Source organism: Chryseobacterium sp. 1B4 (assembly GCF_036631475.1).
GTDB lineage: Bacteria > Bacteroidota > Bacteroidia > Flavobacteriales > Weeksellaceae > Chryseobacterium.
This window is the reverse complement of sequence record NZ_JAPNUF010000011.1, coordinates 402,900-460,570: the sequence shown is the minus strand read 5'-3', so window position 1 is coordinate 460,570 and position 57,671 is coordinate 402,900. Positions and strand designations below refer to the sequence as shown.

Here is a 57,671-nt window from a genome sequence, read left to right as displayed (position 1 = left end):
TTTATATACTTAAATTAATTTTTCTTCAAGATCATTCTGATTCGGTAATTCGAGATCCGGAGGTGTTTCTTCATCCGAAAATTCATTTCTGTACACCTGAATCAGCAAAAGGGTCAGGGAAATCAGAATAGGCCCGAAAATAAGTCCCATAAAGCCAAACAGATTCATTCCCATGATGATTCCGAATACGGTATTTAAAGGGTGAATATTTTCCAGCTTCTTTAAAAGTGTAAAACGGAGAAGATTATCCGTAAGACCTACCACTACTAAACAGTATGCTGCCAACCCCAATCCGGGACCTGTATTTCCTTCAGCAATCATAAAGATGCATACCGGAACGTAAACAATGGCAGTTCCTACAACAGGAATTACTGATGATGCGGCTGTAAGAGCAAATAATAATACTGGTCCGGGAGCACCAAAGATTATATACCCTATCAGGGAAACGATCCCCTGGCCTACTGCCACAACCGGAATCCCGATAGCATTTGCCATGATCAGTTTTCTCATTTTATCACCGATCAGAGAAATATTGGCCCTCTTAAGGGGTGCAGAATTACTTAAAATTCGTTCAAATAACCTGGGTTTTTCCAGCATAAAATAAAGAATAAAATACATAGACATTACCACTGTAAGGGTATTGAATGTCCCGCTGAGTGCGGAAGTAGAAATCTTTCCTACAGAATCCTTCAGTTTTGTCATATTTTCTTTACTGAGAATATCAAATCCTACTTTATTGAAAATATAAGTATGTATCTTATCCAGGAAAATATTGAATTTGGCCATATAAGCCTGTGCATTTCCCAGTTTATCAATAATCAGGTCAGCAATAAAATAGATGGGAAGAATAAGAACAATAAGACTTGCAAACATTAATGCAAAGGCTGCCAGTGACGGTTTCCATTTTTTTCTTCCTGCAGATAAAAATTGTATTTTCTGCAGACTACATAAATGGTAATTGCTCCCAGAACCGAGGGAATAAACAATGCCAGATTAAAACAGATCAGCCCTGCCAGCACAAGGATGATTGCCAGCAATGACATCTGCTTTATCGCAACACTGCTTATTTGTTTGTCCTTATTCATCATGCCTTTTCTATTTACTTACTGTACATAATTTGTCTTGGTTTTCCTAAGAAAGCGCAATAAGTAGAGTACATCACAATCATAATAAACGGTGCTGTCAAAATAACCCCTATTCCGCAAAGGATAACCCCTGCAATAGAGATCAGGAATCCTAAAAACCCTGTTAACAGGAACGTTCCATAGTTTTCTTTGGCAATATTGAACGATTTCCCTAAGGCATCAGTTGCCGAAGCATTTTCAAATAAAAGAATAGGATACCCTATTAAAAGGAAAGGATATACAAAAATGATCGGCAGCACACACAATGCCAGTGCCACTGATGAAATGATTCCGGAAAGAAGACTGTAGATCAGTATATTAACAAAATTCTGACGGTATCCAATGAAAAGATCAGAAAACTCGATCGGGTTTTTGGTATTGTATTTATTCACCATATAGATCAATCCTACATACAGAGGTGATAATAAAAGACCGAAAAGACTGGAAACTCCCATATATAGAGGAAGTCCCGGAGCACTCCAGTAATTAAATTCGCCTCCCGAAGATTTCATTTCTTCAACCATGGAAGCAGAGTCAAATCCTGTAAGCATTTGAATAACAGATCCTCCGATCAGGTAAATAACCATCGCTACAATTCCGTAGCCGAAGACTCCTTTATACATTTCAAAGGCATGAGAAATAATAGATCCCGTATCTCTGTTAGGTACAGAGCCTTGCTGATCAAATTCGTTAAATTCAGACATAGTTTAAATATTTAATGATTTTACCAAATTTAGTTTTTTTTGGTAAAAGATCACATTAAACAGGTACGAAATTTAAATTTTCTCTGAAAATACAGTTTTATAAAGGGAGTAAATCATAGCATTCCAAAAAGGGAATGTGAAAAGTCCGCCTATCAGAAATAAAGCAAAGCCTAAATACTTAAACAGAAAAGCAACCATCACACAGACCATTATTTCTACAGAATACATTTTAAGCGCTTTAAAATTCAGAGAGATCGCTTCGAAGATTCTTTTATTGGTAAAAAACATCAGCGGGGCAACAAACAGGGTCACAGCAACCCAGATCACTGCCAGTATTATTGTAGGAATCGTCAATCTGTAAATGAAAAACCAGAAAAGGAAATACCCTACATATTTAAAAAAGTTAAGCCCATTGTACCCGGCAAACAAATCACCTATTACAACATTTTCTCTGAGGTCAAGCTTACGGAAGATCTGAAACATACCAAGATTCAATGGATACAAAAATGCTGTAGTTCCCAAGATTGCCAGTGTGAACATCTGATAATTTTCAGTAGCCGTTATTGCTTGCATTTTTTCCATATAAGCCTGAGTTCCTTTCATAAAGGCATCCTGTAATTCTTTATTATAAGAAAAAACGTCATACTTCTGCCCGAAAAGCATCACTGCGGTAAGTAATATTCCAAAAAAGATGATTGAAAACATCAACTGAAAAACGAGTGTTTTATTCCAGTAAAAAAAGGCCTGCTTCAATATAAAATCTATTCCCGGTTTCTGAGGATATTTGTTCTGCATCATAAAAAATTTATGCAAAAGTAAACATCAATAATTATTTTTGCGGAATGTTTTCAGTGAATCATCAAAAATTTATGGAAATGGACGAACTTTCTCTTCAGAAGGTTCCCTATTTTTTCGTGATCGACTTTCTTTCGGAGAATGTTGAAATATACCCGGAAAATGAGATTGAAAAATCAGGTTTAATAATTGATTTTCAAGAATTTTCCAACGCAAAAACAATACACAACCTGGATAAAAAAATAGTCTGGAAATCGTTTCCGGAAACGCAGGAAAGCTTTAAAATCGGATTTGATAAAGTTCAGAAAAATATTCGTTTAGGAAACTCTTATTTAGTAAATTATACCAGAAAAACGAAGATAGAGACCAATTTAACCTTAGAAGAAATTTTTTACCACTCAAATGCGAAATACAAAGTTTTTTATAAAGATTTTTTTGTATTTTTTTCTCCTGAAACTTTTGTAAAGATTATTGATGGTAAAATTCTGACATATCCAATGAAAGGAACAATTGATGCTTCCATTGAAAATGCAGCAGAAATCCTGAAAAATGATAAAAAAGAAAAAGCAGAACATTACACTGTTGTAGACCTGCTTCGTAATGATCTGAGCATGGTGGCCGATGATGTAAAGGTAGACCAGTTTCAGCATATAGACTTTATCAAAACGCAGCAGAAAGATCTGTTTGCAATGAGTTCCGAAATTTCAGGCACGGTAAAACCTGAATTTGACGGCAGAATAGGAAGCATTATGAAAAAGCTGCTTCCTGCGGGCTCTATTTTGGGAGCTCCAAAACCTAAAACACTGGAAATTATTCTGGATGCTGAAGGATATGACAGAGGATATTACACGGGAGTCTGCGGCTGGTTTGACGGGCAGAATGTTGACAGCTGTGTAATGATACGCTTTATTGAAAAAGATGGAGATCAGCTTTATTTCAAAAGCGGAGGCGGTATAACGCATATGAGTAAATTAGAAGACGAATATCAGGAAATGAAAAATAAAATCTATGTCCCAATTCATTGAAAGTATTAAAGTAGAAGATCAGGAGGTTTTTCTATTGGATCTGCATCAGAAACGTGTCAATCAGACGTTTTCCCATTTCGGAAAGGAAGACCCTATCGATCTGGCCAAAATCTATAAAAACCTGCAGCACGATGAAGATGGTCTTTTCAAACTAAGAATTGCCTATGACCTTGACAAAAAGATCAGGACACAGATGATTCCCTATGCCATCCCTGAAATTCAGAATTTCCAGCTGGTAGAAAACAACAGTTTCGATTATTCTTTCAAGTTTGAAGATCGTAAGGAGCTGGATAAAATGAAAATGAAAGCCAAGGCAGAAGAAATTATCATCATTAAAAATAATCATATCACGGATACCTCTTTTTCCAACCTTTTATTTTTGAAGGGAAAAGACTGGTTTACCCCTTCTACATATCTGCTGAACGGAGTACAGAGACAGCACCTTTTAAAGCATAAAAAGATCAAAGAAACGGAAATCACTTTACAGAATATAAAGCAATTTTCCCATTTCCAGATCATTAATGCGTTGAATGATTTTGATGATATGTTTATCTATTCCATCGACAGGATTATCAATCTGCCGGGAAGTGAAGAATATCTTGATCTTTAAATCTATTTCATAAATTCAAAATATGACTTCAGGACATCTGCACTGTTCTTCCCGTGAGTATTTACTTCCAGGATTTTCGGTTGTGCATCAGGTTTGAAGAAATTCTCCAGAACCCTGTCCAGAGTAAGCTCGTCCTCCACTCTTATATAGGAAAAGCCAAAGTGCTTGGCCAAAGATTCTGCATTTTTACGGTGTTTTGTAGCAATAAATTCATCCAGTGTATTTGGATTGGCGTTTCCTGGTCCCGGAATGATTTTAAAGATATTTCCTTCGCCGTTATTGAAGATCATAATTCTTACAAATGGTGGAATATACTGATTCCAAAGTCCGTTGATATCATAGAAGAAACTCAGATCTCCCGTGATCAGTAAGGTTGGATTTTCATTTTTGATGGCAAATCCCATTGCCGTTGAAGTAGATCCATCAATACCGCTGGTTCCCCTGTTGCAGTACATCTTTCTCTTCCCGAAATCAAACAGCTGTGCATATCTGATGCCTGATGAGTTACTGAAATGGATATTATAATTTTCAGGAACCGTTTGGGAAGCCTTATTGAAAAAATAAAAATCAGAGAACTCAATCGTATTTAAAAACTGTTCATGCTTAGCATCTTTTTTGTCCCTTAGAACGTCCCAAAGATTAAAATAAGGCCTTGGCTCCAGATTGATAAATTTCAGCAGTTTTGAGAAGAAAACTTCAGGTTTCACTTCTATTTTTTCAGTCAGTGAAAAATAAGTATCCGGCTGCCATACTTCATCCAGATGCCAGTGCTGTTTCGGACGTGCGCTTCTCAGGAATTGTTTTACTTTTTTTGAAACCACATTCTGCCCTACCGTAATCAGCAGATCAGGAGCATATGTTTTGTAATCTTCTTCCGTAAAATTAAAAATATAACGGTCTATATGTCTGAAGAACTTTTCGTGATACAAGTTTGAGTTCGCTTCACTCAACACCACAACAGAATGGTTTTTCACCAGCTGCGTCAACTGGTTTTCCAGTTCCGGGCTGTAATCTCTTGTTCCCACCAACAGCATAATTCTTTGTGAGGTATGCCATTCTGCAATCAGATTGGACGGGATTTCATAATCTTTATGCTTGATGGTTTTTTCCACTGTAGGAAAAGTAGGAAGCTCAGAAACAAGTTCGTATAAAGGTTCTTCCAAAGGGATATTAATATGCACGGGTCCCTGCTTTTCAAAGCAAATCTCAATGGCTTTTTTAATAATATCGAAATTAATATCTTCTGCATTTTCTTTGCTGTCTTCCAAAAGCTGGAAATCACCATAGGAATGCTGATGAAAAACATCCTTCTGCCTGATGGTCTGCCCGTCGAATATATCAACGAAATCAGTGGGACGGTCTGCAGTCAGTACTAAAAGTGGAATATTCTGATAGAATGCTTCAGTGACCGCGGGATAATAATTAACCACCGCAGATCCGCTGGTACACGTAATTGCTACCGGCTTTTTCTCACTTTTTGCCATTCCCATTGCCACGAAAGCAGCACTTCTTTCGTCTACAATGCTGTAGCAGTTAAAACTATCTACCTCTGAAAAATGAATGGCCAAAGGAGCATTTCTTGACCCCGGAGAGATGACGATATCTGCAATTCCGTACTGCTGAAGAAGATGTGCAAGTATTTGGATACTTCTCTTAGAAGAATATTTTTTCATACAGCAAATTTAACTTATAAATAATGATTTTAAAATCATTTAAATTAAAAAAAATGTAATTTTGCTGTTCGTAAATTTCTAAAAATGGATAAAATACCTAGTGTAGACCTGCGTGATTTCCTTTCGGACAACCCGGAACGCAAACAGAAATTTGTAAATGAAATCGGAAAAGCTTATGAAGAAATTGGTTTTGTAGCCCTAAAAGGCCACTTTCTTGATGACAACCTAGTAGATGATTTGTATGGAGAGGTAAAAAACTTTTTTGACCTGCCTGTGGAAACGAAACAAAAGTATGAGATTCCCGGAATAGGAGGCCAGAGAGGTTATGTAGGATTCGGTAAAGAAACTGCAAAAGGTTTCAAAAAAGGAGACTTAAAAGAATTCTGGCACTTCGGACAGTACCTGTCTGATGATTCCAAGTACAAAACAGAGTATCCTGACAATGTAATTGTTGATGAACTTCCAAAATTCAACGAAGTAGGTAAAGAAGCATTCCAGATGCTTGAGAAAACAGGACAGTATGTGCTAAGAGCGTTAGCATTACATCTTGGTTTAAATGAATTTTATTTTGATGACAAAATCGCAGAAGGAAATTCTATTTTGAGACCCATTCACTATCCGCCAATCACTGAAGAACCGGATGATGCGGTAAGAGCAGCTGCACATGGTGATATTAACCTTATTACCCTTTTAATGGGGGCCCAAGGTAAAGGTCTTCAGGTTCAGAACCACAAAGGTGAGTGGATTGATGCTATTGCAGAGCCGGACGAACTGATGATCAATGTCGGGGATATGCTTTCGAGACATACCAACAACAAATTGAAATCTACAATTCACAGGGTAGTAAACCCACCAAGAGAATTGTGGAGCACTTCAAGATATTCAATCCCTTTCTTTATGCATCCTATCAGTGCAATGTCTTTAAATGCACTTGAGAACTGTGTAGACGAAAACAATCCAAAATTATACGAAGATACTACTGCCGGAGAATTCCTGCATGAAAGATTGATCGAATTAGGATTGATTAAAAAATAAAAATAATGGCTGTCCAAATAGGGCAGCCATTTTATTATATTCTATTCCCGTTACATGGAACAAGCGTACATAAAATTGTCTTTCTGAATATGAACAACGACTTCCATTATTAAGCAATCAACAATCTCAAACTCCTATTTCTTTATATAGTAAGGCATCATTACCAGTAAATTTTGTTTTTTAACATATTAAGCCTTGTTTAGTTAAAAATATTTTACTTATTTTTACTTTAGCTACAAATTTTTAATTAAAACAATATGAAAAATCTAAAAAAACTAAAAAAAGGCCAATTAAAAAACATTTCCGGAGGAGCTAATCTTCCTGAAACAGACTTTTGTATGTATTATTGTAATGGAACCATTGTTTGTGCAACCTGCAGTGACGATTTCAAATGCCCGGATACAAACAGTGACATGTAAGATTGAAAATCAAAATGCCATAAATGAGAGCCGTTTCTTACTGAAACGGTTTTTTATTTGCTCTGGATTACACTAAAGCTGTTTTTAAGAACTATTAGGTTTTTTTGTACGTGGGATAGGTTATTATACCAGATAAAGATTTTATGAGCTTGAAAAAGGTGTATTTAAAAACAGTCTATAGAGATGACCAAGGTATGTGGCAGTCTCTTACCATAATAATGTCATTCCGCAGGAATCCAGACTTAGTTATCAGAGCTTCAGGGTCCCAGAGTTGAGTGGTCATAAAGGCTCTGAATATTTAAGATTTATAATGAACTATAATTTCAAATGTAAAGTGGCTTGCTTAGACTCCTGCGGAGTGACAACGTGAAGGGAATGATAAACGGTAATAGTGACAGCAGTACATCATTTATTGATAAGAGATCAATGATGAATGATGTTACAAGGTTCGGGATACGGGTTCTGTGGTATGTACGTGCTTCTGGGATTTAAGCCATACCATAAATTGTAAAGTTGTAAACCGGGGTTATAATGCTTCTGTCTCAATGGTCTTAATCCTGTTCCAATTATGTCATTCCGCAGGAATCCAGACTTAGTTATCAGAGCTTCAGGATCCCAAAGTTGAGTGGTCAAAGGCTTTGGATGCTTAAGATTTATAATGAACTATAATTTCAATGTAAATGCATTGTTTAGACTCCTGCGGAATGACAAGGGGGATGTGATGAGTGGTAAATGATAAACGATGAATGACAAGTTATTAATGATGGGAACCGGGGTTCGGGATACGGGTTCGGGATATGTGCTTCTGAGATTTAAGCCATACCATAAATTATAAAGTTATACACCGTGAGTTATAAATACCCTCTGTCTCAATGGTCTTAATCCTGTTCCACTTGTGTCATTCCGCAGGAATCCAGACTTAGCTATCAGAGCTTCAGGGTCCCAGAGTTGAACAGTCAAAGGCTCTGAATGCTTAAGATTTATAATGAACTATAATTTCAAATGTAAATGCATTGTTTAGACTCCTGCGGAGTGACAACGTGGAGGGAATGATAAACGGTAATAGTGACAGCAGTACATCATTACTGATAAGAGATCAATGATGAATGATGTTACAAGACTCGGGATACGGGTTCCGGGTATGGATTTCTGGGGTTTGGGATGGAACTAATAAAGAGTTATAAAACATGGGTTATAATGCTTCTGTCTCAATGGTCTTAATCCTGTTCCACTTATGTCATTCCGCAGGAATCCAGACTTAGTTATCAGAGCTTCAGGTCCCGAAGTTGAGTGGTCAAAGGCTCTGAATGCTTAAGATTTATAATGAACTATAATTTCAAATGTAAATCCATTGTTTAGACTCCTGCGGAGTGACAATGTGGAGGGAATGATAAACGGTAATAATGACAGCAGTACATCATTTACTGATAAGAGATCAATGATGAATGATGTTACAAGGTTCGGGATACGGGTTCCGGGGTATGGATTTCTGGGGTTTGGGATGGAACTAATAAAGAGTTATACACCGTGAGTTATAAATACCCTCTGTCTCAATGGTCTTAATCCTGTTCCAATTGTGTCATTCCGCAGGAATCCAGACTTAGTTATCAGAGCTTCAGGGTCCCAGAGTTGAGTGGTTATAAAGGCTTTGGATGCTTAAGATTTATAATGAACTATAATTTCAAATGTAAATGCATTGTTTAGACTCCTGCGGAGTGACAACGTGGGATAAACGATGAATGATGAACAATAAACGATGAATGATAAATAATGAGTGATTGGTGTATCGTTTATCATTCATCAATTATTACTGATTACTCATTACTCATAGCTTAAGCCTGTCTTGGGTATAAAGCAAAAAAATCCTTTATCGTTATGATAAAGGATTTTTAAAAATAAAATAAAAACTGGCGGCGGCCTACTCTCCCGCGTTAGCAGTACCATCGGCGCTGGTGGGCTTAACTTCTGTGTTCGGAATGGGAACAGGTGAGCCCCACCGCTAAAACCACCCTAAAGAAGGTATATAAGATATCAGAGGGGAGATCTCAGATTTCAGATTGTATGGTCTGTTATCTGATGTCTTACATCTGACATCTGTTTTAAGCGATAAAAACTTTCACAAAGACAAAACCTTTTCTGCGCATAAAGAACTTGTCTTTTTATTTTCGATACAGTAACCATAGACTATAAATCTACGGGTAATTAGTACTACTCGGCTATGACATTACTGTCTTTACACCTGTAGCCTATCAACGTCGTCATCTACAACGACCCTTAAAAGATGTCTCATCTTGAGGCGAGTTTCGCACTTATATGCTTTCAGTGCTTATCTCTTCCAAACGTAGCTACTCAGCGGTGCACCTGGCGGTACAACTGATACACCAGAGGTTTGTTCAATTCGGTCCTCTCGTACTAGAATCAAGCCCTCTCAAACATCTAACGCCCGCAATAGATAGAGACCGAACTGTCTCACGACGTTCTGAACCCAGCTCGCGTGCCACTTTAATGGGCGAACAGCCCAACCCTTGGGACCTTCTCCAGCCCCAGGATGTGACGAGCCGACATCGAGGTGCCGAACCTCCCCGTCGATGTGAGCTCTTGGGGGAGACTAGCCTGTTATCCCCGGAGTACCTTTTATCCTATGAGCGATGGCCCTTCCATACGGAACCACCGGATCACTATGTCCTGCTTTCGCACCTGATCGACTTGTAGGTCTCACAGTCAAGCACCCTTATGCCATTACACTCTACGCACGGTTACCAAGCGTGCTGAGGGTACCTTTGAAAGCCTCCGTTACTCTTTTGGAGGCGACCACCCCAGTCAAACTACCCACCACGCAATGTCCTTCCATAGGAAGTTAGGCTCCAAGTAAGTAAAGGGTGGTATTTCAACGACGGCTCCACAAACACTAGCGTGCCTGCTTCAAAGCCTCCCACCTATCCTACACATTACTTACTCAAAGTCAATACGAAGTTATAGTAAAGGTTCACAGGGTCTTTTCGTCCCATTGCGGGTAATCGGCATCTTCACCGATACTACAATTTCACCGAGCTCGTGGCTGAGACAGTGCCCAGATCGTTACACCATTCGTGCAGGTCGGAACTTACCCGACAAGGAATTTCGCTACCTTAGGACCGTTATAGTTACGGCCGCCGTTTACTGGGGCTTCAGTCAATGCCTTCGCTTACGCTAAGCACCTTCCTTAACCTTCCAGCACCGGGCAGGTGTCAGACCCTATACAGCATCTTTCGATTTAGCAGAGTCCTGTGTTTTTGATAAACAGTCGCCTGGGCCTCTTCACTGCGGCCACCATTGCTGATGGCGTCTCTTCTTCCGAAGTTACGAGACTATTTTGCCTAGTTCCTTAGCCACGACTCACTCGAGCACCTTAGGATTCTCTCCTCGACCACCTGTGTCGGTTTTGGTACGGGTTGCTTCACTTCGGCTTTTCTTGGATCAGATTACTCTACAGCAGCTTCGCCCGAAGGCTAGGCCTTGACTATTCCGTCAGTCTCCAGCAGATACATCCAACCGTCCCCTTTTATTGTGAGCAAGTCAGGGAATATTAACCCTGTGTCCATCCACTACCCCTCTCGGGTTCGCGTTAGGTCCCGACTAACCCTCAGCTGATTAGCATGGCTGAGGAAGCCTTGGTCTTTCGGTGAGCAGGTTTCTCGCCTGCTTTATCGTTACTTATGCCTACATTTTCTTTTCTATCCGCTCCACAATACCTCACAGTACTGCTTCGGCGCAAATAGAATGCTCTCCTACCAGATATAATAATTATAAATCCATAGCTTCGGTAATATGTTTATGCCCGATTATTATCCATGCCGGACCGCTCGACTAGTGAGCTGTTACGCACTCTTTAAATGAATGGCTGCTTCCAAGCCAACATCCTAGCTGTCAATGCAGTCCAACCGCGTTGTTTCAACTTAACATATATTTGGGGACCTTAGCTGTTGGTCTGGGTTCTTTCCCTCTCGGACATGGACCTTAGCACCCATGCCCTCACTGCCGACGAACATTTATTAGCATTCGGAGTTTGTCAGGAATTGGTAGGCGGTGAAACCCCCGCATCCAATCAGTAGCTCTACCTCTAATAAACTTAACATCGACGCTGCACCTAAATGCATTTCGGAGAGTACGAGCTATCTCCCAGTTTGATTGGCCTTTCACCCCTACCCACAGGTCATCCGAAGACTTTTCAACGTCAACCGGTTCGGTCCTCCACTCTGTGTTACCAGAGCTTCAACCTGCCCATGGGTAGATCACAAGGTTTCGCGTCTAATCCTACTAACTCACCGCCCTATTCAGACTCGCTTTCGCTTCGGCTCCGGTACTTAATACCTTAACCTCGCTAGTAAAATTAACTCGTAGGCTCATTATGCAAAAGGCACGCCGTCACAGCTTAATGCTGCTCCGACCGCTTGTAGGCGTACGGTTTCAGGTTCTATTTCACCCTTCTATTCGAAGTGCTTTTCACCTTTCCTTCACAGTACTTGTTCACTATCGGTCTTTCAGGAGTATTTAGCCTTGGAGGATGGTCCCCCCATATTCAGACAGGATTTCACGTGTCCCGCCCTACTCATTTATCATCAATATATACCTTTCGAATACCGGGCTATCACCGTCTTTGGCTGTTCTTTCCAGAACATTCTTCTAAATATATAAAGACTTTTGGGCTAATCCGCTTTCGCTCGCCACTACTTACGGAATCTCTTCGATTTCTTTTCCTCCGGGTACTTAGATGTTTCAGTTCTCCGGGTTTGCTCCTCTTACGAGGTGACATATCTTCAATATGCCGGGTTGCCCCATTCGGATATCTGCGGATCAATTCGTGTGTGCCAATCCCCGCAGCTTTTCGCAGCTTACCACGTCCTTCGTCGCCTCTGAAAGCCTAGGCATCCGCCATACGCCCTTAACGATTTCTTTCCTATTGGTTACTCAAGCGCTTTATGCGCTCGGTTTTCTCTTTGTGATGTCTTTACCGTTAATGTCAATGATCTTTATTTCTTTCTTTCAGTCTGATCAACAGATGTTGTTGTTGGCTCCATCCGTAACTTTTAAATCAAACTTCCAAAACTGTGGAGAATAAGGGAGTCGAACCCTTGACCTCCTGCGTGCAAGGCAGGCGCTCTAGCCAGCTGAGCTAATTCCCCCTCTAGTAGACTAAGAGACCCCAGAGGCCAGATACAAGACTTTTTAATTATGTCTTGACTCCTGACTCTTTCATCTTCCCGTCTTTTTAATTAGTAGTCTCGGGCAGGCTCGAACTGCCGACCTCTACATTATCAGTGTAGCGCTCTAACCAGCTGAGCTACGAGACTGTCTTTTTAGACTTTTAGATCCAAGATGCTAGATACAAGACTTTCTATCGTCTTGGGTCTGGGCTCTCGGCTCTTGTATCTCTTCCCTGTACTAATTTCTAGTGGGTTTTGTATTGTTATATAGCAACCAAACAAAAAACTAAAGCTTTACTTTGAAGCAAGTACTTTGTATCTTACGATACTGATTTTGTTTAACGTCTTTTGACGCTCTAAAATGAGATGTTCCAGCCGCACCTTCCGGTACGGCTACCTTGTTACGACTTAGCCCTAGTTACCTGTTTTACCCTAGGCAGCTCCTGTTACGGTCACCGACTTCAGGTACCCCAGACTTCCATGGCTTGACGGGCGGTGTGTACAAGGCCCGGGAACGTATTCACCGCGCCATGGCTGATGCGCGATTACTAGCGATTCCAGCTTCATAGAGTCGAGTTGCAGACTCCAATCCGAACTGAGACCGGCTTTCGAGATTTGCATCACTTCGCAGTGTAGCTGCCCTCTGTACCGGCCATTGTATTACGTGTGTGGCCCAAGGCGTAAGGGCCGTGATGATTTGACGTCATCCCCACCTTCCTCTCTACTTGCGTAGGCAGTCTCACTAGAGTCCCCAACTTAATGATGGCAACTAGTGACAGGGGTTGCGCTCGTTGCAGGACTTAACCTAACACCTCACGGCACGAGCTGACGACAACCATGCAGCACCTTGAAAAATGTCCGAAGAAAAGCCTATTTCTAAGCCTGTCATTTCCCATTTAAGCCTTGGTAAGGTTCCTCGCGTATCATCGAATTAAACCACATAATCCACCGCTTGTGCGGGCCCCCGTCAATTCCTTTGAGTTTCAAACTTGCGTTCGTACTCCCCAGGTGGCTAACTTATCACTTTCGCTTAGTCTCTGAACCCGAAAGCCCAAAAACGAGTTAGCATCGTTTACGGCGTGGACTACCAGGGTATCTAATCCTGTTCGCTCCCCACGCTTTCGTCCATCAGCGTCAGTTGTTGCTTAGTAACCTGCCTTCGCAATTGGTGTTCTAAGTAATATCTATGCATTTCACCGCTACACTACTTATTCCAGCTACTTCAACAACACTCAAGACTTGCAGTATCAATGGCAGTTTCACAGTTAAGCTGTGAGATTTCACCACTGACTTACAAATCCGCCTACGGACCCTTTAAACCCAATAAATCCGGATAACGCTTGCACCCTCCGTATTACCGCGGCTGCTGGCACGGAGTTAGCCGGTGCTTATTCGTATAGTACCTTCAGCTAGATACACGTATCTAGGTTTATCCCTATACAAAAGAAGTTTACAACCCATAGGGCCGTCGTCCTTCACGCGGGATGGCTGGATCAGGCTTGCACCCATTGTCCAATATTCCTCACTGCTGCCTCCCGTAGGAGTCTGGTCCGTGTCTCAGTACCAGTGTGGGGGATCACCCTCTCAGGCCCCCTAAAGATCGCAGACTTGGTGAGCCGTTACCTCACCAACTATCTAATCTTGCGCGTGCCCATCTCTATCCACCGGAGTTTTCAATATTAAGTGATGCCACTCAATATATTATGGGGTATTAATCTCCCTTTCGAAAGGCTATCCCCCAGATAAAGGCAGGTTGCACACGTGTTCCGCACCCGTACGCCGCTCTCAAGATCCCGAAAGATCTCTACCGCTCGGCTTGCATGTGTTAGGCCTCCCGCTAGCGTTCATCCTGAGCCAGGATCAAACTCTCCATTGTATGTTTGTCTGACTCACTCAAAGTTTTTAACGCTTTAGTTTTTCCTTACTTGGTTGTTATATTGTATGTCAATGATCTTTATATCTTCCGCTTTATAACGAAGCAATCTCTCTGTCAGTGTCGCTCCGTATTTGCGAGTGCAAAAGTAAAACTTTATTTTGTAATGACCAAATGTTTTTAAAGAAAATTTTAAAGTTTTTTAAGTAACCTTAATCCTTATCCAACATCTCAATCACCCTGCTCCTGCGCTCCGATTTATTCGGACTGCAAAGATACAAACTCTTTTTTATCCCGCAACTCTTTTTACAAAAAGTTTTGAAGTTTTTTTCGTCTGTCTCTTTTCGGAGTCATAATGTCTCTGCCTATCCAAAGGCTCTTCTGCGCTTACTGATCTACTCTCGTTTTCAGTGGGGCAAAGATAGCAACTTCTTACAACGCAAAACAAGTTTATTTAACTTAAATTTTACCGTTTCGTAATATTTACTCTTAAAGCGCTGGCAGGCAGGTAGAAAAATTTTAAACATTTGTTTGGGGTCCTGGGTGGGAAGCATGGGAGCGTCCGGGAGTTGGAGGGCGGGGAAAGGGATAATGAGGTGATTCGGGGTTCGGAATTCGGGGTGCGGGGTTGACCTTGATCAAAATAGCATATATATTATATAGTAGAAACCAGACTATAGAAGAAAACAAGCTTTCTTCGACAAGTTCAGAATTATACCGGGTTCCTATTGAATTGATGATGCACCAGATTATATATCAAACACAGCATTGTCAATCCACAGGAGTCCGGACAAAACTTGTCCGTAGCATGACACGGATAATACCAACTGTAAAAAAAGATTTTAGACATTATCCTGCTAACTTACATCCTTTACTCTGGTCAAGAGGTTTGGATTCCTACGGAATGACACAATGGAAATAAAGGCTTGTATTCACTAACCCGAAGCTCGCAACACAATAACCCGGACCACTATATCCTCCTACCATGAAATTCATCATTCATCATTCATCATTCATCATTTATCATTAACAACTCCTTCCCTAGCCCTGATAGCAATGGTTACCCCGCAGCAGAAGCCGGAGCGAGAGGGCTTGAGTACGGGAAGCCCCGGCGCGAGGAGTAGAAATGGATAGCAGGATGAAGCTCCTGAAAAAATCTATACTATTTATCATGATGCACAATATTGCGAAACCTATTGTAAAATCCTATACTATATATGATATGATTTCTTCGAAGTTATGACTAATCAAACAATCTCAGTTGCTGATCGCGGGTTCCGGTGAAGTTTGCGGTTGAAAGTTTCGGGAATTCTTTACCTTCAAAAAATTTCTTTCTTCCGATTTTAAAGGTAGTGTGAATCATTTCCGCAATGTTACCTTCTCCCCTTTGTCGTTCAAAATATCTTTTATCTCCAAGCTTTCCTCCTCTCATAGACCGGATAAGATTCAATACTTTCTGAGCCCTGTCCGGAAAATGTGCTTCTATCCAATTTACAAAAACAGGTTCAACAGTATCATTTAACCTTACAAGCGTATATCCGAAACTGGAAGCACCCGCATCCGAGACGGCTTTCAATATATTCAGCGGCTCATCGCTATTGAGTCCGGGAATGATAGGAGCGACCATTACATGTACGGGAATGTTGTTTCCGGAAAGGATTTCAACAGCTTTTAATTTATTTTTTGCGGAGCTGGTTCTCGGTTCCATCTTTCTTCTGAGCTCTTCATTGATTGTCGGAATACTCAGGGAAACGGAAACAAGATCCTGTTCTGCCATTGGCTTTAAAATATCCAGATCTCTTAATACCAATGCATTTTTTGTCAGAATATTGACAGGATGTCTGTAGTCGAGACAAACCTGCAGTAGTTTTCGTGTGATTTCAAATTGTCTTTCTGCCGGCTGATAGCAATCTGTATTTCCGGACAGGAGAATAGGAGCTGCCTTGTAACCTCTTTTCTGAAAAAATTTCTCCAGTAGTTCAGGAGCATTTTTCTTTACCATGATTTTTCTTTCAAAATCAATTCCGGCGCTATACCCCCAATATTCATGAGTGGGTCTTGCAAAGCAGTAGGAGCAGCCGTGTTCACATCCCTGATAAGGATTCATTGAATACTCCATGGGAAGATCCTCGCTTTTCACCTGATTGACAATTGTTTTGGGAAAGACTTCGGTAAAGAGGTCTTTATGGGTTCGAAATCTTCATCTTCAGGTTCATAGGTATACCTGTCGAAACGGTTGATAACGTTTCGCTGAGCCCCCTGACCTTTTATGAAATTTTCGTTTTGCATTCCGGTGTAAAATTAGAGTGGAATTTTCATAAAATAATGAGTTTTAACATTAAAGTTTTCCACAAAAAAATCCAACACTTTCAAAAGCGTTGGATTTAAACATAATTAAATATATTTTTTTACTACTTCACTGCGTAAAATTCAACTCCATGATATTCATCTTCATGATTCTTTTCATCAAAGTGTCTGTGATAATCCGAGTAGGTATCACTATATTTTTTATCTTTTTTAGTCAATATTTTTTATGCTTATTAAACTTAATACTGCCAAAAGACCAACTCCCCTGCCAGTAAAACTCCAACTTCTTTTTTCATATTTTCTTTGATTTATTACTGATACCATTGCAAAAAGTATACCCAATTTATTTTTTCAGATTATAAATTTTGTTAACATTAAACTTTATTTTTAAGAAAGTTATAATCTGTTATTTTTCTTATATTTAGAAATTGCAATGGTTTAATTATTGCACTTATTACCAAAAATATTATTATGGAAAATCCAGAAAACATCGACAGAATGACGACATTGAGCCAAGTCATGAAAACGCTTTCTGAAAGAGGAATACACAGAGAGTTCAGAATGAATGAAAAATGCGAAATGAAATTTGAAAATTCTGACAAAATTTATCAGCCTTCGGAGCTGACCATTTTGAAAACCTACCGCTTTGAAGGAGACAGTAATCCTGATGATAATGCAGTTCTTTATGTGGTAAAAGACAATAGCGGAAACCGTGGAATGATCATAGACTCATATGGAGCAGACAGTAATTATCCGGGTGAAGAGTTTGATAAATTTTTACGAGACATTCCTATTCAGGAAAGCGATGAATTCAATTTTTAACTGAATCTTTCTTATATTAATCCTTAAACCATTAAGGTTGTTATCATTACATATCGTTTCTATGAGCAGATGATCATTCTATCTTAATGGTTTAAGGAATTATTCCTGGGTATTTTCTTTTTTCCTGAATATTCCTTTAAGAAACCCTTTCTTTTCTTTTTCTCTCCTTCCGCCGGGGAGGCTTCTTTTTATTTTTTATTTCCTGTTTAATTTCTTTTACAGACTGCTTCATATCTTTTACTGAAGCGACAGCATCTTTTACTTTCTTTTCTGTTTTTTCTACATTTTTACCAATCAGGGTTTTCTTTAATCCCTGCTCTATTCCGCGCCAGAAAAGATTAAAGAAAGACTTTGTAGGATCACGTTCCACATCTTCCACCGTAACGGCTTCAGGAAAACGTCCTGAATCTGATTTCAGAAATACATTGGCAACAGCGGTCAGAAAACCTTTTTTCTCATGGTTGTTTTTATTTAAAACGGCAATTTTCAAGTCTTTATGTTTAAGATTAAAGGTTCCATGCAATCCTGCAGGATTTCCTTTAAAATTAAAAAGCATTTCCTGAATCGTCCCTGCGGTAGCCGTTACATGAAGATAAGGCCTGATAAACGGATTGATTCCGCTGGCCGGAAGATTGGATGTTTTCCCGGAAATTGCAAATTTATCACTCTGATCGGCTACATCGAAGTTCCAGTTTACGGAAAGCGGCGACAGGTTCATAAAGGAGCAATTGATTTTAATATCTACCCGGGTTGGTTTTCCTTTTATTTTGGCTGAATTCAGGTTCTTTACATTCATATTAAAATTGCTGAAAGTCAGTTTTCCCGGTCCCATACTTTCTGGCGTATCTTCTTCATACACCAATACAGAGTTTTTCAGATCAAGGTTATTGACCGTGATTGGAATTTTAATAGATCTCAGCATCTTGGAGTACAAAGCTTTTATTTTGGGGTCGTCTTTCGGAATTTTACTTCTGAAAATATTGGCATCTGCCGACTGAATAACCACGTGGGAAGCATTTACCGTTTTATTTTGAGAAAAAGCTCCCAGGTTCCTTCTGCAGTTATCCGGTTTGCCTTCAGGTCATACAGATCTCTTTCAACGGGTATCATTTTGATAAACTGTGCCCTCGAAACGAGAGGCTTCATCGCAAAGTTATTGACCTGGATTCTGTTTTTATTCAGCTTAAGAAGACCCAGGCTCATATTATAGAACTGTGTTTTGTAGGCAAAATTTCTGGTTGTCAGATAGTACTCCTTCACGGTAAAGGAAAGGCCTTTATGATCAGCTTTAGGAGATAGCTCAATCCCATTAAAGGTAGCATTCAGATCATGAAAAGCTAAAGGCTGTTTTCCTTTATCATAAATAATATTTGAATTTTTTAAGGAAGCTTTTCTTATGGTAATGGATTTTACAATATCAGGCCCGCCAGCATTGCTCTGCTTTTTTTCACCTGCCGTAAAAGTTCCGTTTACATTTTCTATCAGAAGATCTTTAAGGTCAAGATTTAGTTTTTTATCTATAAATTCCAGCTTATTGATATTAAAAGCAATATGGCCGGTTCTTAATCCTTCTATTGGCTTTCCTGTTTCTGGAGTGCCGGCTGATAATACCACATCCCGGATTTCACCGCTGGAAGGCTTAAGCGCAAGGCTTCTTACAGTGATATTCTGATGATTTGAGTATTCAATGTCTCTTCCGGCAACAGTAAAGTCTTTATATCCTACAGGAATGATCTGTTCTGAAGTTTCTTTATTAAACATCAGCTGATTGATATTCAAATTAAGATTTCCGACAGATAAAAGTTTATTGCCATCCGGTTTATTGATCCGAACAATGGCATTATTGAGTTTAATATTTTTTAAATCAACTTCAAAATTTGATTTTTTTTCATTTTTTTCCCCTTTATTCCTGTATTGTATACTGCCAAAACAGGATTTTTAAAATCCGCATTAGCAAGTGATACTTTGTTTTTATTTAAAACAACATCTTTAAATTCTATTGTAGGAATGGAAAATTCAAATAGCTGAACCTTTTCAGGATAAAACTTTTTAAAACGGGTCAAAGAAAGCAGTGGGATCAATCTGAAGTTATCTACCGACATTTGTCCGTTCTCCGTATTGATTTTACTGATAGTAATAGCATAGATATTATCCGGACGGAAAAAGAATCTTTCTCCTTTAATGCTGTACCTGTCAAAAACGACTGGTAATTTATCCTCTACGGATTCTTCTGTCATCTGTAAATTTTCTACAAACAGATCGAGCTTCTCTACAGATAAAAATTTTTGTTTGGTATGTCTGAAAACAGCAATTTTTCCATCACTGATCCTGATATTTTCAAAAAGCACGGGATTTCTCTTTTTGCCGGTTTTACGATCAACCGGTTTTGCAAGAATAACATTTAAACTGGGCTTAGCCAACAAAAGGTCCGAAGAGCTGATTCTTTTATTGAAAACAGCATCATAAATTCCGAAACGGCTTATTTTCAGGGTATCAATTGTTCCCTGCAGGCCAATGACATCAGTATTCTGCGGATCTTTACTGTTGACGGAAATTCCTGTTGCGAATATATTTCCTGATCCTAAATCTACATCAAGGGTTTTATAGGATACTTTATAATCAGTATTCTTTTTTATATAATCCGGAAGCCGGGTTTTAAGCCATATGTTAACTCCGAAATTTGCGGCAAGAAGGATACCTGCCAGAATCCCGAAACTTATCAATAGTTTTTTTACCCATTTTCCCATATTTTGTGATTTGATTTTATTTTACCCCGGATCAATTCCTGATTTCCAGATCGATTACATATCCTTCATGGCCTCTTACATTGATGAAATTTCCTCCTTCAAAGCCAAGATACTGTCCTTTGATTCCGGTAAGCCTTCCTGTGAATTCAGGTTTTTTATCTAATGTAAATGAAGTTACCTTTTCCGGCTTTTCAAACGGATAATCCAGCATCCACAATTCTTCTCCTTCACTATAGAATTTCTGAAAATCTTCAGGGAAATATTCCTTGATCTTCTGTCTGAAATCTGCAAGATCCACTTCACCTTCGAAATCATCCTGCAGCATTTTTCTCCAGTTGGTTTTGTCCGGTAAATGCTCTTTTAGAGCAACTTCTATCATTCCTGCTTCATAGCGGTTTTCTGTTCTTGCAATAGGTAAAGCAAAAGTTGCCCCCTGATCAATCCATCTTGTTGGAATCTGAGTATTTCTGGTCACTCCTACTTTCACATCTCCTGTATAGGCCAGATAAACAGTATGCGGCTGAAGCTGAATTTGTTTTTCAATTTCAAGATCACGTTCTGCGATATCCAGGTGCGCGGTGGAAAGTTCCGGACGGATAATGGTATCACTTGCATAAGGGCTTTCAAAAAAACAGTTTTTGCAGAATCCCATTCTGTAAATCGGTTTATTCTCACCACAATTTACACACTGGAATCCGATATGTTTTATGCTTAACTCCTTTCCAAACAGCTCATTCATGTGAATCAGATCTCCTGAAAGATTGAGATAGTACTGGATTGGCCTGGCGTCGTAGCTTGTCATCTTTAAAATTTGCCCTTGAAACTGCATATTATATTTATATTACTTTTTTAAGTAAATTTAATGATTATATTTTTCAAAAGTAAAATTTATATTTTTGTACCCATAAAAAATACAAATGGTTTATCTTGTAACAGGCGGCAGCGGGTTCATCGGCTCTCATTTAATTGAGCGATTATTAAGAAATGGACATTCTGTCATAAACATTGACAATTTTGATGATTTTTACGACTATCAGGTAAAAATTAAAAATACTTTAGAGTCAATTGGTAAAATTTCGGATTTTGAGTTCTCGGATAAAGAGACTGACATCCGTCGTTTGGCTTCCCTCTCCCATTCTGATCAATATTCCCTCTATTGGCAGGATATCCGGGATTATAAGGGTCTTGAAGCTATCTTTAAAAATCATCCTATTGACATGGTGATCCATCTGGCAGCACTTGCAGGGGTACGCCCTTCTATTGAACGCCCTCTGGAATATGAGGAAGTGAATGTAAGAGGCACTATGAACCTCTGGGAATTGTGTAAGGAATATCATATAGAAAAATTCATTTGTGCTTCCTCTTCAAGTGTTTACGGAAATAATGAAAAAATTCCTTTTGCAGAAACAGATAATGTAGACAGGCCTATCTCTCCTTATGCAGCGACCAAAAAAAGCGGCGAAGTTATAGGTCATGTTTATCATAACCTATACCATATAGATATGATCCAGCTTAGGTTCTTCACGGTATATGGGCCAAGACAGAGACCCGATCTTGCGATACATAAGTTTACAAAGCTTATTTCGGAAAATCAGGAAATCCCTTTCTATGGTGATGGAAATACAGCCAGGGATTATACTTATATAGATGATATCATTGATGGAATTACTAAATCAATCCTTTACCTGGAAAATAATACCGGGGTATATGAGATCCTTAATCTGGGAGAAAATCAGGTTGTGACTTTATCGGAGATGGTAGCTACTATAGAAATGGCGCTTGAAAAATCTGCCACTAAAAAATTTCTGCCAATGCAGCCGGGAGATGTCACAAAAACCAATGCAGATATCACAAAAGCAAAGGAATTAATAGGCTATAAACCTGCCACAGACTTCCAAAATGGCATAAAAAAATTTGTGGAATGGTTTTTGAGAAAACGACATTAAGTAAATTGCTGACATCGCTGACAGCCAGTTTGTGACAGCCATTTATAAGAAAAAATTATAAAAGAATTGAAAATCAAGTATAAAAAAGTTTATTATACAACCTATTTTTATACTTTTGCAAAAAATTAGAAAATTATGTACTGGACATTAGAATTAGCTTCATATTTAAGTGACGCACCTTGGCCAATGACAAAAGCAGAGCTTATCGACTACGCAATCAGAACTGGTGCACCTATGGAAGTAGTAGAAAACCTTCAGGCAATTGAAGACGAAGGAGAAATTTATGAATCTATCGAAGAAGTATGGAGTGATTATCCTACTGACGAGGATTTCCTTTGGAACGAAGACGAATATTAATAAAGCGATGAGCTTTAGGCTGCGTGCTTAGAGCTTTTTTGCCCTTTTTATATATAATTTACACGATAAGTGTTATTTAAAACGCTTAAAGCATTTTGCATTAAGCATAAAGCAAAAAATTTATGAGTTTTTTAAACAAAGTTCTTAAAGGGTTTTTGGGAGACAAAAAAGCGCAGGACCTAAAAGAAGTAAAAAAAGTTGTAACAAAAATCAAGGCTGTAGAGCCCAGCATCCAGCAACTGACGGATGACGGGTTGAGACAAAAGACGGCTGAGTTTAAAGAGAATATAAAATCTGCAACCAGCAAGATCACAGCTCAAATAGAACAGATAAAAGAGCAGATAAAAAATTCAACAAATGTTGATGAGAAAGAAGCTCTTTTCTCAAAAATTGAGTCTCTAAAAAAGAATCATACGAAATTGAAGAGAAAGTTCTGACTCAGATCCTTCCTGAAGCTTTTGCGTTGGTAAAAGAAACAGCAAGAAGATGGGCTCAGAATGGAGAAATCCGTGTAACGGCAACTGACTGGGACAGAGAGTTGGCTGCTGCAGGGAAAGATTTCATCAGTATTCAGGGAGACACAGCTGTTTGGAAAAACTCATGGGATGCTGCCGGAACTCCTGTAGTTTGGGATATGGTCCACTATGATGTTCAGTTTATCGGAGGGGTTATTCTTCACAGCGGTAAAATTGCCGAGATGGCTACCGGTGAAGGTAAGACTTTGGTAGGAACATTACCTATTTATTTAAATTCACTTCCGGGAAGAGGAGTACACGTTGTTACCGTGAACGATTATCTTGCGAAAAGAGACTCCGCATGGATGGGCCCTCTTTATCAGTTCCATGGAATGTCTATCGATTGTATCGATAACCACCAGCCGAACTCAGACGGAAGAAGAAAAGCATACAACTCAGATATTACTTACGGAACCAACAACGAATTCGGTTTCGATTACCTGAGAGACAACATGGTGACCTCACCTTCAGAACTGGTACAAAGAGAACTGAACTTTGCTATCGTGGATGAGGTGGATTCTGTATTGGTAGATGATGCCAGAACGCCATTGATCATTTCCGGCCCGGTTCCTCAGGGAGACAGACAGGAGTTTGACGTCCTTAAACCTTCTATCGACAGAATCGTTGAAGTACAAAAGAAAACGGTTTCTACTATTTTCAATGAAGCGAAAAAATTAATCGCTGCCGGGAATACAAAGGAAGGCGGATTCAAATTACTTCAGGCTTACAGAGGTCTTCCAAAAAACAGACAACTTATCAAATTCTTATCGGAAAGCGGAAACAGAGCATTGCTTCAGAAAGTTGAAGCGCAATACATGCAGGACAACAACCGTGATATGCCGATCGTAGATAAAGATCTTTACTTCGTTATCGAGGAGAAAAACAATCAGGTAGACCTTACAGACAAAGGTGTTGAATACATGTCTCAAGGAAACTCTGATCCGAATTTCTTCGTACTTCCTGATATCGGAACTGAGATTGCTGAAGTAGAAGCTAAAAACTTATCTAAAGAAGAAGAGTTTGAAGCAAAAGAAAAACTTTTCGCTGAATTTGCTGAAAAATCTGAGCGTGTTCACACGATGAGCCAGCTGTTGAAAGCTTACACATTATTTGAAAAAGATGATGAGTATGTCGTAATTGATGGTGAAGTAAAAATCGTTGATGAACAGACAGGCCGTATCATGGAGGGCCGTCGTTATTCAGATGGTCTTCACCAGGCAATCGAAGCAAAAGAGAATGTAAAAATTGAGGCAGCAACCCAAACTTTTGCAACCATTACGCTTCAGAACTATTTCCGTATGTACAACAAACTTGCGGGAATGACCGGTACTGCTGAGACAGAGGCCGGAGAGCTTTGGGAGATCTACAAATTAGACGTTGTGGTAATTCCTACCAACCGTCCTATTCTGAGACATGACAAGCAGGATCTGGTTTACAAGACTAACAGAGAAAAATATAACGCCGTAATTGAAGAGGTAGAAAAATTAACAGCAGCAGGAAGACCTGTATTGGTAGGAACCACTTCTGTTGAAATTTCACAGTTGCTTTCAAAAGCACTTCAGTTAAGAAAAATTCCGCACCAGGTATTGAACGCGAAGCTTCACAAAAAGAAGCAGAGATCGTTGCGGAAGCAGGACGTCCGGGAGTTGTAACCATTGCAACGAACATGGCGGGACGTGGTACCGACATTAAGCTTACCAAAGAAGTAAAAGACGCAGGAGGTCTGGCAATTATTGGTACAGAAAGGCACGATTCAAGACGTGTTGACAGACAGTTAAGAGGTAGAGCGGGACGTCAGGGAGATCCGGGAAGTTCTCAGTTCTATGTATCTCTTGAAGATAACTTAATGCGTTTGTTCGGTTCTGAAAGAATTGCTAAAATGATGGACAGAATGGGTCATAAAGAGGGAGAAGTAATTCAGCACTCTATGATCAGCAAGTCTATTGAAAGAGCTCAGAAGAAGGTGGAAGAAAATAACTTCGGAACCAGAAAGAGACTTCTTGAATACGACGACGTAATGAACAAACAGCGTGACGTTATCTATAAGAGAAGAAAAAATGCTTTATTCGGAGATCACCTGAAATATGATATCACGAATATGATTTTCGATGTTGCCAATTCTATCGTTGCGAAAGGAAAGGCTTCTGGAAATTATAAAGATTTTGAATATGAAATCATTAAAACATTTACAATGGAATCTCCGGTTTCCCAAAATGACTTTAATAACAAAAACGTTCAGGATCTGACGAATATCCTATTCAAAGCTGCTCAGGAAGATTACAAAATGAAGCTGGACCTGTTGAAAGAAAAATCATTCCCGATTATTGAGAATGTATACCAGAATCAGGGTTCAATGTTCAAAATGATCCAGGTTCCTTTCACAGACGGACACAAAACAATGACTATTGTAGCTGATCTTAAAGAAGCTTACGAAACGCACTGTGAAAGTCTGGTAAACGATTTCGAAAAGAACATTACTTTATCAATTATTGATGAAAACTGGAAGCTTCACCTTCGTGAGATGGACGACTTAAGAAGATCATCACAGGGAGCAGTATATGAGCAGAAAGATCCGCTTGTAATCTATAAGCAGGAGTCTTTCCACCTATTCAGTGAAATGATCGATAAATTAAACAAAGAAATTATTTCTTTCTTATACAAAGGAGAAATTCCTTCTTAAGAAAAATTTAATAATAATATTCAAAAACCGTTATGGCATTGACCATAGCGGTTTTTTGTTATTCAGTATATAATAAATTTATGATAAATATCAATCTTATTATTTATTTAGAACAGTTAAAAATAATATATTTGCAGAAAATTTTGCTTTCATGAAAAATGTACTGATCTGTGCTTCCGCACTGGGGACAATGATGGTTTCTGCCCAAAAAAAGATTCATTAACCACAAAAAACATAGATGAAGTAGTTATCAATACATATGTCAAGAAAGACAGTGATTATTCCAATAAAATGCCTCTTAAAGCCATAGAGGATCCACAGGTATATTCTTCTATTGACAAGGGTGTCTTGGAAAATCAATTATTATTCACTGTAGATGATGCTTTCAGGAATGTGGCGGGCGCACAAAAGATGTGGAGTGCAACCAACAGATCCGGAGATGGGGGAATTTATCTTAACCTCAGAGGTTTCGTAGCAGGAAACTCTATCAGAAACGGTATGGTAGCCCCTATTACCACTTCTATGGATGCCATTAATATTGAAAGAATTGAAGTTTTAAAAGGACCTTCCGCAACGCTATTTGGAAGTAATGTAACTTCTTATGGTGGAGTTGTCAACAGAATTACCAAAAAGCCTTATGAAACTTTCGGAGGAACAATATCTCTTGCAGGAGGAAGTTACAACTACTACAGGATACAGGCGGATGTAAACGCACCGTTGACCAACGATAAGAAGTTATTATTCAGATTAAATACAGCTTATACAAATCAAGGGACTTTCCAAAGAACTAATGCAAAGAATTCATTCTATGCATTTACACCTTCCATCACTTACCGTCCTACCGATAATTTGGAAATCAATGCAGAGCTGGAAATGTTTGAAACCAATTCATATCCTGAAACAGCATTTTTCTTTTATTTCCCAAGCTCACAACTTGGTGCAGACAGCATGGACAAAATGGAAAAACTTGGTTACAACTACAAACAGTCTTATACCGGGGAAGGCCTTAAAACTGTAGGTAAAGCAAGAAATTTCTTTGGGCAGGTTAACTATAAGATTAATGAACATATTAAATCTTCCACTAATGTAAGTACGGCCTATTCTTATTCAGACGGATTTAGCCCATATTTTTATTTCGCCCCCAATCCTACAAATAGTTCTGAAGTTGGAATAGCAAGAGCCGATCAGTCAACCAAAGACAGTAAAAGGACTTATTTCCAGCTTCAGCAGAATTTTAATTTTGATTTCAATATTGGAAGTATAAGAAACAGAACTGTAGCTGGTTTCGATTATATGAGATTAAATGACAACCAATACTTTATGTTCACCAATTTTGACTGGGTTCCTTTTAAAGGTACAGACTATTCTAATATGAATAGCCAGACATTGGGAGCCATGTATGATAATCTGAGAAACCAGCCTGATTTTGAAAAAAACAACACCTATATCAGTACAGGGAAAAAAGATGTTTACAGTGGATACATTTCCAATGTAATAACTCCTGTAGCAGGGCTTAATATCCTTACCTCTTTGCGATATGAAAGTGTAGACTTTAAAGGAGGTCAAACGGGGCAAAATGTAACTGCAGCATATACCCAGGGAGCATGGTCTCCGAAACTGGGAATTGTTTATCAGATTGTTCAGGATAAAGTATCTGTATTTGGAAATTATCAAAATAGTTTCACAAGCAACGGATATTATGTTTCCGATGCAAATTCTAATGTAACCCTTTCTGATCCTGAACGAGCTAATCAATTCGAAGGCGGATTTAAAGCCAGTCTTATCAAAGGAAGAATCAGTACAACATTAAGTTATTACAATATCAAAGTAAAAAATACACTTCTGAATGCTGGATATACTGATCAAGGGAGAGCAATTCAAAGACAGGCTGGCTCCCTAACGAGTCAGGGTGTTGAATTGGAAGCAAATGCTTATCTGATCAAAGGATTTTCTGTAATTGCCGGTGTAAGCTATAATGATATGAAATATACGGAAGCGGATGAAACTGTAATTGGAAGAAGGCCTGCTACAGCTTCTTCTCCGTGGCTGGTTAATTTCAATGCGAGCTACCAGTTCCTTGATGGAAACTTAAAAGGACTTGGTTTTGGTGTAGGAGGAAATTATGCCAGCGATAATAAGATCGTCAACTCAACCACAATGGGAACTTTCATACTTCCAAAATATCTGGTACTGAATGCTAATGCCTTTTATGATACAAAAAAATTCAGAATCGGAGTGAAGGTAGACAATTTTACCAACGAACATTACTGGAGCGGATATACAACAGCCAATGCGCAAGCTCTTGCCAACGTATTAGGAAGCTTCACTTATAAATTTTAAAAATTCAAAGGTTAGCCCCTTATGGGGTTAACTTTTTGCTATGAGAAAAAAGCATCACCATAAAAGAAGGTTTCTTCAACAAAAAAATGGTCCGCAAAACTGCATTTGTGGCTGGGTTTATCTGTTGGAATCATTGTATTTATAGTCTCTCTTTCAGGGACTTTATATGTTTTTAAGGATGAAATACAGAATAGCTTAAGAAAAGAAGCCATTGATCTTAAAAAAGAAGATGTAGGGACAAAACCGCTGCCTATCAGTCTGCTTCGTGAAAAAATAACACTGGAGCTTAATGAAAAGTATCCTGTAAGTGCTGTAGAAATCCCTTTGGATAAAAGCAAATCCTATCAGTTCCAGTACTATGAAAAAAGTAAAAAAGGATGGAACTATTTTCAGCAGGTACTTATCAATAAGCAAGTGTATGTGAACCAATATACAGGCCAAATCCTTGCTGTTTATGATGAAAAATATGATGTATTCAGTATTTTGAAATATATCCACTGGGGACTTTTACTCAATTCTGAATGGGGACCGTACACTGTAGGAATCCCTACCGTTATTTTTATGATTATGCTGATTACAGGAATCATTTTATGGTGGCCCAAAAATAAAAATGCAAGAAAAGGACGTTTCTGGTTCAATTGGGAAAACGTAAAAAACTGGAAGCGTAAAAACTATGATCTTCATAACATACTAGGGTTTTATGCATCATTTATTGCTTTGCTTTTAAGCATTACCGGACTCTATTTTGCTTATCCTTACGTGAAAAATACATTCACATTTGCCTTGTCCGGATCATGGGAACTTCCAAAAGAAAAAGAAAGAAAATCTCCGGACTCTCTGATGATAAAGAATGAAGCTGTTTTTGATCTGGCTGCGGCACAGACTGAAAAGTTGTATGCAAAGTCATCAAGCTTCAGAATCACGCTGAACGGAAAGAATAAAAAAGGAAAAGAGCTGAAAAATCTTCCGGTAACAGTTTACGGAATGGACGGAAGATACAGTGAAAGAAACAGCCTGACATTCGACAAATATTCAGGTAAACTACTTGCCAACAAACCTCATCACAAACTTAATACTGCCGAGAAGTACTCCAATGCTAATTATGACATCCATACCGGATCCTATTTCGGAATTATTGGAAAAATCATCTGGTTTATTGCCGGCCTTACGTGTACGTCACTCCCTGTAACCGGATTCCTGGTCTGGTGGGGAAAAAGAAAGAAAAAAGGAAAGAAAATATAATGAAAAAAGTGCTTTTATCAGCTGCCTGCTTAGGAACTACTTCCATTTTTGCCCAGGTAAAAGACAGTTTACAAACTAAAAATGTAGACGAGGTGGTAATGACTGCTTCCAGAAAAAGGAAAATATCAAAGAAGTTCCAAGCTCCATCACGGTGGTAGGAGAAAAACAGATTCAGTCTCAGCTGACTGTTAACTCAGATATTACAAGTATTCTTCAGTACACCGTTCCCAGTCTGGGAACCAATTCCGGGCAGACTTCCAATACAGGACAGACGTTAAGAGGACGCCAGGTTCTTGTTTTGATTGATGGAATTCCGCAGTCTACACCGCTTCGAAACGGAGCAAGAGATTTAAGGACCATTGACCCTTCAGCGATCGAAAGAATAGAGGTAATCAAAGGAGCATCTTCCATTTATGGTAACGGAGCAGACGGAGGAATCATCAATTATATTACCAAAAGAAACAAAACAGATAAAAAAATCTCCGGAATTTCACAGATTGGTATTACCGGACAACCTTACGGTGGCACTTTGGGAGTAAGAGCCAGCCAGCTGTTAACAGGAAAGATCAACAAATTTGACTATACCCTTTCATTAGCTTACGAAAGAACAGGTTATACAAAAGACGGTGACGGCGTTTTGATAAGTCCGACTTACAGCATTGCCAAGATGGACAATTACAATGGATTGCTGAAAATAGGGTATGATATCAATGAAAATCAAAGGATTGAAGCTTCTTACATTGGTTATTCTTCAAGATCAGATCTGAACGTAGGCTTAAAAACAGGAAAATACGGCATTACGCCTACCATTGGGGAAGGAATCGGAAAAGGGTTGGAAACAACCCCACAGGGAACTCCGAAGAATCACAACATCAGAGTGAGCTATGACAATAAGAATTTGTTTGCCGGAACTTCCTTAAATGTGAATCTTTATTATCAGGATTTTAAAACCGTTTATGGCTACAGCGACACCTTTTTCAATGGTGGCCAGTCGAATGTTATTTCCCGGAAAAAAGGAGCAAGATTCAATTTTGATACTCAACTATGGAATTCTTCCAATTCCCAGGGAGAAATTATCTACGGAGCTGATATTCTGAATGATGAGACTGTACAAAAGCTGGAAGACGGACGCTTCTGGACTCCTAATATGAACATGACCAATATTGCACCTTTTGTATTGGCAAAAATTGATCTGTTTAAGAAGCTCACCATCAAAGGAGGGCTTCGCTACGAAAACATCAGGGTAAATGTTGATGATTTCAATACCCTTTCTACCCTTAAAAGTGACGGAACTTTCACCAAAAGCATTCCTGTGGCCGGCGGAAAGCTGAATTATAATGCGCTGGTAGGAAATATCGGTGTCCGTTACAATATTGAACCTTATATCAACCTTTTCGGAAGCTTTTCTCAGGCCTACTCTATCAATGAGCTGGGAAGAATTTTAAGAACCTCAACTTCTGAAACGATCAAAAGCCTGGAAACAAAACCAATCATCGTTAATAATTACGAATTGGGCGCTACAGGACAGCTTTCCAGCTGGATGAACTATGAATTGACGTCTTATGTAAGTACCTCAAAGCTGGGAGCATCATTCGTACAAAGTCCGGACAGAGCATTAATGATCCAGCGCTCTCCTGAAATTGTGTACGGTGTTGAAGGTTTTTACACTTTACCCCGGTAAAATGGATCCGGTTTGGTGGAAGCTACAGCTGGATGGAAGGAATTACTTCTGTAAAAGATGATGGTGATTATTCAACAAAAATCAACAACAGCAGAATTTCTGCCCCTAAGGTTTTGGCATATGTTCAGGCCAGACCAATCCCTGCTCTATCCTTGGGGCTTGATATGCTTCACTCTTTCCAGCAAAAGAGATTTGAGCCTAATGCCAAGACGGGATTATATGCGTATGGTGAAGGATATGTACCTGAGTATACTGTCTTCAATTTCAAATCAAGTTATGAGGTTAATAACAACTGGAGCGTATCATTAGGAATTGAAAACCTTTTCAATAAACTGTACCAGCCTGCTATTTCATGGTGGACTGCAAGAGACAGTGATTTTACCAATGCTCTTGGATTAAGAGGAACATTCATGGTTGAATACAGATTTTAATTAAACTAAATAAAGAGCAAGGCTTATATTTGCTTTACTTTTATTGCGATATGAAGAAAAAACATCATCATAAAAAGAAACCGGGATTCATTAAAAAATGGTCTGCAAAGCTCCATCTCTGGTTTGGATTGGGTATAGGTTTCCTGATCTTTATTATCTCTATTACCGGAGCCTTATATGTTTTCAAAGATGAAGTGGAAAATATCACCCGAAAAGATGTCATCTACCATCATGAGCAGAATATTGACCAGAAGCAGGTACTTCCTATCCGGGTAATGGAAAAGGCTGTTGCAGAACAGGTAAAAGAGAAATATCCGATCCATTGGGTCAATGTTCCTATCGATAAAAAGATGTCCTACATGTTCTTCTGGTATGAGCATAATACGGATGCCTGGAATTATTTTGATGAATTTCCTGTTTACAAACAGGCTTACGTAAATCCATACACCGGAAAGGTACTGAGAGTTTATGATGAAAAAAACGGATTCTTCAATATTGTAAAAATGATCCACTGGAGTTATCTGCTGAAACAGGACTGGGGAACGTATGTGGTAGGAATTCCTGTTATTATCTTTATCATCATGCTGATTTCCGGGATCATTCTTTGGTGGCCCAAAAACAAAGCAGCCAGAAAACAGCGTTTTTCCTTCAAATGGAAAAATATCAAAAGCTGGAAACGAAAGAACTATGACCTTCATAATGTATTAGGGTTTTATGCATCCATTTTTGCTTTAATCTTTTCCATTACAGGGCTTTTCTATGCATTCTTTGTCGTTCAGGCTATGATTTATGTGATCTTTTCCGGTGGAGAAACAAAGTATCCTGACTTCTCACATATCAGGGCAAAGGCCCCCATTGAACTGAGAACAGAAGGAACGCTTGATAAAATTATTAATACTGTACAGACAAAATATCCCGATGCCTATGGTTTTGCTGTAGACCTCGGTCATCCTCACATGGATGATCATGAGCATCCTAACTTTGAAGTGTATGTGAAACATCTCTCCTATTCTTATCATAAAAGCAGCAGCTTAATCTTTGATGAAAATTCAGGAGAACTTCTCCATACTCATGATCCGAAGGACAAAAACTTTGGAGAGAAGGTGGTAAATGCTAATTATGACATTCACGTAGGAGCTATCTTAGGACTTCCAACCAAGATTATTGCCTTTATTGTAAGCCTCATCTGTGCTTCTCTCCCGGTTACCGGATTTATGATCTGGTGGGGAAGAAAAAAGAAAAAATCAATAAAAACAGCATAAAGAATTAAATAAAATCCAGTTAATAATCCATTAATACAATCTTTTTTATAATTTTAGCCCTTAGAATTTAATCATAGAAATGTCATTAATAGATTTATCAAAACAAGTTGCCCTTGGAGTTGACATCGGCGGAACCAATACTAAATTCGGAATCGTAAACCACCGTGGAGAAGTTCTGGATAAAGGAAACCTGAGAACCGATGCTTATGACAAAGTTGAGGATTTCATCGATGCTTTATATGAACATGTTCATCCTATGATGGAAAAACATGGTGCTGAAAAGCATTTTGACGGAATCGGGGTAGGAGCACCCAATGCCAACTACTACAAAGGAACCATTGAACTGGCTCCTAACCTTCCCTGGAAAGGTGTAATTCCTTTTGCTGAGCTGATGAAAGCAAAATTCGGTCTGCCTTGTACGGTTACCAATGATGCCAATGCTGCAGCCCTTGGAGAAATGCTCTTCGGAGCAGCCAGAGGAATGAAGGATTTTATCATGATTACACTGGGAACAGGAGTAGGAAGCGGAATCATTGCCAACGGAAGCTTAATCTATGGACATGACGGGTTTGCCGGAGAATTAGGACATACAATAGTGAAACCCGGCGGTAGAAAGCACTGGAGCACAGGTTCTGAAGGAAGTCTGGAAGCATACGCCTCCGCAACAGGAATTACTATTACAGCAAAAAAATGAGAGCAGAGTTCCCGGAATCTATGCTGAACCAATATCCCGAAGATGCCATCAATTCTAAAACAGTATATGAATGTGCTATCAAAGAAGACCCAATTGCTATTGAGGTTTTCCGATATACGGGTCAGAAGCTGGGAGAGGCATTAGCTAATTTCGTTATGTTCTCTTCACCTGAAGCTATTCTTTTATTTGGAGGGGTGATTAAAGCAGGTGATTTTATTTTAAAACCGGCTAAGCTTCATATGGAAAGAAACCTTCTTCCTATTTTCAGAAATAAGGTAAAACTGGTATTCAGTGAGCTTGACGAAGCAGATGCTGCCATTCTTGGAGCAAGTGCTTTGGTTTGGGAAAAATAACTGAACGCTATTTTAAATAATTAAGAGCATCCTTTAGGGTGCTTTTTTGTTTTCCCGACGGATTTGGGTTTGTATTTTTATAGTGTTTATTTGTGAAAACATTGGTGGTATTTGTGTTTGGGAACTATTTGTCACATCTATCATTGTAATTTACGTTTCAGACGTAAAATCGTGTTCAAATGAAAAAGTTTTTCCTATTTTTGATCAGCTTTTTCCGGGTAAAGGAAGAGAAATAAAACAATATAATTACCAACAATGGACAACAATAATTTAGAACAGATTACTTTCGGGGGCGGATGTTTCTGGTGCGTAGAAAGCTGTTTCAATATGCTGAAAGGAGTACAATCTGCTATTTCAGGATATTCGGGAGGTCATAAGGATAATCCGACTTATCAGGAGGTATGTACAGGTGAAACCGGACATGCAGAAGTGGTACAGATTACTTATGATCCGGCTGTTATTTCCTACGAACAATTAATGGATGTATTTTTCTTCCTTCATGATCCCACCCAACTGAACAGACAGGGAAATGACATCGGAACCCAGTACCGTTCTGTGATTTACTATAAAGATGATGCAGAGAAGGCAAAAGCCGAAGAAGCCATTAAAGTATCTCAGGAATCGGGAAGATGGGCTGGTACTTATGTAACGGAATTAACGAAATTCGACAAATTCTGGCCGGCAGAACAATATCATCAGGGATATTACAATGAAAATCCTACACAGCCATATTGCAGTGCTGTAGTAGGTCCTAAAATACAGAAGTTTAAAAAACATTTTGGAGAACTGGGAATGCTGAATGCAGAATAAAGTCTCACATTTTTAAGTTTTGGCTAAAGCCGGATCTGATGGTATAATTTCAGTTTAAACGGACTAAAGTCCGCTCCTACTGATATTTAATATTATTCCAGAAAATGGAATCCTGACATTTATAAGCTAATATAAAATACAGAAGCGAAGAGAAAATCTCTTCGCTTTTTTGTTTACCATAAATGGGTGAGGACTTGCTTTAATTGGGTTTAAAATTATTGTGAAGGAAATTTATTTTTCAATCAGGAAAGGTTCTGAATTTTTCCCGGCGTATTTTGTGATCATATGGCTCGTTGCATTTTTTAAACTTTTGCCATTATCTGGATTTATTCCATCCATTGTAAAAAACTCTACCACATTATCATATTTTGTGTACCAAGAACTCCCTAATCCATTTTCTACCGTTAAAGTATCTGGTCTGGTAATTTTCTTAAAATACTTCAACTTGACAGTATCAACGGGTATTAACTGGTGTTTGGGGTTTTTATCATCGCAGGATGTTAGCTTATATTCATCCCCATCCCAGTACATACATTTATTCTCTTTACCAAATTTTATACCTCCATTTCCACCGTAAGAAAAACTTGCAAATAAAATTAAAACCATAGCTCCTATTCCCATGCCGTTTTTTGCCATCTGTGGAATGTTGAAGACAGGTTGGTTTTTTATCACTATCATGATATTTGACATTTTGTCAGAAAATGAATTGCCTTTATTCACTGTGACATTCACTTCAGTATCTTCAGTAGTATTTACACAATGTACTTTTCTTTCTTCTCGGTAATGTTTGAAATCATTAAAACCTAAGTATCTACTAAACACATCTAACGTGACAGGTTTTATAGTTACATCCTTATTGTTGTCCACTATAGACTGATAATAGCCTTGCATAGTTTTATAATTCAAAGGAAATCTAAATTCGTTTAATAATATTATTGACAAGTATTTAAAAATGCCACTTATTGAGCTTTCTGAACTATCCTTTTTTGCTTTAAAATGTACCTCTTGAAGTAATTTTTTTTTCTCTTGTAAATTTTTTGCCATGATCTTAGTAATTATTTGGAAAAATAAAAAGATTTCATAAGAAAAATATGCGGAAAACCGTAAATATCAACATTTTAAAGTTTCCAAAATCTTACCAAAAAGCTACTACCCCCTGCTTTCCATTTTGATGCAATTTTGTAATCGAGATCAGGGACAATTACAAACATTAAAAATAAAATCTAAAAACTCTGATTTCAAAAATCACCAGATAAAACGGAGGAAAACTCCGGATTGGGAAGCAGATGTTTCTCCTCCGTTTTTGAAGGTTCACTTCCCTAAAAAATTAAGAAGCGCTTCGAAATTTTAATTGTGTACAGCCTGAGATAAATACTTCTCAGGAGGAAGAAAAACAGTCAAAAAACTTCTAAAATTTTACGGAAATGATAGAGATCATATTAATGCTAATCGGTTTAGCATTCTCAAACAATAATGCCAATACAACAACTGCAAATGATAACAACCCAACTACTGAAACTACTCAAACTCAAAGTGGGGCTACGGATCCTGGAGGATCTACAGGGGAAAGTGGGGGAAGCGATACGGGAGGAGAAACTGGAACAACTCTTCCCCCTAAAAAATAAAACTTTGACCACTCTTTTAGAGTGGTTTTTTTTTAATTTAGTAAAATGATACGAAATTTATTATTTTTTCTTTTTTCATTTTGTCTCGTTGCTTCGTGCAAGGATACACTTGAAACGAATAATGACATATTAAAAGGTGATAAATTATATGAAGAAGGTGTTAGACTTCTTGAAAAAGATGATGTTAAGGCCTATTTAAAGCTCCAAGAAGCTATAAGTTATTATAGTAAAAAAAATGATTTTTCTAATATTTCTAAGAGTTTAATTGTACAAGCAAATGCTCAAAAAACAGAGGTGACTTTTTAGGCGCGGAATCAACATTGGTAGAGGCACTAAAAATGATGAAGGAAAATGATGAAAGCCTTTATGCATTATATGACACTATGGCTAATTTAAAGTTAAATCAAAATCAATATCCTCAGGCAATTGAATGGTACGATAAGGCTCTCTCTGTTAAAATTGAATCTGAAGAAAAACGGCTAAGTATATTAAACAATAAATCTGTAGCAGTATATAAATCAGGGAAATATAAACAAGCATTGAACATTTTACAAAAACTTAGCTTATCAAGCCTTTCAGATTTAAATTTAAAAAATAGAATTAAAGATAATATTGAATATATAAAATGGCTAGACAACAATAATACAGATGCTCAAACTAACATAGAAAATATTCTAAAACATAAGTTAGAAAATAATGACCTTTGGGGAGCTAATTCAAGCTATGCTCATTTAGCAGATATAAATAAGAAATCAAATCCAGAGAAATCACTTTATTATGCCAAAAAAATGCTTGATATCGCTCAAATAAACAAAAGCCCTGAAGATAGACTTGAAGCTCTTGAAAAAATAATTTATGTAGATAAGCCAGCAGATATAAATAATCACTTCCTAATATATAAAAATCTATCTGACAGCATACAGGCTAGTCGTAATGATTACACTAATAAATTTGCTTTTATAAAGTATGAAAATACGAAAGTAAAAGCTGAGAAGGCTGAAAAAGAAATTCAACTATTATCGCAATACTTTCTTTCGGGAATACTTATTTCCTTACTAATCATTATTATTATTTTATATAAAAAAAGACAGAAAAAGCTTGAACAAGAAAAAGAAATCGAGGTAAAAAACACGCAGCTCAAAATGTCGAAAAAAGTTCATGATGTGGTTGCCAATGGAATCTACCAGGTGATGACAAAGATTGAAAACCAGGAAGACTTCGACCGGGATAAAGCGCTTGACGAACTGGAATTTGTATATGAAAAATCCAGGGACATTTCCTATGATAAAATTGGAGAAGAAAAAGAGTTCAGCAAAGTCATCTCAGAGCTTATTGCTTCATTTAATAATGATACCGTAAAAACCTTTACCGCAGGAAACAGTCCTGCGATCTGGGAGTCCGTTTCTCCCACAGTAAAAGAGGAGGTTTACCAAATGGTCCGTGAGCTGATGGTGAATATGAAAAAGCACAGCCAGGCCAGCCACGTTGGCGTTAAATTTGAAAAAATAAACAATCTTATTGAAATTCAATACAAAGACAATGGAATAGGAATTCCGGGAGACCTTGTGTATAAAAATGGCTTACGAAATACGGCATCCCGCATTGAAGCGATTAAAGGAACCATTACTTTTGACACGAAAATTGAAAAAGGGCTGAAGGTCAATCTTTCATTCCCTGTTTCCTAACCATCCAGCCATGTTCAAAAAAGTTTTAATCGTTGAAGATCAGGAAATCATGAACCGGGGAATCCTGAATACAATAAAAGAATTAAATATCCCTGATTTTGATTATGTAACCTATTGTGATGAAGCCCTAAGCAGAATCAGAACAGCTTTGGAAAGGAAAAATCCATATGATCTGCTTATTGCTGATCTGTCATTTGACAAAGACCATATTCCCCAGAAGCTTCGTTCCGGGCAGGAACTTATTCTTGAAGCAAAAAAGTTCAGCCGGCTTTAAAAGTAGTGGTATTTTCTGTTGAAAAGAAAGCAAAAACAATTGACGACCTTTACAAAATCTATCAGATTGACGGATTTGTAAGCAAGGCAAGGCGTGACGGACAAGACCTGAAAAGTACAATACGGAAAATCTTTAACGGAGAAACCGTAATTCCCCAGGAAATTCTGAATACAATGCGTCATATTTCTTCTGAGTTTGATGCGTATGATATCAAATTGCTTGAGCTGTTAGCCAAAGGCTATAAGCAAAGTGAAATAAGCACTTCTCTGAAACAACACAGAATGATCCCATATGGCATCAGGTCTATTGAAAGGAGACTGAACGAACTCAGGGACAGTCTCGGCGCAAAAAATAATATTGAGATGATCGTCATCTGCAAAGATATTGGCCTCATCTGATCAGACCTGCTGAAATATCATTTTTTCGTCCCTTTTACGTGAAACCGTAATGACGAAAAATTAAATGAATATACTTTTGAGGACTTAACCAATTTTTTTAATTAAACCGTATAACCATGTTCAAAAAATTTTAATTGCCGAAGATCATGAAAGCATCAATATTTCTGTTCAGAAAACCCTTGAAGAGCTGAATATTCCCACAGTAGATTATGTGTATTACTGTGATGATGCTATTGGAAAAATTCAGAAAGCGTTACGGGAAGAATATCCTTATGACCTGTTGATTACAGATCTGTATTATGAAGAAGATCATCATGAGCAAAACCTTAAAGACGGAAAAGAACTCATCAGAAAAGCAAAAGAGATACAGCCTGATTTAAAAATCATTGTATTTTCGGCAGAACATAAAACGGGTGTAATAGAAAATCTTTTTTCAGATTATGAAATCAACGGATATATCCGTAAAGCCAGAAATGATTCAAAAGAACTGAAAAAGGCCATTGCATCAGTATATATCGGCGAAAACTATTTATCTTTTGATCTGAAACAGGATATGAAAAAGTTCAACAGCTATGAGTTTTCTACATTTGATATCACCCTTGTCTCTCTCCTTTCTAAGGGAATCTTGCAAAAAAACATTCCTGCCCACCTCGAAGAAAGAAATATTAAACCCTCCAGCCTGAGCAGCGTTGAGAAGAGATTAAACAGTCTGAAGGAAGACCTTGAAATAAACAGCAATGAGCAGTTGGTAGCCTTCTGCAAGGACATCGGGATTATATAGTATACAATTCATCTTACATACAGCCTTTCAAATTTTTTGAAAGGTTTTTTATTTTTTGCCCGTTTTACGGTTTTCCGTAACAGACTGAAATCTAATGCTCATATTTTTGGACTGTTAAACAATAATCAATTTTTATGAAAAAGGAATATTACCTCAATAAGAAACAGCAGTCTAATGGAGATTATGAAGTGCATGAAAGCTCATGCAGATTCTTACCATCTTCTGAAAATAGAATTTATTTAGGCAGTTTTTATACTTGTCAGGAAGCGGTAAATGAAGCGAAAAAATTATTTACAGCTCAAAGAAACAACATCAACGGATGCTATTACTGCTCAAATGCATGTCATACAAGTTAAATAAAAAATTAATCATGGGAAAATTCGTAATCACACAAAGAATCAACAAAGAGTATCAGTTTAATCTGAAAGCCGGAAACGGTGAAATTATTTTAACCAGTGAAGGATATGTTCAGAAAGCATCCTGCCAGAAAGGCATTGAATCTGTAAAAGTCAATTCTCAGGATCTTTCAAGGTACGACAGAAGACTTGCAAAAAATGGAAAAGACTATTTCGTGTTAAAAGCTAGGAACGGTGAAATTATCGGAAACAGCCAGATGTACAGTTCAAAATCCGGAATGGAGAATGGTATAGCTTCTGTAAAATCAAATGCTCCGGCAGCAGAAATCGTTGATGAAACTTTAAAAAATTAAAAACTATGGAACTTAAAATTAAACTTGAGCAGCTGCACCAGAAAGTAATAGGCCTTAAAGACCAGATCGGAACAGAAGAAGCCACAAAGAATGCTTTTGTAATGCCTTTCATACAAATCCTGGGCTATGATATTTTCAACCCTACGGAAGTGGTTCCGGAGCATGTCTGTGATATCGGAACAAAAAAAGGAGAAAAGGTAGATTATGTGATCAAAAATAATGATGAGCCCATCTTCATTATTGAATGTAAGCATTGGAAAGAAAGCGCCGATGCTCACAATTCACAGCTTCACAGATATTATCATGTTTCCAAAACAAGATTCGGAGTTTTGACCAATGGAATTGTGTACAACTTTTATACAGATCTGGAAAAGCCCAATATTATGGATGAAAAACCGTTTTTCACCATCAATATTGAAGATTTAAAAGACAGTTCCATCAAAATTCTGGAAAGTTTCACCAAAAAAGATTATAATCTGGAAAGTATACTTGATTCTGCAGAAGCATTAAAGTATATCAAAGCCATCAGAAAGGAATTCGAAAAGGAAATTGAAAATCCATCTGATGAATTGGTAAAACTTCTGGTGAACCGCTTCTTTGAGAAGCCTTTAACAGCCAACAGAATGGTTTCTTTTAAAGAGTATGCTAAAAAAGCATTAACTACTTCTATTAATGAATCGATCAGTTTCCGGTTAAAGTCCGCATTGAGTATTAATGAACAGATAGAGAAAAAAGAAGATGATGTAAAATCATCACAGTCTATTGATCAAAATAATGATTCTAAGATTATCACCACAGAGGAAGAGCTGGAAGGATTTCAGATTGTAAAAGCAATTCTGAGAGAGAAAATTCCTTCTTCGAGAATTGCCTATCGGGATACTTTATCCTATTTCGGGATTTTATTGGATGATAACAACAGAAAGCCACTTTGCAGATTACACTTCAATACTACAAATAAATATCTGGAAACCTTCCACAACGGAAAAGAAGCAGGAGAAAAGATTTTATTGAATACCCTTGATGAGATCTATAATTACAGGGATCAGCTTCATCTGACACTGGAAAATTATGCATAAAAATTACTCATCATGAAAACTTTTTTATCATTCTGAAAGTTGTGCGATGGATGCTGGGTGCTGTATTCTTTTTTGCCTCGTTGAGTTTATTAATAGAGCAAAGTTTTGGCGCTTCAATTATACTTTTAATTTTGACGGCATTTATAGTTCCATTAACTGGGGATTATATTGTAAGAAAAATAATGAAGATCAATCTTTCAGGAACCCATAAAGTTTTGCAGTCTATCAATTACTCTGAACTTCATACTATTTTACCCACCTATCAGCAAAATGTATTGAACCACAAAAAAGTAATAAGTGATAAGCAAAAAATAAAATTCGGAAGAAAAATTTACTATAATACCTTATGTACTGCCATTGCAGATTTTCATCTCACCCAGAGCAAAATAGCCAAACTTAATGAGATTAAGGTTTATTTCAACTTATCTGATCAGCAAATATTCTTTGAGAAAAACAGGATTTCAGAAAAAACGGTTAAAAACCTGGTGCAGAAATGTTACGCAGACCATGTACTGACTGATTCAGAAGAACAGCAAATTACAAACATGGCTAACTTTCTTCAATTTCCGCTAGATAAAGCAGGAGAGATCAAAAATAAAATCGCTTTTTCATTATTCAACAGAATACTTGAAGAAAAGATATCAGATAACCGCCTTTCTCCAATAAAAGAAACAGAGCTGAAGCAGGCGACAAGAAATCTGAAAATTGACCAGCAGAGTATTACAGCCTTTCTTTCTGACCGAAAAATTAGAAGCTTACGGCATGCCAAGTTACTATGGAATCTTGATCATGGTATTTTTCCGGTTGTTTACAATCCTTCCATAGCTTTAAGCAGAGATGAACAATGTTATTTGAATGTTCATGCAACCCTCATTGAAAACAAACTTGTTCATGCAGGATATTCACGCTCAAGTACCGGTGTTTCTTTCAGGGTTATGAAAGGAGTCAATGCAAGAATTGGCGGCGGAAGGTACCGTCCCGTAAAAGAAAATGTAAGGGAGACCCATCCCGGAACACTATATCTTACCAACTCAAGAATTGTTTTCAATGCCGGAGGAAAAAGTTTCCAAATCCTTTCTGCAAATTGATTTCACACAACGCAAGAGGGGGAAGTCTTGAACTGACAGTCCAAAACAAAAGCTACTCACTCCGTGTAAGTTATAAAGAAGCTGAAATATTTGTGCTTGCATTATCAAGTTCTCTCCGACAGTACAGAAATGCCAATGATCATGTAAAAATACAGGCTATAAGAGAAATCTCTATGAATGAGAATTTCATCTGAAGTCCAAAATCAATTCACCATTAATATTCAAAACATGAAAAAACTAATCCCATTTATCATACTTACCTTCAGCATATTTATCTTAAACTCCTGTTTTAAAGCCAATGACAATGTAGGACATGGCGGAAGATGTACAGGTTCTGCATACTGCACGGCCTGTTCAAATTGCTCAGGATGTGGACACTGCAGCAGCGGAGGGAGCTGCGGAGTTTGCCGGGGCAGTTCTTCCGGGAAAACCTCTGCTAAAAGCAAGTCTAAAAAACACAAACCTTCAGATTCTTATCGATCTTCAAAACCTCACTCCGGTAAACCTCCAAAAGTTTTTATCGATGAGGTAACGGTTAATGTTAATACCAACAACAGATACATTGCAGGCATTGCAGCAATAAATATTTATGAGAGACCTTCCACTGCATCAAAAGTAATAACAACGGTACCTAAGGGAGCCAAACTGATAAAGCTTTCAAAGGAAGGATCATGGTATGAAGTACAAGTGAAATCAACCGGTAAAAAAGGATATGTTTCCAATAAAGACGTAAAATAATCAAAATTATGAAACCATTTCTCACCTTTTGTGCGTTATGTTGTTTCATCGGCATTTTCAGACTTCCCATAGAATATTATACTTTCCTCAGAATTCTTGTTTCTCTTGGAGCCTTGCTGGTTTTATACAATACGTTGAGTTCCGGGCAGCACTATTTTAGTATAATTTTTCTGGTTATCCTGATTCTTTTCAATCCCGTTTTTCCTATGTATCTGTACCGGAAAAGCATTTGGATCCCGATAGATACGATAACAGGAGCTTTATTCTTACTCATTAACTTCATAGAAAGAAAAGAGCTCACAAAAAAAGAAGACGAAACTGTCGAAGAAACCTCAGAGCACCCGCCTCCTATACACCAAAGAACTGTTTCCAGAGACAGAATTATTAATCCCAAAAAACAAAACAAGAATAACCATCATGGAAAACAATCAAATAACAGAAAGCCTCAAAGCCCATTTTCTAAGACTCTATCAAATGGCAATCTGTGATGACGATTTCAGTGCTTTAGAATTAAAAATGCTCTACAAATGTGCAGAAGAAAGAGGGATTTCATCAAAAAATTTAGATGAGATCCTTTTAAATCCGATCAATTTAAAGTCATTGGTACCCCAAACGATCGAAGAAAAAGTAGATTATTTATATGATCTCACTGTCATGATCTGGGCTGATGGAGTCGTTTCTCCGAATGAATACTCTGCCATGCAAAAGTATGTTCTGATGTTTGGTTTTCTGGAAGAAAATACAACAGCTATTGTAGATTACCTCATTGAAGCCATAAAAATCGGCAAGAACAAAAGCGAAATTTTATATGAATTAAAAAACTAATCATCATGGATACCACCAGTATAAAAAATTTATTTAAACTAAAATCCGTTCCGATAGAACCTCAGCAGGAACAGCTTCCTGAAAGTGATGTCATTCCGGGTGGTGAATCTTTCGAAGAAACCCGAAAAAGGACCTACCACGAATCGGGTTACAGAGACAGCTCGCGAACCAACGGAAATCACTCGACCCTATCTATATGTTTGGATGCCGTTTATTCAAAATTTCAGAATGAAGAAAAAGAAATGGTTGAAAAGCAGAAAAATCTTAAAGAATCTTATGTAAACGAACAGAAAAACCGGGAAACTGAAATCAAAGCTTTATTCGTTTCACAGGAGACCAAAGAAGAACAATTACAAAGCAAGAGCACTGAAATTGAGAATCATCAGCATACCATTGAAACATTAAAAGCTGAGATCCTTGATCTTCCCAGAAACCCGGAAAAATATAATATAAAAGCGACAAGAGGAGCTTCTGCAAAATTCTGGATCGGACTTTTTCTTTTGATTCCCATCACCTTATATTTAGGAACATTCTATATCTCTACTTCCTATTCGGCATTTTTTAAAAGTTTTGATGCAAAAAGTACGATTATCCAAAGTGTTTTAGATGCACAGGCTTTCAGTAAAGCATGGAACGAAGGAGTTATTGAAGGAGCATTTGTCACCCTGATTCCCTTTGTATTCCTAGGATTGGGTTACTTGATTCACATGTTCTGGGAGAATAAAACGAGAGCCAACTATATCAAGCTTGGTTTATTATTTATCGTGACATTTATTTTCGACTGCATTTTAGCCTACGAAATTGAGTCAAAATTGTATGAATTAAACAAAACTTTTGAATCTCCGCCCTTTAATATTAAAATTGCTTTTACCAAAATTCAGTTTTGGGGAATAATTTTCGCGGGATTCATTGTATACATTATTTGGGGATTGGTCTTTGACTTTGTAATGAAAGAACACCGTGAAAAAGATAAAATTAAAAATGAACAGGAAATAAGGCTGAAGAGAATTGAATTCTTTCAGGATAAAGTCAATATTTTAAAAAAGAAATAGAAGAAATCCTTTCCAACATCGGAATGATAAAAGAAACTGTTATCAAAACCCGGGGTAGAATTGAAGAGCTTCAGAATATTATTGACGGCGTAATTATTCCGACCAAAGATTACAAACTTTACGCCTCGGAATACGTGCAGGGCTGGATCACTTTTATCGGTGAAAAAATAGCAGTGTCGAGAACGGAAAAACAAACAATGATTGACGACTGCATTGCCACCTACAATACCAGCCTGGAAGCTGTAGGCGCTAATTCCGACAACCAAAATTTAGTGTATTTATCATCTTTATAACGCGCAGATTATGAAAAAGATACTTTATTTATTATTATTCATTTCTTTGGCTTCTTGCTGTAAAAACAAAGACGATGGAACAAACACTGGAAAGATAGATTCTGCGGTGGCTGACCCAAACAATATCAATGTCAGCATTTTGATTGATTTATCCGACAGAATTGATCCTAATACAAACCCAAATCCTACAATGGAATATTATCAACGGGACACAGAATATATCAAAGCCATTGAAAAAGGATTTTTAAACCATATTAAATCAAAAAGAATCATCACCTATGACGATCAGATGCAGGTTTTCTTCAATCCGGAACCTTCAGACCCTAAAATGAATGAGCTTACCAAAGAATTAAAAGTTTCTTTCAATAAAGATACTCCAAGAAATTATTTTGATTCTGTTGATAAAAAATATTCTGAGTTACCTTTAAAAATTTATAATTCAGCAATTAAAGATGGAAAATATGTCGGGTCCGACATCTGGGAATTCTTTAAAAACAAAGTCAAAGATTACTGTATAAAAGATGATCGCAGAAACATCCTTTTCATTTTAACCGACGGGTATATGTATCATCAAAACACGAAGTTTGAAGAAAAAAATGAAAATTCATACAGAACCTCCTATTTAACAACCAAACTTATAAAAGCCAATAACCTGACAACATCCGGTTTTAAAGATACCATTGAAAAAAATGGCTATGGTTTTGTAAAAGCAAATGAAAATCTGAGTAACCTTGAGGTTATCGTTTTAGGAATTAACCCGGAAAAAGGAAACCCTTTCGAAGAAGCTGTTATTAAAGAATACTGGGAAAAATGGTTCAAAGAAATGAAAATTAAAAATTATCAGATTAAATCTGCAGATCTGCCTTCCAACCTGGAGCCCATTATCTTAAAAGCGATTTCAGGGAAATAAAAACACACTCAACATATTTAACTATTAAAAAAAGCGAAGAATACATTTCCTCGCTTTTTCTTTATTTTCTTACCATTTCCGTATGCGGAATATCATCTTCCAGATATTTATTTCCTGTATCTACAAATCCGAATCCGCTGTAAAATTTTAACAGATAATCCTGTGCTGAAATTTTGATTTCAGAAGTATGGAAACGGTTTTCTATGGTTTCTACCGCATACTGAATCAACTGTTTTCCAAGACTTTTTCCCCTTGCCAGTTCAGTGGTAAGAACTCTGCCAATAGAAGTTTCATCATACTTTATTCCTTTGTCAAAAATACGGCAGTAGGCTAAAACCTGCCCGTCTTCTTCTGCCCAGATATGGACTGCTTTCTGGTCATAATTATCCAGATCAGGATAAGGGCAGTTCTGTTCAATAACGAAAACATCAATACGTGCTTTCAGTACCGCATACAGCTCCGGAACAGTAAACTCATCAAATGTTTTGATCTTCCAGACAATATTACTATTACTCATCGAAGCTTATATTATTATGGGTTAAAAACTCATTGGTCTTTTGAATAAAATCAAGAATCTTATCGCCACCTTCTTTCTTTTCTGCTGAGGTAATATACAACTCAGGAAGATCTTCCCATGTTTTATGAAGCTCAGTCTTATAGTCCTCAACATTTTTGATCACTGCATTCGGTTTCAGCTTGTCAGCTTTTGTAAACACAATTGAGAATGGTATTCCGCTTTCGCCACACCACTGGATAAATTCCAGATCAATTTTCTGCGGGGTATGTCTTACATCTACCAGAACAAAAAGATTCACCAGGTTTCTTCTGTTCAGAATATAATTAGTGATCAGTTTTTCAAAATCCTTTCGCTGTACTTTTGAAACCTTTGCATATCCATATCCGGGTAAATCGGTAAGAAACCAGCTTTCATTCACTAAAAAATGATTGATCAGCTGGGTTTTTCCCGGTGTCTGTGATGTTTTGGCAAGATCTTTATGATTCATCATCGCATTGATCAGTGATGACTTTCCTACATTTGACCTTCCGATAAAAGCATACTCGGGAATATTGGGTTCAGGGCATTCCTGCCATTTTCCGCTACTCTTTACAAACTCTGCTGTCTTGATAATCATTTCTTGAATATATTTTAGAAAAATAAACCATTAAGAAAAGCTCTTAATGGTCATTTATATGTTTTTAAACTTTATCTTTTATCCAGTTGTACAGGATTTCATTGAACTCATCCGGCTTTTCCATCATGGCAGCATGACCGCATTTATCTATCCAGAACAAATCTGAATTAGGAATAAACTTGTGCATATCTTCTGCTACTTCCGGCGGAGTTACATTATCCTGTTTACCCCAGATCAGACAGGTTGGTGTCATAATTTTCGGAAGGTCATTCAGCATGTTATGTTTGATGGCACTTCTTGCCAGCATTACTGTTTTTATTCCCTTCATTCTGTCATTGACCACTCCAAAAACTTCATCTACAAGGTCCTCTGTTGCAATCTTTGGATCATAGAATACTTCTTCCGTTTTCTTTCTTATATAAGAACGGTCATTTTCCTTGGAAAGCTGTCTCCGAAAGTTCTTTCATACAATCCGGAGCTTCCTGTAAGAACCAGGTTTTTTACCAGATCAGGTCTTGCCAGGGTAAGAATAAGTCCTACATGGCCTCCCATTGAGTTCCCAACAATGGTTACAGGTCCTGAAATATGACTTTCTATAAACTTGATAATATATTTTGCGATAGTGGTAAGATTCGTATTGAGTACCGGCAGATCATAGATGGGTAACTGAGGCACATACACCTTAAACCCTTTTTCCGAAAAAAATCTACCATTTTATCGAAATTACTCAAACCACCCATTAACCCGTGCAACAGCACTAATGGATGTCCTTCTCCTGCTTCTATATAGGAATATTTCTTTTCTTTTTTTGTACTAAATATCATAAAACGCCTTAATAAAGCCCTGCAAAAATACAAATTAAACCTCAAAAAAATTTTGATTATCCTAATTTAAGATAAAAATAATATAATATTCTCCTTTTTAACTTTTTTTCAAAACCGCTTTATTATGGTCTAAATAACACTTTCAACAAGTCTCTTCATATCAGTATTTTACATTATTGAAATTCAATCTTTAATAAAACTTATTAACATTGAGTCAAAAAGTGGGAAAAAGTGGGAAATTTTGGAAATTATTATATAAATTTGTCCCAAATGAAAAATTTCATTGGGACATATGAGTGTAAAATTGACGACAAAGGCCGCTTAAAAGTTCCTTCATCTTTAATCAAACAGATGGAAAACTTCGACGATAAGGCGTTTGTAGTCAAAAGATCTGTGTTCCAACCTTGTCTGGAAGTTTATCCTATGAATGCATGGGACAAGCTGATGGGCAAAATTAATAAACTGAACAGGTTCATAAAAAAGAATGCTGATTTCATACGAATGTTTACGGCAGGAGTAAAAACAGTGGAACTGGATAATGCAGGAAGACTACAGATTTCCAAAGACCTTACGGTTTTCGCAAATCTTCAGAAAGATATTGTGATTACCAGTGCAGGAGAACTCTTTGAGATTTGGGATAAGGATGCCTACGAAAAGGTGATTGCTACCAACGAAGCTGATTTTGCAAGCCTTGCTGAAGATGTGATGGGTTCTTTCGATGAAGAATAACTGCAGAGATTATTAATTGATAGTATTAAATAAAAAACACAATTAAGCATGTATCATAACCCCGTTTTGTTGAAGCAGAGTGTTGATGATTTGGTGACGAATCCTGACGGAATATACGTGGACTGCACCTTTGGAGGAGGAGGCCATTCAAGAGAAATCCTGAGCCGGCTTTCCGATAAAGGAAGATTGTTCAGTTTTGATCAGGATCTGGATGCACTTAAAAATACAATTGATGATCCGCGTTTTACATTGGTTAATCAGAATTTCAGATTCCTGGAAAACTCATTGCTGATGTATGGTGTTTCACAGGTAGACGGTGTTCTGGCAGACTTAGGGGTGTCTTCCCATCAGTTTGATGAGGCAGACAGAGGCTTTTCAACAAGAAGCAATGCTCCATTGGACATGAGAATGAATGTGATGCAGAATCTTGATGCCAAAAGAGTAATCAATGAATATGAAGAAGAAGAGCTTGCCGATCTTTTTTATCACTATGGAGAATTAAGGGAAGCAAGAAAGCTGGCGAGAGAAATTGTTCATCACAGAAAAACAAAAAGTATAGAAACTACGGAAGATCTGAAAAAATTATTCAGCTACATTCCTCCTCACAAGGTCAATAAATTCTATGCACAGCTTTTTCAGGCGATAAGAATTGAGGTGAACCAGGAGCTTGAAGTATTGAAAGAAATGCTGGTTCAGGCTTACAATGTGTTGAAACCGGAAGGAAGATTAGTCGTTATTTCTTACCATTCCCTGGAAGACCGTCTGGTGAAAAGATTCCTGAAAAACGGAATGTTCGAGGGAGAACCGGAAAGAGATATCTACGGAAATTATAAAAAGGCATTCGAATTGGTCAAGAGTAAAGCGATCATCCCTGATGACAAAGAGATCGAAGAAAACTCAAGAGCCAGAAGCGCCAAGATGAGAACAGGAATTAAAGTATAAAATGTGAATGAGTGAATCGTCAATAGTGAATCATTACGCAAAATAAATTGACTATTGACACGAAGTAAATTCACTGCAAAGCAAATTGACATAATAAATTGGCAAAAAGAACAACAAATCGCCCCCAGAAAAGACTCACTTTTATAGACATTATAAAAGGAAACTTTCTGAACCGTGATGAGATCAAAATACATTACAAGTATTTTCTCCTGCTGTTTGTTCTGATGATGGCCATGATTTATACAAACCATCTCGTCAATAAAAAAATTAAAATTGTAAACGCCTTAAAGGAAGAAACAGAAGAATATAAATCGAGAAATGCTTACGCTCAAAGTAAGCTGATCAAAGTAAAAATGGAATCAGAGCTGGGGAAAGAGGTAGCACGGGATTCATTAATGACCCTGGAAAACCATCCTCACAAATTGCTAATAAAACTGGATAGTACAGATGCAAAAGCAAAATGAATACGACAATAAACGTAAAAAAACGTTACGATGGGGCTACCTCTTTGCAGTGGTAGCTTTGTGCGTGTTTGTTATGTTCTTGGCGAGGATTGTGATCCTTCAGAATACCAATGTCCAGGAAATTAAAGATGATTACATCAATAAAAACTACCGTGAAGCCACTTTAAAAGCTGCCCGCGGTAATCTTTTTGCTTCCGACGGCTCTATTCTCGCCACAACTGTGATGCGGTATGACATCTATCTTGACTTCAAGACGATGAAAGATACGGTGTATTCCAATAACATCGGAGCGCTGACTGATTCCCTGAGTAAAATGTTTGGGAAACCAAGAAGTGAATTCAGACAGAAGTTTGACGAACAGAAGAAAAAGAAAAATCAGTATTACACCTTGGTAAAAGGGCTTGATTTTGACCAGTATGACAGGATCAGAAAGTTCCCGATCTTCAAAAGAGGTAAAAATAAAGGAGGATTTATCGTTGACCGGAACTATAAAAGAGAATTGGCGACATCAGAAATCGGAGCCGGCACCATCGGTATGGATAACGGCGAGCTTAAATCCGGACTGGAAGGCGCTTTTTCAAAATATCTGACAGGTACTGACGGAAAAAGACTGGAACAAAGAATCAACTCTTCCCAGTGGAAACCGATTGATTTCTGGAAAGTTCAGGAACCTGTAGATGGTGAAGATGTTTATACCACTTTAGACCTTAGAATTCAGGATATTGCGCACTCAGCTCTTGAGAAGCAGTTAATTAATTTTGAAGCAAAACACGGTACCGTTATCGTGATGGAAGTTGAAACCGGAAAAGTACGTGCTCTTGTTAATTTAAGAAGAACGGAATCAGGAGAATACGAAGACTCTTACAACTATGCCCTGAAAGATAATATTGAACCCGGATCTACCTTTAAAACCATTTCCCTGCTGGCAGCAATGGATGACGGATTTATTGATGAAAACACAACGGTAAATGTAGGAAACGGAGTATGGGTGTATGCAAAGCAGAGAATCTCTGACGGCCATGGCGGAGGAACATATGATATCAGTGATGTTTTAGCCAAATCAAGCAACGTAGGAACTTCGAAGCTGATCACAAAATATTATGCGGATAAACCACAGATTTTCCTTGATCACCTGAAACGCTGGAAATTATTCGACAAAATGGACATTGAACTTCCCGGTATTACAAAACCAAAAATTGTTACTCCGGAAAACAAAAGATGGAACGCAGCAACCCTTGCCTCCATTTCGTACGGGTATTCTTCCAATATCAACCTGCTTCAATTGACAACATTTTATAATGGGGTAGCGAACGGAGGGAAAATGCTTAAGCCTCTATTCATTGATAAAATCATGAAAGACGGGAAAGTGATGTATCAGGCAAAACCGGAGGTAATGGTCAACAAAATGGCCTCTGAAAAAGCCATTAAAATGATGACCAGTGCTTTAACCAAAGCTGTAGAAAAAGGAACAGGACGAAGCATTTTTACACCTAACCTGAAAATGGCAGGGAAAACAGGAACTGCAAGGTTTGAGTACTGGCTTCCCGGCCCTATGAAGTACCGCGCATCATTCGCAGGCTTTTATCCGGCAGACGCACCCAAATACACCTGTTATGTAATGATCAGTGAACCGAATACGGCAAAAGGGTTTTACGGAGGTTCTGTTTCAGCACCGGTGTTTAAAGAAATTGCGGGAAAAACATTCCTGAAGACGCCACAGAATATTGAAAAAGAAATGCTGGTAGACAAAAAGGTAAACCTGAGCAAAATGGTGGAACCTAATGTCAAAATAGCAGTAAACGATAAACAGATGCCTAACGTAGTAGGATTAATCGGAAAAAACGTAATCCCGCAATTGGAAAACTTAGGCTACCGTGTCGACTATAAAGGAGTAGGAAGAATTAAAGAACAATTCCCTCTGGAAGGCACAACGATCAGTAAAAACCAGAGGATTTATTTATCTCTGCAGAATTAAAAACAAGCCCGGAAAGGCAATTTAAAACAAAATAAGGCAAAGCTTTATTGATAAAGATGATTATAACAGAATTAGTAAACAGAATCCCAGTACTGGAAATCCACGGAGATAACACCCGTGAAGTTACTGAATTGGTGATCGACAGCAGAAAAGTTACAGAAGGTTCTCTTTATGTTGCAATAAGAGGAACAGTAGTGGATGGTCACTCATTCATCGCATCCGCTATTGAAAAAGGAGCGGCAGCAATTGTTTGCGAAGAACTCCCTGAAACATTGGCAGAAAATGTAACGTATATCCTGGTAAAAGATCCCTCTAAAGCCTTAGGACACCTTGCTTCTAACTTTTACGGGAACCCTTCTCAGAAACTCAAACTGATAGGAGTTACAGGAACCAATGGAAAAACTTCTGTTTCTACCCTTCTTTTTGATGTTTTTAAAAACCTGGGCTATCCTGCTGCGTTACTTTCTACTGTTGAAATCAGAATCGATGAAGAAATTATACCGGCAACCCACACTACGCCTGATGTGATTACCATCAACAGGATTTTAGCTGAAGCCGTAGAAAAAGGATGCGAATTTGCTTTCATGGAAGTAAGCTCACACGGAATTGCCCAGAACAGGATTGAAGGGCTCCATTTCAAAATAGCGGGTTTCACCAATCTTACCCATGATCATTTAGACTATCATAAAACATTCGAAGAATATTTAAAAACGAAAAAAGATTCTTTGACGAATTAGAAGATACAGCTATTGCTATCACCAATGTGGATGATAAGAATGGCAATGTCATGCTTCAGAATACAAAGGCTAAAAAGAAGTCTTACGCCCTGAAAACCATGGCAGATTATCACGGAAAACTTTTAGAAGTGGATTTCAACGGAATGCTGCTGAACTTCAACGGAAAAGAATTCTGGACGACATTAACCGGTAAATTCAATGTATATAACTTGCTTCTTGTCTTTGGAATTGCTGCTGAACTAGGTTTTGAACAGGATGAAATTCTTCAGGCCATCAGCAAGTTAAAAGAGTTTCCGGAAGATTTGAAACCCTCAAATCTGATGGAGGAATTTTCTTTATCGTAGATTATGCACATACTCCGGATGCATTGGAAAACATCCTGGACAGCATCAACGATATCAGAACGAAAAATGAAAGATTAATCACCGTGTTCGGCTGCGGAGGAGACAGAGATCATTCCAAAAGACCTGAGATGGGAAATATTGCCACTAAAAAATCAACCTTGGCAATCATCACTTCAGACAATCCGAGAACGGAAGATCCGGCACAGATCATCAAAGAAATTGAAGCAGGCGTGGAACCACAGAACTTCAGCAAATACACTTCAATCCCGGACAGAAAAGAAGCCATAAAAATGGCGATAAAATTTGCAGAGCCCAAAGATATCGTTTTGGTTGCCGGGAAAGGCCACGAAACCTATCAGGAGATCAATGGTGTGAAACATCATTTTGATGACAAAGAAGTAATTAATGAGCTCTGGAAATTAATGAGCAAGTAAATTACAAATGATAATTGGTACGTAACGCTCATCAATTATCAATGATTATTTATTAACAATTGAAACTATGCTATACTATCTATACGAATATCTAACCAACCATGGAATTCACGTTCCGGGATTAGGAATGCTGAAATACATTTCCTTCCGTGCCGGAATGGCTGTATTATTCTCTCTGATTATTGCTCTTGTCTACGGAAAAAGAGTTATTAATTACCTGAGAACAAAACAAATGGGTGAATTGGTACGTGATCTTGGACTGGATGGGCAGAAACAGAAAGAAGGAACTCCTACCATGGGAGGGCTAATCATTATTCTGGCAACCATTATTCCGGTATTGCTGTTTACAAGGATTACCAATGTTTATATTGTCCTGCTGCTGGTTTCAATGTTATGGATGGGAGCAATTGGTTTCCTTGATGATTATTTAAAGAAAATTAAAAAAATAAAGACGGCTTAAGTGGTAAATTTAAAATTGTAGGCCAGGTCGGATTAGGATTAATTGTCGGAATTACAATGTATTTTCACCCGGACATTACCGTTAAAAGAAAATACGCAGATGCTAAGGTGGTCAACAGAAACAACGTAGAGCAAAACTTTATGCCTACAGAAAAAATTACCGTTTCCACCGTTCCTTTTGCAAAAAATAATGAATTCGACTACAGCGGAATTTTATTTTGGATGAATGACAAAGATGCCCATGAGTGGGCATGGGTTGTCTTTATTCCTATCGTAATCTTCATTGTAACAGCCGTTTCGAACGGAGCCAACATCACAGACGGAATTGATGGCCTTGCCGCAGGGACAAGTACTATTATCCTGCTCACACTGGCTCTTTTCGCTTACCTTTCCGGGAACATCATCTTTGCAGATTACCTCAATATTATGTTCCTGCCGAACATGGGGAAACCACCATCTTTGCCGTGGCAATGGTAGGTGCTGTAATTGGTTTTTCTGGTACAATACCTATCCTGCACAGGTTTTCATGGGGGATACGGGAAGTTTGATGTTGGGAGGAGTCATTGCCGTTTTAGCCATTATTTTAAGAAAAGAATTATTGATTCCGGTATTATGCGGAATATTCTTAATTGAAAACCTGTCTGTAATGCTTCAGGTAGTTGTTTTCAAATACAGAAAAAGAAAATACGGGCTGGAATATGCTCAAAATAACAGACTCTTCAAGATGTCACCATTACACCATCATTATCAGAAAGAAGGATTCCACGAAAGCAAAATCGTGAACAGAATGATCATCATCGGAGTAATATTGGCTATTGTATGTCTGATCACATTAAAAATGAGATAAATTTTGTAAAAGTAAAAAGTATTAATGTAAAAAGACACCAAATACATTGTACGTTTTACATTTTACATTTTACAAAAGAATAAATATGAAAATAGTTGTTTTAGGAGGTGGAGAAAGCGGATGCGGCGCTGCTTATTTGGCTAAAAAGAAAGGTCTGGAAGTATTTCTTTCAGATAAAGGAGCCATTAAGGATAACTATAAGCAGTTCCTTACCGAGAATGAAATTGAATTTGAAGAAGGAAATCACGACGAGGAAAGAATTTTAAATGCTGACTGGATCGTAAAAAGCCCGGGGATTCCGAAAAAGGCAGAAATTATTAATAAAATTCATGAAAAAGGAATCAGACTTTCCTCTGAAATTGAATTTGCTTCTGAATTTACAGATGCAAAAATAATTGCCATTACCGGAAGCAACGGAAAAACAACTACAACTTCCCTGATCTATTACATCCTTAAAAATGACGGATTAAATGTAGGTTTAGGAGGAAATATCGGCTATAGCTTTGCCAAGCAGGTTGCAGATGAAAACCATGAGTATTATGTACTGGAAGTAAGCTCTTTCCAGCTGGATGACATTCAGAATTTCAGACCTTATATCTCTTTATTGCTGAATCTGTCCCAGGATCACCTGGATCAGTACAACTACAACTATGAAGAGTATGCACTGGCAAAATTCAGAATCACTGAAAATCAGGAAAATGATAATTTCTTCATCTATAACAAAGATGATGAAATGAGTAAAAATCTCCTTGAAAAGCTTGAAATAAAGGCCAAAATGATTCCTTTCTCAACAAAAGAAAAATTACCGGAAGGAGGTTTTGTGAATGAAGATGAAATTGTGGTAAAAATGAAAGACGAATTCTCAATGAAAGTTGATGAATTGTCTTTGTTAGGAAACCATAATGTGGCCAATAGCCTGGCGGCATCAATTGCCGGTAAGATCCTGAAATCAACAATGAAAGCATCAGACATTCATTGATGACCTTTCAGGCAGTTGAACACAGACTGGAGTTTGTTACTGAAATTGAGGGCGTAAAATACATCAATGACAGCAAAGCAACCAACGTAAATGCTACTTATTATGCGTTGGAAAGCATGAAAACACCAACCGTATGGATTGTTGGCGGGTTGGATAAAGGAAATGACTACACCGAAATTGAGGATTTAGTCAAAAGAAAAGTAAAGGCAATTGTCTGCCTTGGAGTTGACAACAGGAAGATCATAGATTTCTTTAAAGATAAAAAAGAATTTATTTATGACACTTCAAGTATGGAAGAAGCAGTGAGAATTTCAAAATCACTGGCTAAAAAAGGTGATACCGTTTTACTGTCTCCATGCTGTGCTAGCTTTGACTTGTTCAAAAGCTACGAAGACAGAGGACGCCAGTTTAAACAACAGGTATTAAAGTAAAAATGTAAAAGTATTAATGTATTAACGTATTAATGATCATCAATTTCATCAATACATTTTACATCAGTACATGAATACAATAATTATGGACGAACAGAACACAGAAAGCAGATTTGAATTTCTAAAGGGCGATAAAGTACTTTGGATGGTCATCCTTGTGATCTCCATCTTCTCTATTTTCCCTGTATACTCTGCGAGTTCAAATCTCGAATACATTGTTAATAACGGAACCACAACAGGCCACGTTATCAAACATATGTTCTTTGTAGTCTTAGGTTTAGGTATTATGAGACTGGTAGGAACCGTAAAATATGAATACATCGGAAAGCTCAGCAGCATCCTGCTCGGCCTGATGATTGTCCTATTAGTGGTTACGATGTTTACAGGACAGACCATTGACGGAGCCAGTGCTTCCAGATGGCTGAAAATTCCCGGAACACCGATCTCCTTCCAGCCTTCATCATTTGCTTTTTTAATGTTAATCATCTATCTGTGCAGATATTTAACCAAAAAAATTACAAGAGAAAGGCTTCCGATAGAGAATATCATGTATATCTTCGGCCCTATCCTGCTTGTTTTTGTTTTAGTAGCTAAAGATAACGGTTCCACGGCATTAATGATTTTAATGGTTTCTGTGATTGTTCTTGTGATAGGACAGCTTCACTGGAAATACATTGCAGGATTTATTTCCGCATCATTTGTAGCCATCGTATTCTTTCTTCTGATTGCTCTGAACACTAATCTGATCGGAGGCAACCGTGTCCACACATGGATGAGCCGTATTGAAACATTTACATCCAGCAAAGCCAAAACAGCCGATGTGGATGATGAAAGCATAAAAGCGAAAAATTACCAGGTAATGCAGGCCAAAGCAGCCATCGTACATGGCGGAATTACCGGAATGGGACCAGGAAAAAGTGCATTGAAACAAATGCTTCCGCAATCTGCTTCCGACTTTATTTTCGCGGTTATTGTAGAAGAATATGGAGTTATCGGTGCAGCTTTTCTGATCAGCTTGTACCTCATTATGATAATAAGGATCGTCATGATCGCCAGCAAGATGCCGGCATTTTTCGGATCGTTGCTCGTGCTCAGTCTCGGGGTAATGATCTTTATTCAGCTATCGGTAAACATAGCTGTTGCGGTAAATCTGATCCCTGTAACAGGACAGCCGCTGCCATTGATCAGTTATGGGGGAACCTCAATGCTGGTAACCTATTTACAGTTAGGTATTATTTTAAATATAAGCTCAAGGATCCAGATTTATGACGAAGAAGGAATGGGCAAAAAA

At 37.9% G+C, this 57,671-nt stretch carries 47 protein-coding genes, 2 tRNA genes, 3 rRNA genes and 8 pseudogenes (1 of these 60 only partly in view); 42 read left to right on the top strand and 18 right to left on the bottom strand.

Annotation, left to right across the window (positions count from 1 at the left end):
* Positions 1-9 precede the first annotated feature (9 nt).
* The 3 genes and pseudogenes from OWR28_RS24395 to OWR28_RS24385 all read right to left on the bottom strand — a co-directional run bounded on the left by OWR28_RS24395 (position 10) and on the right by OWR28_RS24385 (position 2,626).
* Positions 10-1,088 (bottom strand): annotated as a pseudogene (locus tag OWR28_RS24395) (AI-2E family transporter).
* A gap of 11 nt (positions 1,089-1,099) precedes the next feature.
* Positions 1,100-1,828, bottom strand: a complete 729-nt coding sequence (locus tag OWR28_RS24390; protein ID WP_332388870.1) for a beta-carotene 15,15'-monooxygenase — start codon at positions 1,826-1,828, stop codon at positions 1,100-1,102.
* Positions 1,829-1,900: 72 nt separating this feature from the next.
* Positions 1,901-2,626, bottom strand: coding sequence for a hypothetical protein (locus OWR28_RS24385; protein ID WP_332388869.1), 726 nt, complete (start codon positions 2,624-2,626; stop codon positions 1,901-1,903).
* Between the two features lie 44 nt (positions 2,627-2,670).
* On the opposite strand from OWR28_RS24385, the gene OWR28_RS24380 reads away from it, so the two are divergent.
* Together OWR28_RS24380 and OWR28_RS24375 are read left to right on the top strand one after the other, a co-directional pair.
* On the top strand, positions 2,671-3,648 hold the full coding sequence (locus tag OWR28_RS24380; protein ID WP_332388868.1) for an aminodeoxychorismate synthase component I: 978 nt from the start codon (positions 2,671-2,673) through the stop codon (positions 3,646-3,648).
* The gene (locus OWR28_RS24375; protein ID WP_332388867.1) at positions 3,632-4,258 is read left to right on the top strand and encodes an aminotransferase class IV; all 627 of its coding nucleotides are present in this window, start codon (positions 3,632-3,634) and stop codon (positions 4,256-4,258) included. Before OWR28_RS24380 ends, OWR28_RS24375 begins: the two co-directional genes overlap by 17 nt.
* Before the next feature lie 2 nt (positions 4,259-4,260).
* Here the strand turns inward: OWR28_RS24375 and menD are convergent, their stop codons facing one another.
* Entirely contained in the window at positions 4,261-5,931 is a 1,671-nt protein-coding gene (menD, locus tag OWR28_RS24370) for a 2-succinyl-5-enolpyruvyl-6-hydroxy-3-cyclohexene-1-carboxylic-acid synthase (RefSeq protein WP_332388866.1), read from the bottom strand.
* Between the two features lie 84 nt (positions 5,932-6,015).
* Between menD and OWR28_RS24365 the strand changes: the two genes are divergently transcribed.
* From OWR28_RS24365 to OWR28_RS24360, 3 genes are all read left to right on the top strand, one after another.
* Positions 6,016-6,966 (top strand): isopenicillin N synthase family dioxygenase, encoded by a 951-nt coding sequence (locus tag OWR28_RS24365; protein WP_332388865.1) that lies wholly within the window; start codon positions 6,016-6,018, stop codon positions 6,964-6,966.
* A 257-nt stretch (positions 6,967-7,223) separates the two neighbouring features.
* Positions 7,224-7,385: a bacteriocin-like protein gene (locus OWR28_RS27380; RefSeq protein WP_433988224.1), complete on the top strand. Its 162-nt coding sequence runs from the start codon at positions 7,224-7,226 to the stop codon at positions 7,383-7,385.
* Positions 7,386-8,772: 1,387 nt separating this feature from the next.
* Complete coding sequence (locus OWR28_RS24360) at positions 8,773-8,916, top strand: hypothetical protein (protein WP_332388232.1); 144 nt, start codon at positions 8,773-8,775, stop codon at positions 8,914-8,916.
* Positions 8,917-9,290: 374 nt separating this feature from the next.
* Here the strand turns inward: OWR28_RS24360 and rrf are convergent.
* The 6 genes and pseudogenes from rrf to OWR28_RS24330 all read right to left on the bottom strand — a co-directional run bounded on the left by rrf (position 9,291) and on the right by OWR28_RS24330 (position 16,730).
* Positions 9,291-9,398 (bottom strand): 5S ribosomal RNA (gene rrf, locus OWR28_RS24355).
* A gap of 169 nt (positions 9,399-9,567) precedes the next feature.
* A 23S ribosomal RNA gene (locus tag OWR28_RS24350) occupies positions 9,568-12,320 on the bottom strand.
* Between the two features lie 153 nt (positions 12,321-12,473).
* Positions 12,474-12,547: transfer RNA gene (locus OWR28_RS24345), tRNA-Ala, on the bottom strand.
* Between the two features lie 94 nt (positions 12,548-12,641).
* Positions 12,642-12,715: transfer RNA gene (locus tag OWR28_RS24340), tRNA-Ile, on the bottom strand.
* A gap of 212 nt (positions 12,716-12,927) precedes the next feature.
* Positions 12,928-14,444: ribosomal RNA gene (locus OWR28_RS24335) — 16S ribosomal RNA — on the bottom strand.
* Together the 16S, 23S and 5S rRNA genes with 2 tRNA genes alongside form the textbook arrangement of a ribosomal RNA operon.
* Before the next feature lie 1,240 nt (positions 14,445-15,684).
* A pseudogene (locus OWR28_RS24330) lies at positions 15,685-16,730 on the bottom strand (PA0069 family radical SAM protein).
* Positions 16,731-17,219: 489 nt separating this feature from the next.
* On the opposite strand from OWR28_RS24330, the gene OWR28_RS24325 reads away from it, so the two are divergent.
* Positions 17,220-17,570 carry a hypothetical protein gene (locus OWR28_RS24325; RefSeq protein WP_332388864.1) on the top strand — a complete coding sequence of 117 codons (351 nt, stop codon included), beginning with the start codon at positions 17,220-17,222 and terminating at the stop codon, positions 17,568-17,570.
* Between the two features lie 136 nt (positions 17,571-17,706).
* Here the strand turns inward: OWR28_RS24325 and OWR28_RS24320 are convergent, their stop codons facing one another.
* The 4 genes from OWR28_RS24320 to OWR28_RS24305 all read right to left on the bottom strand — a co-directional run bounded on the left by OWR28_RS24320 (position 17,707) and on the right by OWR28_RS24305 (position 21,146).
* Positions 17,707-18,576 (bottom strand): hypothetical protein, encoded by an 870-nt coding sequence (locus OWR28_RS24320; RefSeq protein ID WP_332388863.1) that lies wholly within the window; start codon positions 18,574-18,576, stop codon positions 17,707-17,709.
* Between the two features lie 11 nt (positions 18,577-18,587).
* Positions 18,588-19,349, bottom strand: coding sequence for a hypothetical protein (locus tag OWR28_RS24315; protein WP_332388862.1), 762 nt, complete (start codon positions 19,347-19,349; stop codon positions 18,588-18,590).
* Between the two features lie 80 nt (positions 19,350-19,429).
* Positions 19,430-20,317, bottom strand: a complete 888-nt coding sequence (locus OWR28_RS24310; RefSeq protein WP_332388861.1) for a hypothetical protein — start codon at positions 20,315-20,317, stop codon at positions 19,430-19,432.
* A gap of 31 nt (positions 20,318-20,348) precedes the next feature.
* Positions 20,349-21,146 (bottom strand): DUF2797 domain-containing protein, encoded by a 798-nt coding sequence (locus OWR28_RS24305; RefSeq protein ID WP_332388860.1) that lies wholly within the window; start codon positions 21,144-21,146, stop codon positions 20,349-20,351.
* Between the two features lie 88 nt (positions 21,147-21,234).
* Between OWR28_RS24305 and OWR28_RS24300 the strand changes: the two genes are divergently transcribed.
* The 11 genes and pseudogenes from OWR28_RS24300 (at position 21,235) to msrA (ending at position 34,628) form a co-directional block, all read left to right on the top strand.
* A complete protein-coding gene (locus OWR28_RS24300; RefSeq protein ID WP_332388859.1) occupies positions 21,235-22,263 on the top strand; it encodes a GDP-mannose 4,6-dehydratase in 1,029 nt (342 codons plus the stop codon).
* Between the two features lie 135 nt (positions 22,264-22,398).
* The gene (locus OWR28_RS24295) at positions 22,399-22,620 is read left to right on the top strand and encodes a DUF2795 domain-containing protein (protein WP_002662059.1); all 222 of its coding nucleotides are present in this window, start codon (positions 22,399-22,401) and stop codon (positions 22,618-22,620) included.
* A gap of 122 nt (positions 22,621-22,742) precedes the next feature.
* A pseudogene (gene secA, locus OWR28_RS24290) lies at positions 22,743-25,815 on the top strand (preprotein translocase subunit SecA).
* A gap of 291 nt (positions 25,816-26,106) precedes the next feature.
* Positions 26,107-28,155, top strand: coding sequence for a TonB-dependent receptor (locus OWR28_RS24285; protein ID WP_332388857.1), 2,049 nt, complete (start codon positions 26,107-26,109; stop codon positions 28,153-28,155).
* A gap of 105 nt (positions 28,156-28,260) precedes the next feature.
* Entirely contained in the window at positions 28,261-29,397 is a 1,137-nt protein-coding gene (locus OWR28_RS24280) for a PepSY-associated TM helix domain-containing protein (RefSeq protein ID WP_332388856.1), read from the top strand.
* Complete coding sequence (locus OWR28_RS24275; RefSeq protein ID WP_332388855.1) at positions 29,397-29,555, top strand: hypothetical protein; 159 nt, start codon at positions 29,397-29,399, stop codon at positions 29,553-29,555. The genes OWR28_RS24280 and OWR28_RS24275 overlap by 1 nt, the downstream gene beginning before the upstream one ends.
* A complete protein-coding gene (locus OWR28_RS24270) occupies positions 29,549-31,078 on the top strand; it encodes a TonB-dependent receptor domain-containing protein (protein ID WP_332388854.1) in 1,530 nt (509 codons plus the stop codon). The genes OWR28_RS24275 and OWR28_RS24270 overlap by 7 nt, the downstream gene beginning before the upstream one ends.
* Before the next feature lie 32 nt (positions 31,079-31,110).
* Positions 31,111-31,509: a hypothetical protein gene (locus tag OWR28_RS24265; RefSeq protein ID WP_332388853.1), complete on the top strand. Its 399-nt coding sequence runs from the start codon at positions 31,111-31,113 to the stop codon at positions 31,507-31,509.
* 50 nt (positions 31,510-31,559) lie between these two features.
* Positions 31,560-32,771 (top strand): PepSY-associated TM helix domain-containing protein, encoded by a 1,212-nt coding sequence (locus OWR28_RS24260; RefSeq protein WP_332388852.1) that lies wholly within the window; start codon positions 31,560-31,562, stop codon positions 32,769-32,771.
* 79 nt (positions 32,772-32,850) lie between these two features.
* Positions 32,851-33,818: pseudogene (locus tag OWR28_RS24255) on the top strand (ROK family protein).
* 255 nt (positions 33,819-34,073) lie between these two features.
* A complete protein-coding gene (gene msrA / locus OWR28_RS24250) occupies positions 34,074-34,628 on the top strand; it encodes a peptide-methionine (S)-S-oxide reductase MsrA (RefSeq protein ID WP_002981858.1) in 555 nt (184 codons plus the stop codon).
* 231 nt (positions 34,629-34,859) lie between these two features.
* On the opposite strand, the gene OWR28_RS24245 is transcribed toward msrA, so the two are convergent.
* Positions 34,860-35,672 carry a hypothetical protein gene (locus OWR28_RS24245; RefSeq protein WP_332388851.1) on the bottom strand — a complete coding sequence of 271 codons (813 nt, stop codon included), beginning with the start codon at positions 35,670-35,672 and terminating at the stop codon, positions 34,860-34,862.
* Positions 35,673-36,052: 380 nt separating this feature from the next.
* On the opposite strand from OWR28_RS24245, the gene OWR28_RS24240 reads away from it, so the two are divergent.
* The 17 genes from OWR28_RS24240 (at position 36,053) to OWR28_RS24165 (ending at position 46,082) form a co-directional block, all read left to right on the top strand.
* Entirely contained in the window at positions 36,053-36,253 is a 201-nt protein-coding gene (locus OWR28_RS24240) for a hypothetical protein (RefSeq protein WP_332388850.1), read from the top strand.
* A gap of 45 nt (positions 36,254-36,298) precedes the next feature.
* Positions 36,299-36,559, top strand: coding sequence for a hypothetical protein (locus OWR28_RS24235; RefSeq protein WP_332388849.1), 261 nt, complete (start codon positions 36,299-36,301; stop codon positions 36,557-36,559).
* Positions 36,560-36,573: 14 nt separating this feature from the next.
* Positions 36,574-37,938, top strand: a complete 1,365-nt coding sequence (locus OWR28_RS24230) for an ATP-binding protein (RefSeq protein WP_332388848.1) — start codon at positions 36,574-36,576, stop codon at positions 37,936-37,938.
* Between the two features lie 10 nt (positions 37,939-37,948).
* Positions 37,949-38,212, top strand: a complete 264-nt coding sequence (locus OWR28_RS24225) for a hypothetical protein (RefSeq protein WP_332388847.1) — start codon at positions 37,949-37,951, stop codon at positions 38,210-38,212.
* Between the two features lie 5 nt (positions 38,213-38,217).
* Positions 38,218-38,610, top strand: a complete 393-nt coding sequence (locus tag OWR28_RS24220; protein WP_332388845.1) for a DUF5932 domain-containing protein — start codon at positions 38,218-38,220, stop codon at positions 38,608-38,610.
* A 91-nt stretch (positions 38,611-38,701) separates the two neighbouring features.
* Positions 38,702-39,391, top strand: coding sequence for a response regulator (locus OWR28_RS24215; RefSeq protein ID WP_332389003.1), 690 nt, complete (start codon positions 38,702-38,704; stop codon positions 39,389-39,391).
* A gap of 134 nt (positions 39,392-39,525) precedes the next feature.
* On the top strand, positions 39,526-39,747 hold the full coding sequence (locus OWR28_RS24210; protein ID WP_332388844.1) for a hypothetical protein: 222 nt from the start codon (positions 39,526-39,528) through the stop codon (positions 39,745-39,747).
* Between the two features lie 14 nt (positions 39,748-39,761).
* Positions 39,762-40,100 (top strand): YegP family protein, encoded by a 339-nt coding sequence (locus OWR28_RS24205; RefSeq protein ID WP_332388843.1) that lies wholly within the window; start codon positions 39,762-39,764, stop codon positions 40,098-40,100.
* A 5-nt stretch (positions 40,101-40,105) separates the two neighbouring features.
* Positions 40,106-41,176, top strand: a complete 1,071-nt coding sequence (locus OWR28_RS24200) for a type I restriction endonuclease (RefSeq protein WP_332388842.1) — start codon at positions 40,106-40,108, stop codon at positions 41,174-41,176.
* 182 nt (positions 41,177-41,358) lie between these two features.
* Complete coding sequence (locus tag OWR28_RS24195) at positions 41,359-42,264, top strand: hypothetical protein (protein WP_332388841.1); 906 nt, start codon at positions 41,359-41,361, stop codon at positions 42,262-42,264.
* Entirely contained in the window at positions 42,261-42,458 is a 198-nt protein-coding gene (locus OWR28_RS24190; RefSeq protein WP_332388840.1) for a hypothetical protein, read from the top strand. Before OWR28_RS24195 ends, OWR28_RS24190 begins: the two co-directional genes overlap by 4 nt.
* Before the next feature lie 34 nt (positions 42,459-42,492).
* Positions 42,493-43,002, top strand: coding sequence for an SH3 domain-containing protein (locus OWR28_RS24185; RefSeq protein WP_332388839.1), 510 nt, complete (start codon positions 42,493-42,495; stop codon positions 43,000-43,002).
* Positions 43,003-43,010: 8 nt separating this feature from the next.
* The gene (locus tag OWR28_RS27375) at positions 43,011-43,490 is read left to right on the top strand and encodes a DUF6804 family protein (protein ID WP_494168524.1); all 480 of its coding nucleotides are present in this window, start codon (positions 43,011-43,013) and stop codon (positions 43,488-43,490) included.
* The gene (locus tag OWR28_RS24180) at positions 43,420-43,827 is read left to right on the top strand and encodes a hypothetical protein (protein WP_332388838.1); all 408 of its coding nucleotides are present in this window, start codon (positions 43,420-43,422) and stop codon (positions 43,825-43,827) included. The genes OWR28_RS27375 and OWR28_RS24180 overlap by 71 nt, the downstream gene beginning before the upstream one ends.
* A gap of 5 nt (positions 43,828-43,832) precedes the next feature.
* On the top strand, positions 43,833-44,879 hold the full coding sequence (locus OWR28_RS24175; RefSeq protein ID WP_332388837.1) for a beta-carotene 15,15'-monooxygenase: 1,047 nt from the start codon (positions 43,833-43,835) through the stop codon (positions 44,877-44,879).
* 23 nt (positions 44,880-44,902) lie between these two features.
* The gene (locus OWR28_RS24170) at positions 44,903-45,172 is read left to right on the top strand and encodes a hypothetical protein (RefSeq protein ID WP_332388836.1); all 270 of its coding nucleotides are present in this window, start codon (positions 44,903-44,905) and stop codon (positions 45,170-45,172) included.
* A 10-nt stretch (positions 45,173-45,182) separates the two neighbouring features.
* Positions 45,183-46,082: a hypothetical protein gene (locus OWR28_RS24165; protein WP_332388835.1), complete on the top strand. Its 900-nt coding sequence runs from the start codon at positions 45,183-45,185 to the stop codon at positions 46,080-46,082.
* A gap of 61 nt (positions 46,083-46,143) precedes the next feature.
* Here OWR28_RS24165 and OWR28_RS24160 read toward each other — a convergent pair whose 3' ends face one another.
* The 3 genes and pseudogenes from OWR28_RS24160 to OWR28_RS24150 form a co-directional block, all read right to left on the bottom strand.
* Positions 46,144-46,599, bottom strand: coding sequence for a GNAT family N-acetyltransferase (locus tag OWR28_RS24160; RefSeq protein WP_332388834.1), 456 nt, complete (start codon positions 46,597-46,599; stop codon positions 46,144-46,146).
* Positions 46,592-47,215 carry a ribosome biogenesis GTP-binding protein YihA/YsxC gene (gene yihA, locus OWR28_RS24155; protein WP_332388833.1) on the bottom strand — a complete coding sequence of 208 codons (624 nt, stop codon included), beginning with the start codon at positions 47,213-47,215 and terminating at the stop codon, positions 46,592-46,594. The genes OWR28_RS24160 and yihA overlap by 8 nt, the downstream gene beginning before the upstream one ends.
* A gap of 64 nt (positions 47,216-47,279) precedes the next feature.
* A pseudogene (locus tag OWR28_RS24150) lies at positions 47,280-48,039 on the bottom strand (alpha/beta fold hydrolase).
* Positions 48,040-48,309: 270 nt separating this feature from the next.
* On the opposite strand from OWR28_RS24150, the gene mraZ reads away from it, so the two are divergent.
* From mraZ to OWR28_RS24110, 8 genes and pseudogenes are all read left to right on the top strand, one after another.
* Positions 48,310-48,768, top strand: a complete 459-nt coding sequence (gene mraZ, locus OWR28_RS24145; protein WP_041461948.1) for a division/cell wall cluster transcriptional repressor MraZ — start codon at positions 48,310-48,312, stop codon at positions 48,766-48,768.
* A 48-nt stretch (positions 48,769-48,816) separates the two neighbouring features.
* Positions 48,817-49,710 (top strand): 16S rRNA (cytosine(1402)-N(4))-methyltransferase RsmH, encoded by an 894-nt coding sequence (gene rsmH / locus OWR28_RS24140; RefSeq protein ID WP_131436731.1) that lies wholly within the window; start codon positions 48,817-48,819, stop codon positions 49,708-49,710.
* A 98-nt stretch (positions 49,711-49,808) separates the two neighbouring features.
* Positions 49,809-50,174, top strand: coding sequence for an FtsL-like putative cell division protein (locus tag OWR28_RS24135; protein ID WP_002981890.1), 366 nt, complete (start codon positions 49,809-49,811; stop codon positions 50,172-50,174).
* Complete coding sequence (locus tag OWR28_RS24130) at positions 50,158-52,149, top strand: penicillin-binding transpeptidase domain-containing protein (protein ID WP_332388831.1); 1,992 nt, start codon at positions 50,158-50,160, stop codon at positions 52,147-52,149. Before OWR28_RS24135 ends, OWR28_RS24130 begins: the two co-directional genes overlap by 17 nt.
* 56 nt (positions 52,150-52,205) lie before the next feature.
* A pseudogene (locus OWR28_RS24125) lies at positions 52,206-53,664 on the top strand (UDP-N-acetylmuramoyl-L-alanyl-D-glutamate--2,6-diaminopimelate ligase).
* A gap of 67 nt (positions 53,665-53,731) precedes the next feature.
* Positions 53,732-54,970 (top strand): annotated as a pseudogene (mraY, locus tag OWR28_RS24120) (phospho-N-acetylmuramoyl-pentapeptide-transferase).
* An 85-nt stretch (positions 54,971-55,055) separates the two neighbouring features.
* A pseudogene (gene murD / locus OWR28_RS24115) lies at positions 55,056-56,380 on the top strand (UDP-N-acetylmuramoyl-L-alanine--D-glutamate ligase).
* Between the two features lie 70 nt (positions 56,381-56,450).
* On the top strand, positions 56,451-57,671 hold the 5' portion of the coding sequence (locus OWR28_RS24110) for an FtsW/RodA/SpoVE family cell cycle protein (RefSeq protein WP_332388830.1). Its footprint extends 33 nt past the window's final position; only the first 1,221 of its 1,254 coding nucleotides appear in the window; the start codon lies at positions 56,451-56,453; its stop codon lies beyond the right edge, outside the window.

Excerpts from the sequence above, each read along its gene's own strand:
- msrA (WP_002981858.1), top strand. The coding sequence starts at position 34,074 with ATGGACAACAATAATTTAGAACAGATTACTTTCGGGGGCGGATGTTTC.
- OWR28_RS24225 (WP_332388847.1), top strand. The coding sequence starts at position 37,949 with ATGTTCAAAAAAGTTTTAATCGTTGAAGATCAGGAAATCATGAACCGG.
- mraZ (WP_041461948.1), top strand. The coding sequence starts at position 48,310 with ATGAAAAATTTCATTGGGACATATGAGTGTAAAATTGACGACAAAGGC.
- OWR28_RS24365 (WP_332388865.1), top strand. The coding sequence starts at position 6,016 with ATGGATAAAATACCTAGTGTAGACCTGCGTGATTTCCTTTCGGACAAC.
- OWR28_RS24390 (WP_332388870.1), bottom strand. The coding sequence starts at position 1,828 with ATGTCTGAATTTAACGAATTTGATCAGCAAGGCTCTGTACCTAACAGA.
- yihA (WP_332388833.1), bottom strand. The coding sequence starts at position 47,215 with ATGATTATCAAGACAGCAGAGTTTGTAAAGAGTAGCGGAAAATGGCAG.
- OWR28_RS24235 (WP_332388849.1), top strand. The coding sequence starts at position 36,299 with ATGATACGAAATTTATTATTTTTTCTTTTTTCATTTTGTCTCGTTGCT.
- OWR28_RS24310 (WP_332388861.1), bottom strand. The coding sequence starts at position 20,317 with ATGGGAAAATGGGTAAAAAAACTATTGATAAGTTTCGGGATTCTGGCA.
- OWR28_RS24325 (WP_332388864.1), top strand. The coding sequence starts at position 17,220 with ATGGAAAATCCAGAAAACATCGACAGAATGACGACATTGAGCCAAGTC.
- OWR28_RS24160 (WP_332388834.1), bottom strand. The coding sequence starts at position 46,599 with ATGAGTAATAGTAATATTGTCTGGAAGATCAAAACATTTGATGAGTTT.
- OWR28_RS24260 (WP_332388852.1), top strand. The coding sequence starts at position 31,560 with ATGAAGAAAAAACATCATCATAAAAAGAAACCGGGATTCATTAAAAAA.
- OWR28_RS24185 (WP_332388839.1), top strand. The coding sequence starts at position 42,493 with ATGAAAAAACTAATCCCATTTATCATACTTACCTTCAGCATATTTATC.
- OWR28_RS24195 (WP_332388841.1), top strand. The coding sequence starts at position 41,359 with ATGAAGATCAATCTTTCAGGAACCCATAAAGTTTTGCAGTCTATCAAT.
- OWR28_RS24205 (WP_332388843.1), top strand. The coding sequence starts at position 39,762 with ATGGGAAAATTCGTAATCACACAAAGAATCAACAAAGAGTATCAGTTT.
- OWR28_RS24165 (WP_332388835.1), top strand. The coding sequence starts at position 45,183 with ATGAAAAAGATACTTTATTTATTATTATTCATTTCTTTGGCTTCTTGC.
- OWR28_RS24170 (WP_332388836.1), top strand. The coding sequence starts at position 44,903 with ATGATAAAAGAAACTGTTATCAAAACCCGGGGTAGAATTGAAGAGCTT.
- OWR28_RS24380 (WP_332388868.1), top strand. The coding sequence starts at position 2,671 with ATGTTTTCAGTGAATCATCAAAAATTTATGGAAATGGACGAACTTTCT.
- OWR28_RS24360 (WP_332388232.1), top strand. The coding sequence starts at position 8,773 with ATGATAAACGGTAATAATGACAGCAGTACATCATTTACTGATAAGAGA.
- OWR28_RS24180 (WP_332388838.1), top strand. The coding sequence starts at position 43,420 with ATGGAAAACAATCAAATAACAGAAAGCCTCAAAGCCCATTTTCTAAGA.
- OWR28_RS24265 (WP_332388853.1), top strand. The coding sequence starts at position 31,111 with ATGGAAGGAATTACTTCTGTAAAAGATGATGGTGATTATTCAACAAAA.
- OWR28_RS24130 (WP_332388831.1), top strand. The coding sequence starts at position 50,158 with ATGCAAAAGCAAAATGAATACGACAATAAACGTAAAAAAACGTTACGA.
- OWR28_RS24305 (WP_332388860.1), bottom strand. The coding sequence starts at position 21,146 with ATGCAGTTTCAAGGGCAAATTTTAAAGATGACAAGCTACGACGCCAGG.
- OWR28_RS24385 (WP_332388869.1), bottom strand. The coding sequence starts at position 2,626 with ATGATGCAGAACAAATATCCTCAGAAACCGGGAATAGATTTTATATTG.
- OWR28_RS24210 (WP_332388844.1), top strand. The coding sequence starts at position 39,526 with ATGAAAAAGGAATATTACCTCAATAAGAAACAGCAGTCTAATGGAGAT.
- OWR28_RS24245 (WP_332388851.1), bottom strand. The coding sequence starts at position 35,672 with ATGGCAAAAAATTTACAAGAGAAAAAAAAATTACTTCAAGAGGTACAT.
- OWR28_RS27375 (WP_494168524.1), top strand. The coding sequence starts at position 43,011 with ATGAAACCATTTCTCACCTTTTGTGCGTTATGTTGTTTCATCGGCATT.
- OWR28_RS24375 (WP_332388867.1), top strand. The coding sequence starts at position 3,632 with ATGTCCCAATTCATTGAAAGTATTAAAGTAGAAGATCAGGAGGTTTTT.
- menD (WP_332388866.1), bottom strand. The coding sequence starts at position 5,931 with ATGAAAAAATATTCTTCTAAGAGAAGTATCCAAATACTTGCACATCTT.
- OWR28_RS27380 (WP_433988224.1), top strand. The coding sequence starts at position 7,224 with ATGAAAAATCTAAAAAAACTAAAAAAAGGCCAATTAAAAAACATTTCC.
- OWR28_RS24295 (WP_002662059.1), top strand. The coding sequence starts at position 22,399 with ATGTACTGGACATTAGAATTAGCTTCATATTTAAGTGACGCACCTTGG.
- OWR28_RS24200 (WP_332388842.1), top strand. The coding sequence starts at position 40,106 with ATGGAACTTAAAATTAAACTTGAGCAGCTGCACCAGAAAGTAATAGGC.
- OWR28_RS24285 (WP_332388857.1), top strand. The coding sequence starts at position 26,107 with ATGCCTCTTAAAGCCATAGAGGATCCACAGGTATATTCTTCTATTGAC.
- OWR28_RS24175 (WP_332388837.1), top strand. The coding sequence starts at position 43,833 with ATGGATACCACCAGTATAAAAAATTTATTTAAACTAAAATCCGTTCCG.
- OWR28_RS24300 (WP_332388859.1), top strand. The coding sequence starts at position 21,235 with ATGGTTTATCTTGTAACAGGCGGCAGCGGGTTCATCGGCTCTCATTTA.
- OWR28_RS24240 (WP_332388850.1), top strand. The coding sequence starts at position 36,053 with ATGATAGAGATCATATTAATGCTAATCGGTTTAGCATTCTCAAACAAT.
- rsmH (WP_131436731.1), top strand. The coding sequence starts at position 48,817 with ATGTATCATAACCCCGTTTTGTTGAAGCAGAGTGTTGATGATTTGGTG.
- OWR28_RS24275 (WP_332388855.1), top strand. The coding sequence starts at position 29,397 with ATGAAAAAAGTGCTTTTATCAGCTGCCTGCTTAGGAACTACTTCCATT.